A 46,951-nucleotide genomic window follows, 5' to 3' on the forward strand; every position below is an offset into this window, starting at 1 on the left:
CAATATTTTCATTTCTTATAAATTTTAGTGTATGATTCCAAACGAACTAACAGGCGATTTAAAAAAACGCCTTTCCACTGTTAGAGGTCAAATAGAAGGTATTTTAAATATGTTAGATAATGATACCGACTTTGACAAAATATTGGTGCAATTTAAAGCCGCTGATCAGGGATTACAAAAAGCACATTACTTATTACTTGATGAGGTATTTAGAAAAAGCCTTGCGTTAAAACTTGTGCAGGTAATGAATTCCTGCCCTGGGAACTGCCAGGATGCTGAAAAAATAGAATTTATCAAAGAACAGTTTCCTATACTTGAACTTGATGAAATCACCTCTAAAATAAAAGAAATTAGCGCTATCAATAAACGATTGGAAGAACACAATAAAAACATTTTTAAAAAAGATTAGGAGGACACCCCCCTGCGATCTGAACTTTGTTCTATAATCAAAATTTTAAAGTTATGAAAACTCAAACAAAAAGAAAAATTGAATTATTTACTGCCGGTTGCACTGTTTGTGACCCCGTAGTAGAAATGGTAAAGGCTATGGCTTGCAGTTCTTGTGAAGTAATTATTTATAACATAGCTGAATCTTGCGATACAAAAGAATGCTCTGAAAAAGTAAAGTCTTATGGCATTAATACAGTACCGGCAATTGCTGTAAATGGTAAGCTATTGTCCTGCTGCCTTCATAATGGAATTTCTGTGGAAGAATTGAAAAGCGCAGGCATAGGGAAGTTAGCATAATTTAGCTACGCTTAATTAATTTATTTTACTCCTTAATTTACTTGTATGGCTACTGAAAGTGTTCAAATGAAAGTTTCCGGTTTGATGTGTTCTTTCTGCACTATGAGTGTTGAAAAAGCGTTAAAGCGCAATCCGGCTGTGAGAAGCGTGATGGTGAATCTTGTTCATGGTATTGTATTAGTAGAAGCGGATACATCTAAAATGAGCCGTGAACAACTGGCAGAAGCTGTGGAAAACCTGGGCTATAGTGTTTCATCTACCGAAGTGCAACAATATAAAACGGATGAAGATATTTTTAATTTAATAAAACAGCGTGGTACTATTGGGATGGTAGCTTCTGTAATTGATTTATTAGTTGATCCTTTAAATCTCTTTGGTTTACTCCAACTATATCGTGCATGGTTTAGTTTAGTTGTTGCTGCTTTTATTTTATTTTGGGTTGGATACCCGATTTTACGGAAAACCATCATGGCTATAGGGCAAAGGGTAATTAATGCCAATGTATTATTATCTGTTGGCGCCTGGGGTTCTTTTGCAGTAGGAGTTGCCTCTCTTTTCAATCAGGCACTACCCAATTTTTTGCCGGTAGCGGGCTGGTTAATGTCACTCCATTTGTTCTTTGCATATTTCAAGTTAGATACCCGTAAAAAAGCTTCTGATGCTGTTCGAAAATTAATTGATCTACAGCCGGCTAAAGCAAGGGTGTTGAGAGGTGAACAATTTGTAGATGTATTGACAAAAGATGTATTGGTTGGTGAAATTGTAGAAGTAAGACCAGGTGAAAGAATACCATTAGATGGTGTAGTATTGAATGGGGGTGCAAGTGTTGATGAAGCAAGTTTTACCGGTGAAAGTACACCCTCAAATAAAGAAATTGGTTCTACTGTAATAGGTGGCACACTAAATCTTGATGGAGCCTTACAAATTAAAGTTTCCAAGATTGGTCAGGATAGTTTTCTAAGCCAAATTGTTAGTTTAATGAGCCGCATCGCTGAAAAGAAACCGCCTGTTGAATTGTTGGCAGATAAACTCATGAACTATTTCGGACCGGTTGTATTTATTACTGCTACTATTGCCTTTTTTATATGGGGTTTAGTAACCGGTAATTACATTCAGGCAACGCTAGTATTACTTACTACCATCATTATGGGTTATCCATGTGCCTTAGGCATCACTACGCCGATGCTTGCTGCAATAGCTGGCGGTAAAGGAATTTCAATTGGGCTGCTTGTAAAAGCCAGTGAGGTATTTTACGGGTTATCAAAAGTTGATACCATTGTTTTTGATAAAACAGGCACACTTACTTATGGTAAACCTACCGTAACAGATGTACATGCTTTGAATGGTGATAAGATAGAACTTTTATCTGTTGCAGAGGCATTGGAAACTAAATCTGAACATCCTATAGGGCAAGCCATTGCTTTCTTTGCACAAAAGGAGGCTGCGCCTAAATTATCTGTAAATAATTTTAAAGCTATACCTGGCAAAGGTGTTGCAGGAAGTATAAATGACGAAACAATACTGGCAGGAAAACCTTCGTTTATAGAACAAAGTGGTATTAATATTTCAAAAGAAATAAGAATTTTAATAACAGCTTTAGGCAGTGAAGGGAAAACTACTGTGCTTGTTTGCAAAGGGAATCAGGTAATGGGGGTTATAGCTTTGCAAGACACACCACGACCCACGGGTGCTCAGGTAATAGCAAAGATAAAGCATAGAGGCATAAGAACAGTAATGCTTACAGGTGATACTAAACAATCGGCAGTTCCAATTGCAGAAAAATTAGGTATTGATGAAGTACAGGCCGAATTATTACCCGGTGAAAAAGCGAGCGCCATTGAAGCATTACAAAAGAAAGGCTTTAGAGTTGCAATGGTGGGTGATGGAATAAATGATGCCCCTGCTTTGGCTCAATCTGACGTAGGAATTGCAATCGGTGCAGGTACTGATGTAGCTATTGAAGCTGCGGGGGTTATTTTAATTGGCGACAAATTGATAGATGTATTGAATGCAGTTATACTAGGAAAAGAAAGTTATAAAACAATGACAAGTAATGTGATTATTGCCGTGCTATTTAATATTGCGGGAATGCTGTTGGCAGCATTTGGTTTTATAACTCCAATACTTGCTATTGTAATAATGATAATAAGTATTTTTTTTATATTAATTAATACGCTTCGCATAAGGTCTTTAAGGCTCGAAATCATTAAAGAAGAAGTAACTGCAGGGTTAACGGAAGCAAGATTTAAAGTTTCTAATATGATATGTGAAGGTTGTGCAGAAAAGATAACTACTTCCCTCGTTGCTTTACCAGGTGTAAAAGTTGTAAAGCCTAAAATTGTTCAGAAGCAAGTACAGATTAATTATTATCCTGAAATAACAAAGCATGAGGAATTGAAAAGTGTTTTGGAACAGCAAGGGTTCACAGCAGTTGAATTATAAATTTTTTAATATAAAAAGTTATATATAAAAATTATTTATGTTAAAGATAAAATTATTGCATATCAAGGAACTAATACCTTGCATAGTGATTATTGCCCTGTCAGTTTCTTCCTGTGTTCAACAACAAAAACAAGATGGAACTGTGAAGGTTAAAGAACAAAGAAAAACTGTGGTAATGCAAAAAGTAAAAATGCCGGTTGACGGTATGACTTGTAGTGCTTGTCAATCTAATGTAAAGCATGCAATTAAGTCAATTGATGGGGTTTCAGATGTAGAGGTAAACCTCGAAAAGAGATATGCTTACTTCACTTATGACCCGCAAAAAGTAAAAGTTGATCAGATACAAAAAGCGGTAAACGACAAAGGATATAAAGCTGGAAATCCTCAAGAAGTAAAACAATGAGTTTAGAACATTTTTTACAGCAGTTTAACCATGCACTTGCTAATGGATCTGTTTATAGTCTGATAATTGCTATGGGTGCAGGAATTATTACAACAGGTGTATGCCCATGTACTTTACCTGTGGGTCTTGGTATAGCAGGCCTTACAAGCAGCAATTCAGAAAAGAAATCTAATAAAGGTGTGATGATTGCCTTTGCATTCTTTTTTGGCATAGTCGTTTGTCTTTCTGTATTAGGAAGTGTAGCAGCGAAATTAGGTATATTTTTTACTGAAGAATTTGGTCAGTATTGGGCTTTATCTATGGCATTAATATCTGTAATTGCTGCTGTTGTTGCCTTTTATGGGCCTCAGCTCACCATATCTAAATTAACCTCTTTCCGTCGCCCTGGTATAAGTGGCTCTTTTGTTTATGGATTGATATTTAGTTTAGGAACCTCTGCTGCTCCTCTATTATTGCTTCTTTCAGTGGCCACTGCAACCGCAAATCCTCTTTATGGTGTTGTACTTGCTCTGGCCTTTGGTATTGGAAGAGGATTGCCATTCTTAATTGTTAGCATCTTTGCAGGTGCTGTTACAAAGTTTGCACAACTTACTTGGTTGAGAAGAAGCATACAAATAGTTAGTGGGTTTGCTTTACTTTTTGTTTGTTACTACTATATTAAAGTATTTATCGGTTTACAATAAAATTTTAATTAAAAATTATTAAGTTCACTCACAAAAAGCTGATTCAACAATTTAATTCCTAATGATTTCTAAATAAATTATATTAAATAAATAATGTATTTATGTTAATAGGATAAAAATTTTAGTATATAAATAATTAATTATATAATATTGAGCAAATGAATAAAATTAACAGTAATTGCTTTTGGTAAAGATACACACCTATATTGAGTTGCTGAGCCAGTTAGGCATGATGAAAAATAGAACGAAGCAGAAGTTTTAAGATAATGTATTAAAAGCAAAACGAAGGCATAGAAATTTCTGCATAAACGAAAATTTTCTCCATACCAATACCGAATAAAAAAAGGCGGTATAGTACTTTAAAGTCTCTCCCGATTCGATATTCCAAGATTCATTCAACTATCCAACTTTCGCCATTGAAACAATTCAACAGTTCATAATCTTCATCCATTACAATAAAACAGGCCTTGTATTTTTCTTTCAGTAAGCCTAAACCGTTATGTAATCCAAGCATTTTGGCCGGGTATAGGCTACACATATTCATAGCAGTTTCAGGACTTAGTTTTACTTCGTTTATTAAATTTTTCAGGGCCTTGTGCATGGATAAGGCAGAACCGCTTAAAATACCATTGCTTTCATATTTATCGCCATTTAAATAATGCTGATAAGGCCCGGAGTGGGTAGTGGTAACAGCATCTGTTATGGCAAACAATCGATCTTGCATCAGTTTTTGTGCTATTTGTACGGCCTCAAAACGCACATGGTGGCCATCAGGAATAATAGACGACATTACCGTAGAGTGCAATAAGGAAGCACCTACCAAACCTGGCTCGCGGTGTGCCAACGGACTCATGGCATTGTATAAATGCGTTACCGTTGTAATGCCGTTATTAAAAGCAGCTGTTGCCTGCTGATAGGAGGCATTGCTGTGACCGGCTGATACAATAATACCGGCTTGAAGTAATTGCTGTATGATACTGCTGTCACAAACTTCTGGCGCTAATGTTATCATTTTAATAATGTCTTTTCCATAAGCCAATAATTCATCTACTTCTTCGAAAGTGGGTGAATGAATGAGTGCTTCAATATGCGCCCCTTTTTTTGCAGGATGAATCCATGGGCCTTCCAAATGCAATCCCAAACAACCTTTGCCGCCTTCTTTCCAATAGGCTCTTACCGCATCAATACAGGCATACATCACTTCTTTGGTATTGGTGGCTACGGTGGGTAAAAAGTGCAATGCACCCCCTTTGCTGCAATAATCGTACAATGCCCATAAACTTTCAGAAAAAGGATATACCGATAATAACTGTTCATGTGCTCCGTAAATCTGTGCATCTATGAAAGCAGGTGCAATGATGGGGTAGATGGTAGCATTTTCAGCCACATCAAAAGCTTCAATTTTGGTAATCATACCATCTGTAATGTGTATACAATGATGTTGTAACCACTGGCTTCCAGTAAAAATTTTTTTTGCGTAAATAACTTGCTGGTTACGCATGGTGAATGGTAAATGTGTCGGCATCAGCTAAAAATGGAAATTTTGCACGTACCTCCTGTAAAAAAATTGCATCTAAAACAATATTACCAATAGCCTCATGGCCGCTTTCGTGCCATATTATTTCACCCATCGGGTTTATGGCCATGCTATCGCCACTATGTGCAATGCCATTACCGTCAGCCCCTACCCTGTTCACGCCAATAACATAGCATTGGTTTTCAATAGCCCTTGCCACTAATAAGCTTTTCCATGCGTGTATTCTTTTTTCGGGCCAATTAGCTACATACAACATTACATCATATTCTGGTGGGTGGGTAGATTGTTGATGGGCCCAAACCGGGAAGCGTAAATCGTAACAAATTTGAAGATTGATTTTCCATCCATTTACAGAGGCAATCAATCTGCTGTTTCCCGGAGTATAATGTTCATTTTCGCCGGCATAGGCAAAACAATGGCGTTTGTCATATTTCCCCATTTGTCCGTTTGGCAACATCCATATTAACCGGTTATAAAAATGATTGTTTTCTGTAATAATCATACTGCCTGTTACAATGGTTTTTTTTGTTGCTGCCATACGTTTCATCCATTTAATCGTAGTGCCTTGCATGGTTTCTGCAAGCCGTTCAGGTTGCATACTAAAGCCTGTGCTAAACATTTCGGGAAGTACCACCAAATGGGTACCGTTGGGAACACGGTTTATTTTTTCTTCCAATTGTTTTAAGTTTTCGGAAATATTTTCCCAAACTAAATCGGTTTGAATAAGACTGATATGTAAGGCTGTCATAATCATGTTTTAACGAAAACGATACGCTAATTGTAAAGATGCATAGCGTTGCGGCAAATACTGGGTAATACACTCTTTGGTTTGGTATACAATTTCTACTTTACTCATCCAACGGGCTTTGGCAAAAACCATTCCCCAACTTTGCTGGTACATCCATTGTTCAGGTGTGCCTGCAATGGTAGTAGTTGTGTTGCTGCTACTGCCCTGTATGGTAGCATTGTATCCCTGCAGTGTTACCTGAGGATAAAAATACACAAACCATTCAAATGAATGAGTATTGTTGTTGGGCAATTGGCTAATATCTGCATCCCAAAGTGCACTATTTTCGTTGTGGTGGTAAATACCCCAAACCAACATCATTCCTAATTTGGCATTGGTGTATACATTGCCTGCATTGAGTTCAATTACAGGAACAATTTTGGCAGATTTCTTCTCAGCTAATGCCGGAATAAATGGGGTGTAACGTATTCCTGCATTCAATGTAAAGGGTACCTGCACCTGTTTATACCAATCATTCACCGGATATAATCCCAGCGTATGATGCAAGCCATTTTGAAAATTTTGGCCTAATGAGTTATTTCCGATAGTGCCCACTGCCACATTCCACTGTAAACCATATTTTTTTTGTAAACGGGTATGTTTGTATTGCACAAATAAATAACCACAATAAGGCCTGTCTACACTATCGGGATAATAAGTTAGTAACCTTGGGGTATACAAAGCCTGCCCCGCTTCAAAGCCATGTATAATAGTGGCTGTTTGGTTTTTGCCAGCCCTATTGTACTGAAAATACAATCCATTGGTATAATATTTATCATTGCTTTGCAACAGGTAAGCATCATTATCCGTAGTAAAAGAGAATGACTGATGAAAGCTGTTTGTTGATGCCTCCTGCGAATAGGCGGCAGTTATCCAGCAACAGCAAATACCTATCCACCAAAAATATTTCATGCAGTTTTTGTTTGTTCTTTTAACAATTGTATTTGCTGTGCAATGAGTGCAGGCTCATATCCTTTTTGTTGTAAATAGACCCGTGTTTTGGCCATTTTGGCAAAGTAATGATCACCCTGAAGGCTTTGCCATTTTTTTGAAACCAACTCCTGCAGTGTTTGCCGGTATTGGGTTTCATCAATGGAAGCAAGTGCTTTTTTAATATTATAGGCACTTACTTTTTTTTGTTTTAGTTCAAATTCAATTTTTTTACGCCCCCATTTTTTTTGTCTGAAATGGCCGCCTGCAAATAAAATAGCAAAACGACTTTCGTTTAAATAGTTTTCTTCAATTAAACCGGTCATTATTTTTTCTATATCGGTTGTATACAGTCCAAGGCCATACAATTTTTGTTTTACCTCATCATGGCTGCGTTCGCGATAGGCACAATAATGCTTTACTTTTTGAAGGGCCTGTTCCGGTGTAAGTTTTTGCTGCATGCTGTTCATTTCTGCTTTGCTGTTCAAAACTAAATCATTCAAATTGGAATAGCCGCAATTATGTTAATAACCGGAAATAATTTCTGTATGAAATATTAACAAATTACAGTAGGTTTGTTGCCATTACAAAATTGAGAAAAATATGAAGTTTATTGTATCCTCATCCTCCCTTTTAAAGCAATTGCAACATATAAGCGGGGTAATTAGCGCCAATACCGTATTGCCCATTCTGGAAGATTTTTTGTTTGAAATAGAAGGGAAAAAACTGCATGTAGTAGCCACTGATTTGGAAACTTTAATGCGGGTGCAATTAGAAGTAGAAAGTAAAACCAACGGAAAAGTCTGCATTCCTGCTAAAATTTTAATGGATACATTAAAAAATATTGCTGACCAGCCACTCACTTTTGATATTGATAAAAATTATGCAGTTGAAATTACCAGCGATAATGGCAAGTATAAAGTAATGGGCGAAAATCCGGATAATTTTCCCAAAGAGCCGGTGGCAGATGATGCTACTGCCTTTACAATGACCAGTAGCGCCTTAGTTACTGCCATTAATAAAACCCTGTTTGCAGTTAGTAATGATGATTTAAGGCCGGCTATGACGGGTGTTTTTTTTGAATTAGGTTCAGAATCAGTTCAGTTAGTAGCTACAGATGCTCACCGATTGGTAAAATATAAACGTACCGACGCCAAAGCATCTGCCGATGATTCCTTTATTGTTCCCAAAAAACCATTGAACTTATTGAAAAATGCGTTGCCGGATAATGAAGATGAAATTAGCCTGAGTTATAACAGCAGCCATTTATTTGTAAGTCATGGACAAATACAAATGACCTGCCGCTTAATTGATGCACGTTTCCCCGATTATAAAGTGGTGATTCCTGTTGATAATCCATATAAACTGATTGTTAACAAGGCCGATTTTCAGAATGCGTTGCGCAGGGTGAGTGTATTCTCCAACAAAAGTACCAATCAGGTAGCCCTCACCATTAGCAGTAATGAGTTGCATTTAATTGCCCAGGATGTTGATTTTAGTTTTGAAGGCAATGAAAGAATGGCTTGCCAGTTTGATGGAGGCGATTTACAAATTGCTTTTAATGCACGGTTTATGATTGAGATGCTGAATGCTGCCGATACTACCGAAGTGGTCATAGAATTATCTACCCCCACCAAAGCAGGTATTATTAAACCATCTGAACAGGCCGAAAATGAAGAATTGGTGATGTTGGTAATGCCATTGATGCTGAATAATTAAACCTTCTTACATTTTTTCTAATATACAGCCCCGCCAACTGCGGGGTTTGTTTTTTATACAATTGCAATTTTTTGTAAATTGGGTACAATTGTTTGCCATTATGATAGAAAACCTCATTGAACATTTTCAAACACTTGACCGGCATCCGGTAGAGCGGATGGTGATTTTAGTGGCCGGTTTATTGTTTTTCTGGATTTGGGAAGGTGCTATACCCTTGGTGCCCCTTCACTACAAAAAAAATAAAGTACACCATGCCGGCGTAAATTTTGCATTTACAGTTATTCATTTAATCATTCATACCTTCTTAGCTGTTTTTATTATTGAACTAAGCGATTGGTGCGCAGCCAGAGGTTTTGGTTTGGTATATTGGGTACATGCAGGAATTTGGGGAACCATTTTAATTTCATTTTTGGTATTGGATTTTTTTGGCGGATGGCTGGTGCATATTACACAACATAAAGTTGCGTTTCTCTGGCGTTTTCATGTGGTGCATCATGCCGATAATAATGTAGATGTTACCACCGGCTTACGCCACCATCCTGTTGAAAGTGTATTGCGTGGCTTGTTTTTCTTTTTGGGAATTGCAGCCAGTGGCGCACCCATGTATGCGGTGATGATTTTTCAAACCATATTGGTAGCCGATACCGCATTTACACATGCAAATTTACGGTTGCCCGGATGGTTAGATAAGGGTATGAGTTATGTACTCGTTTCGCCCAATATGCACAAAGTACACCACCATTGGCAGCAGCCGTATACCGATAGTAATTATGGTGCCATAATTTCTATTTGGGATCGGTTATTGGGCACATTTAAAAATTTGGCCCCAAATAAAATTAAATATGGGTTAGATAAATATTATCCCAATCAAAAAGATGAAGATTTTATGCAGCTCCTAAAACAACCTTTTCAAAAAATTAAAGAGTAGTTTTCTAAATCTGCCATCTTTGTAAAAAAAATTGCATGAAGATTGTTGCACTAATCCCTGCCCGTTATGCTGCTACCCGTTATCCTGCCAAATTAATGCAGTTGCTGGGCAATAAAAGCGTCATTCGCCATACTTACGACAATACTGTTGAAACCCAGTTGTTTGATGAAGTTTGGGTAGTAACAGACAGTTCTGCTATTCATAATGAAATTGTAGCGCACGGAGGAAATGCCATGATGAGCAAAAAAAATCATGAAAGTGGCAGTGATCGGATAGCCGAAGCTGCAGAACAATTGGATGCAGATATTATTGTAAATGTGCAGGGCGATGAACCCTTTGTTCAAAAAGAACCCTTGCAAAAATTATTGAATGTTTTTACTGATCCACAAGTGCAGGTTGCCTCTTTAATGCAGGTTTTGCAAGATGAAAAACTGATTGCTGACCCCAATTATGTAAAAGTGGTTGTTGATAAAAACAATAATGCTTTATTTTTTAGTCGTAGTGTTATTCCTTATAGAAGAGATACTGCCACAACGCCGGTTTATTATGAGCATATTGGTGTTTATGCATTTAAAAAGCAATTGTTACTCAATTTTACAAACTGGCCCATTACTCCGCTGGAAGCTGCCGAAAAAATTGAATGTCTGCGTTACTTAGAAAATGGCGTGCCCATTAAAATGGTGGTTACGGAATATATGGGTGTTGAAATTGATACACCGGATGATTTGGAAAAAGCAGGTAAATTATTACAAGAGAAAAAAGATAATTAATCAGCACGCTCCACTATTTTTTTTACAACTATTACATAAGTGGTTTTGATTGTTTATTTTAACCGGTAAAATATTAATCCAAAAGATTATAACACTTAAAACAACAACTTATGAACGACTTTTCTTTTGCTTTATTTGACACCATTGCATTTGCTTATTTGGCCATTATTTTATTAGTGCTGATAGCACAATGGAAGATTTTTGAAAAGGCCGGACAACCTGGATGGGCTTGCATTATTCCCATTTACAATTTTATTGTTTTAATGCGGGTAATTGGTAAACCCTGGTGGTGGTTGCTGCTAATGCTGATTCCTGTTGTAAACATTGTATTTGCCATTTGGTCGGTAAACCTGCTTTCTAAAAGTTTTGGAAAAGAAGAAGGCTTTACAATTGGCTTATTGATATTGCCATTCATCTTTTATCCTATTCTGGCATTTGGTGATGCTACTTATAAAGGCCCTGCGGGGAATAATTATGTAGCCCTGACGTAAGCATTTCATAACCAATCAAACCTTTACCTGACATGCCTGCGCTGTAAATGATACAGGGCAGGCTTTTTTATATCGCTTCTAATTAATTTAACCTAAGCTTACATACCTTTACGCAGTATTTATACATTAATTTTGTTTGAACTTTTCGTTAAAGCTATTGTTAATACAATTCCTGTGAATGTGCCTTCAAAATAAGCAAGAATTTTGCTATGCATCTCATGTTTAAAACTGTGTTCATGAAAAAAAATTTACTATTCTATGCAATGGTATGCATCATTAATAGTTCGGTATTTGGGCAGTTGAAATTGTATGGCGAAAATTTTCGTCCTCAGTTTCATTTTACGCCTGAACATAATTGGATGAATGATCCTAACGGATTGGTATTTTACAAAGGGCAATACCATTTATTTTATCAATATAATCCCTTTGCCAATGTGTGGGGGCACATGTCATGGGGCCATGCCGTGAGTAAAGATTTAATTCATTGGAAGCAATTGCCTGTTGCATTAGAGGAAGAAAACGGCATCATGATATTTTCCGGTTCTGCAGTAGCTGATGTTGAGAATACCAGTGGTTTTGGCTCAAAAGCCAACCCACCTTTGGTGGCTATTTATACCGGAAGTACCGATATGTTGCAAACACAAAATTTGGCTTATAGCATCGATAATGGATTACAATGGAAGAAATACAATGCCAATCCGGTGCTGAATGAAAACAAAAAAGATTTTAGAGATCCCAATGTATTTTGGTATGCACCGGAAAAACAATGGGTAATGAGTTTGTCTTATCCAGTTACACATCAAATTGCATTTTATGGCTCAGCCAATTTAAGAGACTGGAAGCAACTGGGAGTTTTTGGTCCGGCAGGCGATACTTCCGGGGTTTGGGAATGCCCCGATTTAATGAAAGTGCCCGTAATGGGGCAACCGGGAATGTATAAATGGGTGCTTTTCACTTCGCAAAATGCAGGCATGCAATATTTTGTAGGCAATTTTAATGGTAAAAATTTTGTAAGCGAAAATCCGAAATCAAAAATTTTAAAACCCGATTTTGGTACCGATTATTATGCGGCCATAGTCTATCATTCCAATCCCTTGGGAAAGCCCGTCAGCATAGGTTGGGTGAACAACTGGAATTATGCCAACGAAATTCCAACCTATCCCTGGAAAGGTACCGCAGCATTACCCAGAACTTTACAACTTAAAAAAATAAACGATGGTTGGCAGTTAATTCAAACCCCGGTGCCTGCTTTGCAATTATTACGAAAACAATCGGTGGTTTATTCCGTTAAAAACCTCACTAAAAAATCAGATACCCTCTCTTTTAAAGGAAATGTTTGGGAGGGTGAATTTATAATGCAACCGGCAGCAACCGGCGAAACCGGCATTCAATTGGCAGTTGGTAACGGACTGGGGATGACGATTGGTTATAATTCAGTTACAAAACAGGTATTTATTAACAGAAGTAATACACCCGATTATTTTAGTGCAGCATTTGCAGCAAGACCGGTTTCTGCAGCCCCTGTTCGTTTAGTGAATAATGAATTGAAATGGCAGGTGTTTTTTGATAAAAGTATTGTTGAAGTATTTGTAAATAATGGCGAACAGGTTTTTACAGTTCAGGTATTTCCAGGAGAAGAAAACAATGCCTTAACCATTTATAGTACCGGCGAAGGTGCTGTTTTTAAACGCATTACTATTTGGCCCATGAAATCAATTTGGTAATATTTTTCAAGCGCAGATGATATCTTTGTACAGCTTTCGGGTTGCAAATGATGGCACCGGCTTAACCCCGTAAAGCATTATAAGTATGCAATTCAGAAATTTTAAAATGATTGGCTATGTGGTATATGGCCGTGGTAGTTTTAATCAGTTAGATGAAATTTTAGCACCGCAACGTAAAGGTGATGCCCCAATGGTATTTTTAGTGGATCATTTTTTTAAAGATAAACCCTTGGTGAACCGAATACCGGTAAGAGGAAAAGATAGAGTGATATTTGTAGATGTTACCCATGAGCCAAAAACAACGCAGGTAGATGCGCTGGCTCAACAATTAAAAAATGAATTTGGTACCATTAGCGGGGTAATAGGAATAGGTGGTGGCAGTACCATGGACTTAGCAAAGGCGGTATCGTTAATGATGACCAATCCCGGATCGTCAGCAGATTATCAAGGATGGGATTTGGTAAAATTCCCCGGCGTTTATAAAGCAGGTATTCCTACACTTAGCGGTACTGGTGCCGAAGTTTCCAGAACAACAGTATTAACCGGCCCCACCCGTAAATTGGGAATGAATTCTGATTTTACTCCGTTTGATCAAATAGTACTTGATCCGGAACTAATAAAAGACACTCCGGTTAATCAACGCTTTTATACAGGAATGGATTGTTACATACATTGTATAGAAAGTTTACAGGGTACTTATTTGAATGATTTTAGTAAAAGTTACGGCGAAAAAGCCTTGCAACTTTGCCAAAAAGTTTTTTTAGAAAAAGAGGTGTGGGATGATGAAAGCGATAACCAGTTAATGATGGCCTCTTATGCCGGTGGCATGAGTATTGCTTATTCGCAAGTGGGTGTAGCACATGCCGTAAGTTATGGTTTAAGTTATTTGTTAGGAACAAAACATGGTATTGGTAATTGTATTGTAATGAACCATTTGGAAGAATATTATCCGGAAGGAGTTGCTGAGTTTAAGCAGATGGTTGAAAAAAACAAAGTTGAAATTCCAACCGGTATTTGCAAAGGCCTTACCGATGCACAGTTGGAAACCATGATGGACGTATCAATGGGAATGAAACCTCTGTGGGAAAACGCACTGGGTAAAGACTGGGAAAAAATTATGACCAGAGATAAGCTAAGGAAACTCTACGAAAAATTATAAATTCAACCAACAAAAAGGCAATACCGTTACGTGTATTGTCTTTTCAATTTTATTTTATTGTTTATTAATTTGTTACTTTTATTCAAGTACTGTAACTACATCTTCTTTTTTATCTGTGATTGTTCCAATTACTTCGGCATATAAATGATGAGATTGCAATAATTGTTGCACATCAGACAGGCCTTCTGCTGCAACAGCAATTAACAAACCGCCATTGGTTTGTGGGTCCGGTAGAATAATGGCAGCTTCATCCTGATTAATTTGATTAGAAAAATGAATTTTATGTCCATAACTATCCCAGTTTCTTTTAGTGCCGCCGGGTATGGTTTTCATGGCTATATATTCTTTTGCTTTACTTAACACCGGAACCTTACTGTAATACAATTCTGCAGAAAGATTACTTCCTTCACACATTTCTACCAAATGCCCCAGCAGGCCAAAGCCGGTTACATCGGTCATCGCATGAACTGCGGTAAATGCACCTAAATCTTCTCCTGCTTTATTCAATTGTGTAAGCTGCCGTATCATTAACTGTAAATCCGGTTCCGTTAAAAGATTTCTTTTTTGAGCTGTAGAGAGTAAACCAATACCCAAAGGTTTGGTTAATAATAAAACATCACCTTTTTGTGCAGTGCTGTTTTTTTTCAAATGCTCAATAGCTATCAATCCATTTACGGCCAAACCAAAAATTGGTTCGGGGTTGTCTATGCTGTGTCCACCGGCCAATGGAATACCGGCTTCTTTACAAATGGCTCTGGCACCTTCTATTACCTGTTGTGCAACACTGGCAGGTATTTTATCAACCGGCCATCCTAAAATAGCAATAGCCAAAACAGGTTTTCCGCCCATGGCATATACATCGCTAATGGCATTGGCGCCTGCAATTTTTCCAAATGCAAAAGCATCATCAACGATGGGCATAAAAAAATCGGTGGTACTAATCAATGCGGTACCGTTACCCAGGTCATATGCCGCTGCATCATCTTTTTGATGATTGCCTACCAGTAATTTTTGATTGTCTGGTGCCGTTACGTTCAATTGCAGAATTTGATCCAACACCTGCGGTGCTATTTTGCAGCCACAGCCTGCACCATGCGAATATGCGGTTAATTTAACGAAAATACTATCAGCCATCCTGTTTTGTTTTTAGTAGTGTAGTTAGTAAATAAGTATTGTTGCTTGCATTGGTAGATGGGGCATCTAACTTTGTAACCATCTGCTCAACATGCGCTCTGTTATACAATCCTTTGGTATAGGCTTTATCATAATACTGCAATAAAATAGCAAAACAATCTTTTATATTGTCTTCCAGTAAAAAATTGATAGCGTTTTTGGTAGCCAAACCGCCTAACCTTTTTTTAATACGTAGAATGGCATTTACAATTTTTTCTTTTGGGGCTGAGCCATAGGTTAACATTATTTCATCCAGTCTTGCTTCAAAAGGAATATTGAAAAAATAAACAGGCGCATGGCGCATTTGTTCAAAAAAAGACAGGGGTATGTTTATATTTCCAATGCGTTGACTTTCATCTTCCAGCCAAATGGTAGCATTGTGTTTTACTGCCTTTGTTTGTAATTGATACAATTGCGTTGCTAAATTATTTTCAAACATTTCCTGTGTGGGTTGTGCAGGGGTATCGAGCCCGCCAAATGCAGAGCCTTTGTGCCGGGCCAGTCCCTCCAAGTCAATAACCGGATATTGTTGTTTGGCTAATTGCTGTAATATTTTTGTTTTGCCACTGCCTGTATAACCACCAATAACGCGTAATACATATTTTTTTTCAAACTGATGCAACACCCATTGCCGGTAGGCCTTGTATCCACCCTGCAATGTATATACCTGAAAGCCATATAAATTCAACAGCCATGCTACACCTGCACTGCGCATGCCGCCACGCCAGCAATGCACTAAAACAGTTGATTGAATGTTATTATTTGTTTTCAAGATGTTTTCAACCGTTTCAATCATGGGCACCATTTTTTGTGCAAAAAATGGTAGTGCCGTTTTAATAGCCTGCTGTTTGTTAATTTGTTTATAGTGGGTACCTACAATAGTCCTTTCTTCGTTAGTAAAAAGCGGCAACGAAAATGCTTGTGGAATATGCGCATGTTCAAACTCTGCCGGACTTCTCACATCAAACACCGGATATTGTTGCGCTAATGATAAAAATGCATCGATATGTATTGTTTCAATAGCCATTGCCTGCAAATGTACAAGCATTGAGCATCATTGCTTAGCCGGGATGAATTAAAATTGAATATACTTGCATGAGCGGTGGGCAGGTGGTTGTAAGGTGCAGGGAACTGTATACATCTCCTTTTTGCAGTCAAATTAAAATTAGAGATTAGGTGCCTGTTTTACTATAAAAGCAAATGGTGTTTTCACAAATACATTTCCGCAGCCTATAACTTTTCCTGAATAACCCTTAAATTGATATATGGAAAACATAAATTCGTATTTTGTGAAAGATAATTTTAAGCTGAGTTCAACAAAACAGTGCAATTCCTGTCTATCGAAATTTAAAGAATGTTGAAATTAAAAAAAGTGATCACCAATGAAAACTTTTTGCCTCCTGCAAAACGCAATAAAAAATTAAATCAATAATGACGTTAATCCTATACATATTCCTTCCCGTTCTTGCGATACTAATCATCGTAAACATCGTGCTCACCCTCAGGGCAGGTAAGCAAACTGCAGGTAATGAATTACACGAAATCAAAATTTTTATTGGAAATATGATTTCCAATTTGAAAGACACCGAGAAAAACCTGAAAGATGAATTTGTTACCAATCGAAGAGAAAGTGCAGAAACAGCGAGAGATTTAAGAGGCGAAATTGGCGAGCAACTCAACAAATTCACGCAAACCTTTTCAGAGCAATTCGGCAACCTGACCAAATCCAACGAAGAAAAGTTAGAAGTTATCCGCAAAACTTTTGAAGAAAAATTAGTTGCCTTTCAAAAAAGCATAGACAGTAACAGCAAGGAAAGCAGAACGGAACTAAAAGAAAATCTGGATGTGTTTAAGCGGGAATTAAACGATGCTTTAAAAGATTACAAAGAACGATTAAAAGAACAGTTTACAGCATTTGAAAGAAGTCAGCAAACACAAAACGCCGCTAACAGCGAAAAAATTTCTGAACTCAAATCTTCTTTAGAAACATCGGTAAAAACCATGCAGGAAGGCAATGAGAAAAAATTGGAAGAAATGCGCAAAACCGTTGATGAGAAACTCAATGAAACTTTGGAAAAACGACTTGGTGAATCCTTCAAACAGGTGAGCGACAGATTAGAAGCCGTTCACAAAGGTTTGGGCGAAATGCAAACCCTGGCTGTAAGTGTGGGCGATTTGAAAAAAGTGATGAGTAATGTAAAATCGCGAGGTGTTTTGGGAGAATACCAATTACAGAACATCATTGAAGATTTATTAACGAATGAGCAGTATGAGAAGAATGTAAAAACAAAATCAGGAAGCGGTGCTGTAGTAGAATTTGCTATTAAGATGCCCCACGGCAACAATTTAGAGAAAACACTTTGGTTGCCAATAGATTCAAAATTTCCGAAAGAAGATTATGAAGCATTGGTGGATGCTTATGAAAAAGGGGATGCTGAAAAAATTGATGAATACCGAAAGGCTTTTATCAATGGAATTAAAAAGAACGCAAAAGACATCAAAGAAAAATACATTGACCCACCGAATACAACCGAATATGGCATTATGTTTTTACCTTATGAAAGCTTATTTGGTGAAGTTTTAAGGGTTCCCGGACTTTTTGAGCAGTTGCAAAAAGATTATAAAATTACCATAACAGGCCCAACAACTTTAAGTGCTTTACTCAATAGCTTGCAAATGGGCTTTAGAACTTTGGCCATTGAAAAACGCAGCAGCGAAGTTTGGGACTTGCTGGGTGCAGTGAAAACCGAGTTTGGGCAGTTTGGTGATGTATTAGCCAAAACCAAAAAGAAACTCATTGAAGCTACGAATGTGATTGATACATCTGAAGTACGCACCAGAGCCATTGAGCGTAGGCTAAGAAATGTACAGGAATTGCCTGCCGGTGAATCGAAAATTATTTTAGATACCAATGAGGATGCAATAGATGATGTTGCATCTTAAATGCTATTGAAGCATATGTTAGTATGCCTTTAGGGTATGATGTAAATTGCCAGCACAAAATAACACTTATTAAATTATTAAAAAACCCCAGCTAATTACCAGATGCGGGTTTTTTGAAAATATTTACGTGTTTTATCGGTTCATACTGGCTAAAAACTCTTCATTGTTTTTGGTGCCGCGCATTCTTTTTAATAATTCCGTCATGGCTTCTTCGGTATTCATATCATTCAGGAACAGACGAAGAATGTTCATCCGTTGCAAGGTTTCTTTATCCAACAGCAAATCATCGCGGCGAGTGGAAGAACCCACCAAATCAATAGCCGGGTAAATACGGCGGTTAGCTAATTTGCGATCTAATACCAATTCCATATTACCGGTTCCTTTAAATTCTTCAAAAATTACTTCATCCATTTTGCTGCCGGTATCAATTAAAGCGGTTGCCAGAATGGTGAGTGAACCACCATGTTCAATTTTACGGGCTGCACCAAAAAATTGTTTGGGTTTTTGCATGGCATTGGCTTCCACACCACCACTCAATACTTTACCGCTGGAAGGTGCAACGGTATTGTGTGCCCTTGCCAAACGGGTAATACTATCCAACAAAATCACTACATCATGGCCACATTCTACCAATCGTTTTGCTTTTTGAAGGGCAATGGTAGAAACTTTTACATGTTTTTCTGCAGGCTCATCAAATGTTGAGGCAATTACTTCTGCCCGCACACTGCGTTCCATATCGGTAACCTCTTCAGGCCTTTCATCAATTAAAACCACCATTAAATAACATTCCGGATGGTTGGCGGCTATGGCATTGGCCACGGCCTTTAACAACATGGTTTTACCCACTTTAGGTTGTGCCACAATTAAACCACGCTGGCCTTTACCAATGGGCGTAAATAAATCCATGATGCGGGTGCTGTAATCGTTGGCAGAAGTAAATAAGTTTAATTTTTCGAAAGGGAATAAAGGGGTAAGATAATCAAAAGGCACACGGTCTCTTACTTCGTCAGGACGCTTGCCGTTAATGGCATCTACTTTCAATAGTGCAAAATACTTCTCTCCTTCTTTAGGCGGACGAACGGAACCGGAAACCGTATCGCCGGTTTTTAAACCAAATAATTTTATTTGAGAAGGGGAAACATACACATCATCGGGTGAGCTTAGATAATTATAATCGCTGCTCCTTAAAAAGCCATAGCCATCGGGCATCATTTCTAATACACCTTCTCCACCAATTACACCATCAAACTCAATATTAAAGACCTGCTGACGCTGATGTGGCCGCTGATGTGGTACCGAAGGTTCGGTTTGCGGATTTTGATTTTCTTCCGAATTTTCTTTTGCTTCTTCACTGCTTTCTGTTCTGGCAGTATTGTCGTTGGTATTTTTTGGAGCCGGGTGATGGTGTTCCCTTGCTGCTTTTTTCTCTCTTGCTGCTTTTTCTTCAGTAGCCTGCAACATTTGTTGTGCCAATAAAGCCGTTTTCTCATCTAAGCTGCCGGGTTCCTGTACTTTTTCAACAAGTGCTTCTTCCGTTTTTTTGGATTTGCGATGACGCATAATGGGCCTGTTACTGCCTGCATTGCCTGTTTCTTCAGTTTCGGGTTCGTCCTGCATTACAATAGCTTCTTCAGTAGTATTGCCGGTGGTGGCTTTTACCGTTGCAGCTTTTTTGGGTTTGCCGGTTGATTTTTTTGCAACCTTTTTATCTTGTTTTTCACTCGCTTCCACAGCCTGACTGTCCAGAATCTTATAAATCAAATCCTGTTTATCTAATTTTTTGGCGTTGGTAATTTTTAAATTTTCGGCAATGTCCAGTAGTTCTGGAACCAGCATGTCGTTCAGTTGTAAGATGTCGTACATAGAATGTGTTAAATAGAAAAATTTTCTTTAGCGTTCTCGATGTGTTTTTTAATAATGCAATTGAGACTTGAAAATGATTGGTATTTGCGGAAAAGAGGTAAACTGATATGTCTGCGGGATTGGCGTTCGTGTCAAACCAGTTTGTTTCCGCTGCAATGTTACTGTAAAATGTTCAAAATAAAGAAATATTTCTTTGAAACAGGTATAAAAATAGTGAATTATCATAAAAAGCAGGCCGGATTTTGTTTGAAATTGCAGGTGTAAAGCCATTTTCATTGCCATGAATGGCTGTATCTTTGCAGCCCTGTATTTTTCCGTATACGAATCATTTAAAAGCAGCCAAATGTTGAATCAACGCATTAAAATTAAGGCCTTATTGCAACAAGTGCCAATTGGTACCGAAGTAACTGTAATGGGTTGGGTACGTACTTTTAGAAATAACCAGTTTATTGCCTTAAATGATGGCAGTACCAATAATAATCTTCAGGTTGTTGTAAATCTTGGCATGTTGCCCGAACAAACTTTAAAACGCATTACTACCGGGGCATCTTTAAAAGTACAGGGTACTATTGCAGCCAGTGTTGGTAAAGGCCAGTCTATCGAACTTCCGGCTTCCTCAATTGAGATATTGGGTGATAGCGATCCGGAAAAATACCCGCTTCAACCCAAAAAACATAGTCTGGAGTTTTTGAGAGAAATTGCACACCTGCGTTTTAGAACCAATACTTTTGGTGCTGTTTTCAGAATCAGACATTCACTTGCTTTTGCCGTACACCAGTTTTTTAATGAAAGAGGATTTCTTTATTTACATACTCCCATTATTACCGCCAGCGATGCAGAAGGCGCCGGTGAAATGTTTCGCGTAACCACACTGTCCTTTGACGGCACACCCAGAAATGAAGATGGATCTGTTAACTTTAAAGAAGACTTTTTTGGAAAATCTACCAATTTAACAGTAAGTGGGCAATTAGAAGGCGAGCTGGGTGCCATGGCGTTTAGTGAAATATATACATTCGGTCCCACCTTCAGAGCCGAAAACTCAAATACCACCCGCCATTTGGCTGAGTTTTGGATGATTGAGCCGGAAATGGCTTTTTATGATTTAGAAGACAATATGAACCTAGCCGAATCATTTATTCAATACCTGATTCGTTACGTAATGGGGCACAATAGTGATGATTTGCAGTTTTTAGACCAGCGCCTGGCAGAAGAAGAAAAACAAAAACCTGCCAATGAAAGAAGTGAACTGGGGTTATTGGACAAATTGAATTTTGTTGTGAATAACCAGTTTGAAAGAATTACCTATACAGAAGCCATTCAAATATTATTAGACAGCCCCGCCTATAAGAAAAAGAAATTTAAATATGAAGTAAGCTGGGGGATAGATATGCAAAGCGAACATGAACGGTATTTGGTAGAAAAACATTTTAAGAAACCGGTGATTGTTACTGGGTACCCCGCCGCCATTAAAGCTTTTTATATGCGGATGAATGATGGATGCGAACCGGGTAAGGAAACCGTTGCCGCCATGGATATTTTAGCACCTGGTATTGGTGAAATTGTTGGCGGTTCACAAAGAGAGGAGCGTTTGGAAGTTTTGCAAAAAAGAATGGAATCGATGCATATACCTGTTGAAGAAATGAGCTGGTATTTAGATACTCGCCGCTTTGGAACGGTGCCACATGCCGGCTTTGGTTTGGGTTTTGAAAGAATGGTACAATTTGTAACAGGAATGACGAATATTCGTGATGTAATTCCTTTTGCACGTACCCCAAAAAATTGCTCTTTTTAAATAAATATGTTGCTTGCAGGTAGAATGTTTTGCTGCAAAAATAAAATTTAGAATAATTTTTAGGGAATCTTGTAATAAAATAATTGTACTTCCCTATATTTGCTGCCCCGTAAGGGCAAGGATGGTGCGGTAGCTCAGTCGGTAGAGCAAAGGACTGAAAATCCTTGTGTCGGCGGTTCGATCCCGCCCCACACCACCAAAAAAGCTTCGAACGAATACTTCGAAGCTTTTTTTATGTGTATTCAGATATCTTCATCGTGCAAATTTTCATAATGAAAATGCAAGAGGGATTTTTACATACAAAGTATTTTCATCGTAGCAATAGCCTGTATCTCTTTTTGCGCTGTAAGCAATGCGGTTTTAAAATTTGTATCCGTGATAAGGCCGGTATTTGTCAAATTAAAATAATAATCAATACCTTCATGCAAATTGTTGATATAGCTTGTAAAATATTTGGTTCTGTTTGTACTGTTTAACTGCCCATCTTCTTCCAATTGTTCCTTTAAATAAGCAATGTATAAATGTAATTCTGCAATAAAAACATGCGGCCTGTTGTTATTGGCTAATATATTGGTTCTGCCATAAATGTGGTCTACCATATTTTGCAGTGATACTATTTTTGAAAAATGAGCAATATTTGGTCCCGGGCAAATATTAATTGCTTCATAATTTTTAACAAAACTAATATTGTACACAGCGGCTGCTGCATTACTTAATCCCACACATAAACATTCTTTGTCTAACACCTCTTTTAACCGATGCTCATATTCATGATAAGGTAATTTCAGCGATTGTAATTGTGCAATTTTTAATTGCTGATATTTAATAGAAGCAGTACAAACAGGTTCTTCCGTAAACTCTGTATTAAATGCCAAATGTTTTTCAGTACAAGGGCTGCCGGGTTTTCCACGGCTGATTCTGTCATTTTTTTCTTTATCGGCAGTGGTACCCCGTAAATAGTGAAACCGAACACCTAAGGGAGAATTTTTGCTTAATACCACATCCTCTTTTCCTGCAGCACACAATAAATGCAGAGTGTCTTCATCAACCGTTGTAGCTTCGGGAACCAATAAAAATGGTGTTCCCCATCCAATACTGTCTACCTGAAAGAACTGTTGTAAAAAATTTGCTTCTTCAGCAGTGCCAATGCCACCCTGAATAGTAATTTTAATAGGTGGAGGATGGTTGGCAATATGCCTTTTTTTTGCAAGATTGCTTTGATAATATAATTCAAAAAGCGTATGGGTTAATTCCTCTTTTTTTGTTTTGAAGGTTTCTAAAATGGGGCCCATTAAATATCCATCTGTGGCAAAAGCATGGCCGCCGCAGTTTAGGCCGGATTCTATTCTAAACTCGCTCACCCAAATTCCTTTTTTGGCTAAATATTTTCCCTGAATCAATGCAGAACGATAATCGCTTACTTTAATCGCTATTTTCTTTTTGAAATTTCCTTCCTCATCTGCTGCAAATTGTGGGCATTTTTCTAAATAGTTATACACTCGTGGATTCATTCCTGCAGAAAAAATAATGGTTGAATTGCTCAGGTCGCTATTGGCATAACCCCTCAATGCGGCTACCGCATCTGAGCCATCTTCTAATAATGTACCATTTTTATCATAATTGTTTTTATCGGCCTTGGTCATTATGTTTACATCAATACTGCCGGCTGTAATTTGTTGACGCAGTAGTAGTGCTGAGTTTATTTTTTCATCCGTATCATCCGTCTGCATCAATAATTTGTACACTTGTTTCCATTTATTGTTATCGGGCAACAATTCAAAGTATTTTACAATATCTGATCCGGTTTCAAATGCTGCCTCTTTTACTTTTTCAATTTGCTGTTGTACAATTTTATTGACCAGATTTAAATAATCTGTAATTCTTTTGGCCCGATAATCTTGTTCTGTTGCAGGTATTGGGAAAAATTTTTCCTGAACGGAATGATAATAATACCGCCGCATCATTTCAATTAAATTATCTTCTACAATAGAAATAGCAGAAGCAATACCAAATCTGGCTACTTTAATGGGCGAATCAATTGTATAAGCCAGGCCCATTACCGGAATATGAAAGGAGTGGGGAGCAGTATGTTGCATCATGATTAATGAGTTAAAAGAGTTTAAGTATAGCGGTTTATTTTATTGTGTGGGGGAGTTGGCCATATAATGCTTTCTCTTTTCTGCTGCATGATAAGCTTCTTTTTCTTTTTTTGTTTGAATCAACAATTTGTTTACCGACGTTTTTTTGCAATATGATCTAATGCTACAAAACAAAAATATGCTTCGCTAATTAAATAGGGCTGGCCTTCTAAAACTGAACAGGCATAGGCTTTTACAAATACTTCCATTGATGTGTTGAATGTTCGTGTAATGGTTGCATGAATGCTAATGATATTACCAACTTGCACAGTGTTTTTAAAATCGGCTTTATAAACAGCAGCAGTAACACAAATGGTACCAGTATGTGTTTGCGCACAAATTGCACCCACAATATCCATCCATTTTAATAAGCGGCTGCCTTGCAATATTCCCATCGGATTGGTATCATTGGGACAAACAATTTCAGTTTTTGTTGTTGCAGATATTTTAGGACTTTTTGCTTTCACGGCTCAAAAAGAAAGTATTTCTTTTTGAAATAAAATGATTACTGTCATGTTTTAAACAAAAGCATCAAAATAGTTTTGTTGCCCTGCTTTAATAAGCAATATTGAAAGCATCAATTAACAAAACGGAAGTAATGATACAGGTAACCAAGATTTTTAAATTTGAAATGGCACATGCCATTTATGGATATGATGGCCCTTGTAAAAATATACATGGACATTCTTATGTACTTCATGTTTCTGTTACGCTTAAAAATGCTACAGATGAATATTTACTTGCTCCAGGATTTGTGATTGATTTTAAAATGTTAAAAAAAATTGTAAATGAAGCCATTGTTCAGCAATTAGATCATAGCGTGGTAGTGTCTAAGGCATTTATACAGGCGCATCCACAGTTAGCAGATTTAAGTAATGTTCGTATTTGGGAAATGGAACCCTCGGCTGAAAATATAATATCGTATATTCAGAAACAATTACAATTATTATTGCCCGATGCCATTCAACTTCAAAAGCTGCAATTATTTGAAACGGCCGATTCCTATGCGGAATGGATCAATACTAAAAGCCGGTTTCATGAATGATGAAGCCGGCTTTCAACATAGTAATATTATTCAATTTTTTAATTTTTAGAACAGTACTGTTTTTTAATTCAACAAGTTATCTAAAAAATCTTTAGCCCAAAAATCAATATCATAATAGGCAACCTGTTCATATAAACGTTGTAAGCGCATTTGTGCATCACCCTCGCTCATCAACAATGCCTGCACTAACCCTTCTTTTAATGAGCGGGCATCATATGGGTTGGTTAATACGGCATAAGGCAACTCAACTGCGGCGCCTGCAAATTCAGATAATATAAGCACCCCTTTAGCATTGGGTAATTGTCCTTGCACAGCCACATATTCTTTGGCAACCAAATTCAAACCATCGCGTAAAGGGGTAATCCAAGCAATATCGGCAGCTGCATAATAAGATATGATTTCTTCGAAAGGAAAAGAACGAAAGAACAAGCGAATGGGTACCCATTGCATGTTGGCATACTTACCATTAATTCTGCCAACAGCATGCTCCAGATCATGTTGTGTTTTTTCATAAATTTTCATGCCCTGTGCCGGTGGTGTACAAATATTTACCAATTCAACTTTGCCATGAAATTCAGGATAATCATGTAAAAACTGTTCAAAAGCCATTACTTTTTCAAGCGGGCCTTTTACATAATCGAGCCTCTCTACACTAATAATCATTTTTTTATTGGTAAATAGGTTTTTAATTTCTTTAATTTTTTTAAGGGTTGATGCCTGTTGCATTAATGATTGAATGTATTGCACATTTATACCTACCGGATTAGCACCTAATTTTACTTTGCGCTGTGCAGTATCAATCATTGTAGTCATTTGTTGTACACCCAGCGCAGTGCTATAAGTTAAATAGCGTGGTGCACAATTCGTTTTTTCAACCTCAGTTACCGGAAAAAGGCTTTTGGCAACGTCAACAAAATTTTCAACATAACGTGGAATATGAAAGCCAATGTAATCGCATTGCAATAAACTGCCAATTATTTCGCCGCGCCAGGGAAGAATATTAAAAGTATCGGCTGAGGGAAATGCAGTGTGATGAAAGAATGCGATGGTAACATCGGGCCTTAGTTCGCGTAAGAAGCCCGGCACCAACCACAAATTATAATCATGAATCCAAACAATGGCATTATGGTCGGCTTGTTCTGCGGCTTTTTCGGCAAATAGTTTATTGATGTTTACGTAATGATCCCAATGGTGGTGATTAAATTTTGCTTTATCAATAAATGAAAATATAGTAGGCCAAAATGCCTCTTTCGAAAACGATTTATAAAATATTTCTATTTCTTTTTTGGTGATGCCAATTCTAGACGCCATTAAGTTGGGGTACTTCTCTTTGTCAATATACAAATTGCGGAGTGGTTCACTTTTTTTTGATACTTCTTCCCATGCTATCCAAACTCCGGAGCGACCGTTGGCAAAAAATCCCTGAAGTGTTGGTAGAATGCCATTGGGGCTTTTGGGTGCAACCTGTTGCTTTTGACCGTTTACTTCAATAGTTTCGTAGGGGAAACGGTGATACAACATCAATATTTGCGGAATATCGCTGCTTTCTTTATGAATGATGATTTCATCTAATTCGGTAATGTGTTCAGACAAGTTTTCAAATTGTTCAATGGCTTCTAAAATGCCACCGGCGCCTGCAGCCTTTGCCTGATATACTTTTTGCAATGGTTGTGTTGCTTTTATCAGAGCTTCTTCAGCATTTCCTACTACTACGCCTTTAAATCCGCATTGGTACATAGCCAAATCGTTTAACGTGTCGCCAGCCACTAAAACCTTATCTGTATTTTCATTTAAGTATTGAATTAATTTGGTAAGTGTAGAGCCTTTATTCACTCCTTTTGGTAAAATATCTAAGTATTTTCCTGCAGAGTGAATAACGTCACAGCCCAATCCACTTGCTTTATCCGCAAACACAGCTATTTCCGATTCGTTATTGAGGAAGAACGAGCAACGCCTTTGCTGTGGCACTTCCTGGTATTGTAGTGTAGCAATATCTTTCAGCTGTTCTAAAATTTTTAATTCGCCTGGCCAGTTTTGTTCAATTTCGTTTTGAATAGATTCAACAGATTCTAACGTATAGCCATTTACGATGGTGGCACCTACGTCGCAAATAATAAAATCGGGGTTTGGAATAATAGGGTCATTTAATAAAGGTATTACTGTTTCTAAGCCACGGCCTGTAACAAAAACGAGTTTGAAGTTTGCGTTTTTTCTGATAAGCCGGTATAACTTTTGTTTGTCAATACTTTTACCCCCTAAAAAAGTTCCATCAAGATCAGTTGCTAATAACATAATTAATTCGTTTTAACTTTATTGAAGTTGCTGTGCTAATAATTTTATTTCGTGGTAGGGATTGGCGTGTAAATGCAAAATGCGATAAACACTGTTAATAACCGGTACATGCAAGCCCAAGGGCTGAATGAATGGATGCAATTCTTTTGAAGCATAATAACCTTCTGCTACCATTTCCATAATCTGCAAGGCTTTTCTAACCTGAATGCCCCGACCTACCAATTTGCCGAGTGTTCTGTTTCTGCTAAAATCAGAATAGGCTGTCGTTAATAAATCCCCAAAATAAACAGAATCAAAATAGCCTCTTTCTTTAGGAGCGATGGTATTAACAATGTGTTGTACTTCACGCATGGCATTACTGGTTAATACTGCTCTGAAGTTATCGCCATATTGCAGGCTGTCTGCTATGCCATTGGCAATTGCAATAATGTTTTTTAAGATGGCTACATATTCTACTCCTTTTGGATCAGTGTTTGCAATAGTTTTAATATAAGGTAACTGTAAACAGTTTCGTAGTTTGCTAACTTTTATTTCGTCATCACCTGCAATAGTAATGTAGGTGTATTTGTGTAATGCAATTTCTTCTGCATGGCAGGGGCCACTTAATACCATGCAATTATTTTTTAATTGCAGGTTTTCATGAATATACATGCTCGGTATTTGCCCCGAGCCGGGTACAAATCCCTTAATAGAAACAACCACCTGAGCGGTTTGTAACCATTCGGGCTTTAATGATTGAACTGTAGTTTGAACATAAGCAGCGGGAACAGCAAAAATTACCCAGTCAGCACCACTCATGGCATCTTTAGCCTGAGTAGTAGGATGAATAAAATGAAGGTCTAAATCAGCCTGACTGAGGTAACGCGGGTTTCTTCCATTTGCAAGAATATAATCTGCCTGTTTTTTTGTACGAACAAGCCATGAAACAGAATTGCCACTCTCAGCAAAAATTTTTACCAGTGCTGTTGCCCAACTGCCGCTTCCAATAACGGCAATTTTTTCCGGCATCACTCAATAAATTAATAAAATAATGTATAAGATATTTGTAAAGTTAGCTTTTTTGAGTTAAAATGTATATTAGAATTACATTAGAGAACCGTAATACTGACAGACTGCAAACCTATATTAGCTGGTTGTGCAGAAGGAGCAGATGTAATAACTTAAACAAATACATTCAATAATAATACACCCGCTAATCCCAAAACAGATACAATACTTTCCATTAAAGACCATGATCTAAAAGTATCTTTCATGCTAACGTTAAAGTATTCTTTAAACATCCAGAAACCGGGATCATTTACATGCGAAAAGAAGAGGCTGCCTGAACCAATTGATAAAACCATTAAATTGGTATTTACACCCTGCGCAGTAAGATAGGGTAAAAGTATTCCGGCAGTTGTTAAACCCGCTACTGTAGAAGAGCCTACGCATACCCGAATTAGCGCAGCAATCAACCATCCCAATACCAATGGAGGAATGGCAGTACCTTCTAAAATATGAGCAATTTGGTTACTGACACCACTTTGTGTTAATATTTCTTTCAATGAACCGGCCCCGCCAATAATTAACAAAATCATCACCACATCTTTCACAGCTTCGCCATAACGGTTCATGGTAACTGAAATAGTTTCCTGTTCAGGCCCTTTTAAAAAAAAAGTGGCTGCTGCTAATGCAATGAGCAATGCTATGGATGGATTGCCCATAAAGCCTGATACTTGATATAGAAAACTTTCGGTATTACCCAATGATTGAATGCCGGTAGCCAAACCAATGAATAGCACAGGAATTAATGGCACAAAAAAACTAATGAATACACCCGGCAGTTTTCCCGTTTCAATTAATTGAATTTGAAAAGCCGATAAGGGTGTCGAGGCAATATTTTTTAACGAGGATGAAAACACAGGTCCTGCAATAATAACAGTAGGAATAGCAATGATGAGGCCATACAACAATGTAATACCCATGTTGGCATGAAATAATGCAACCAACGCAGAAGGGGATGGATGTGGTGGTAAAAAGCCGTGTGTTACCGATAGTGCTGCCAATAAAGGCAAGCCGGTTGCCACTGCCGGCAATTGATAACGATAGGTTACTGAAAAAATTAAGGGTACCATCAACACAAAGCCTACACCGTAAAACAGTGGAATGCCCACTACAAAACCCGTAAGGGTTAAAGCCCATGCAATATATTTTTTACCAAAAGCATGCACCAATGATTGTGCTATTTGCTGTGCAGCACCACTGGCTGCTACCTGTTTACCCAACATGGCACCTAATGCAATGATAATAACGAGTGAACCCAGCATATCGCCCATGCCCTTTTCTATCGATGTCATAATTGAAGCGGGTGGCAGGTGTAAAGCCAGCCCTGCAAATATGCAAACCACAATAAAAGCCAAAAAGGCATTTACTTTAGCCCATGTAATCAGTAATATGAGCAATACAATGGCAATGAATACAATGACAAGCAACATATTGATGAATTAGCAATGAATAATTAATTCCATGGTAAAAATTTTTCTTTTTGAATGGTTAATAACTGTGGAGGTTGGCTGTTTAATTTTTCACCATTCATTACTCTTGCATATTTTTCTAAGTAGGCTTCCGTCATTTTTTCTGCATTAAACATATCTTTGGCATATTCATGACAACGGATACGGCTATAACTTTCACTGGTTTCAATAGCTTTGGATAATTCCACTGCACTACTACTTAAAAAACCTACATCCGGTTGGATAATTTCCGGTAAAGAACCATACGGTGTACCAAATACAGGGCAGCCAAAGTACAAGCTTTCTGTTAATGCAATGCCAAACGGCTCGTGCCAGCGAACGGGAAATACCAAACCTTTGGATTGGTTTAATAAACGATTTTTTTCCTCGCCACCTACCATTCCGTAAAAATGAATACGCGGACTGGTGGTGAAACGAAAACCCATTCTAAAATTTAATCGGTTGCCACCCAAAACCATTAATTCTTCTTTTTTGGTTAACAAAATGGAATGAATGGCCCCTTTTACATTCTTTACCCGCCATGCAGCATCGCCTAAAAAATGAAACTGTTTTCTTTGATTATTTAAATCAGGCTTTCCATAATCATCCCAATCCATACCATTGTAAACAAAAGACTTGGAACCAAAACGTGCCGCATGATTTTTTGAAACAAATACGGTATTGATATCCAGCAATGTTGCATCATTTACATTGCCTTGCATATTAAATATGTATGGTTTTGTTATTTCTTCTCTTGGCATTAGATTAAAGTGTACAACATCAGCACTCTCAGGAATTTGTTTATTAATGGGCTTTTCAGGATTTAAAACAATAATATCTGCAAAAGATGAGGTAGAACCGGCCGGCACCAGAAAGGTTACTTTGTTACCCTTGGCCGCTAAAGTTTTGCCGAGATACCAAATTGCTCTTTCTGTTCCGCCATATTTTAGAACAGGAATTTTAGTGTTGTGTACAATTACAATATGCATATTGAGAAAGTTGAAAGATTTAAAAGTAATGATAAAAATATTGCCAGGTAAAAAAGGTGCTCAGAAAATAAAATAGATTTTGGCATCAAACAAAAAGTTCATTGTTTAAATGCATAAATACTATATGCCGGTTGTTGGAGAAAATTGAAACAAAAATTTATTGAATCAGCTTATATAATGTAAAGATGCCGGTTAATAAAATTAAAATAAGCACAATTTTTTTAAATTGTTTTTCTGAAACATGGTTTAAAATTTTCTTGCCAATATACGTGCCAATAATGCTAACTACTAACAGAATTGGAATTAAATACAAATCATGATTATGAACAAAACCATTGTGCCAGTATACCAAACTTCTGGAAACATCAATGCCCAAATCAATAATGGCAGAAGTAGCAATAAACACATCTGTTTGTAAATTAAAAGCACTAAGTACCAATGCCCTGATGGCTCCGCCGGTACCTACCAATCCGGCAACAAATCCTGAAACAGTACCGCCTGCAATAACATTGAGCAGCGAGGGATATGTTTGTATGTTTTTAAAAAACAGAAACAACAAACTAATTACAATTAAAAAAACGGATAATGCAATTTCTAAAAATTGAGTGGCAATAAATTGTGTGAGCCAGGCACCTACAATAACAAAGAGTACAGCCGGTATGCCCAAATAAATTATTAGCATTGTATCAATTCCTTTTCTGAAAAAAGCAATTTTAGAAATATTACTGGATACATGAAACAAAGCTGTAATGCCTAATACGGATTGAAAATCTAAAAAATAAGCAGCAATTGGAACAAAAAATAAAGAAGAGCCAAAACCACCCACTGTACCGGCTATTTCAGCCAGGAATGCTAAAAAAATAAATAGATATAAATGCTCCAAAGCGAATGTTATTGATGACTGCTATTTTGTATAGTTTACTGTAAAGCTGATACATTAACTGAATATTCAACCGCATTATTTTGCTACTTTTAAAATTTCTGCAAATCCGGGTTCACTAATCATAATGTCGGCATGGTGGTTTACCAATTCATCTTTTGAGCAAAAGGCAATACCCATTCCCGCCTCTTTAATCATACACATATCATTTAAGCTATTGCCAACAGCAATGGTGTTTTCTCTTTTAATTTTATGCTTGTCTAATATGGCCAACATTGCGTTTGTTTTACAAACCGCATGCCTGCAAAGGCTGTTTTTTCTGCTATACCAGAAAGAAGGTATTTTTACTTCGCCGGTGCAAAGGCTTTTCGAAAATTCTAATTCATTACCTAATGAAAAATGCATGCCTAATTTATTTTTAAAATGATTGGTAATGCAATCATAGCTGTATGAAACAAACCCAATCAAATAGCCTCTGCGTTTAAGTTCGTCGATAACTGCTGCTGCATCTTCTACAATCGGAATATCATCAGCTATTTGAATAAGTTCTCCGAATGATTTTCCCTTCAATAAAGTAGTTATTCTTTTTGTAATTGCAACAGGATCTGTTTCGGTTGACCGAATATCCATTATTTCTTTTTTTAAAGCATATTTTTCCGAAAAAGCATCAATAAATCTGCCTTTTAACAGAATATTATCCATGTCGAACAGAATCAGTTTTTTTGTTTCGGGCAAGCATTCTGTTAATGCAAATTCCATCTGAGAGCGAATTTCATTCATTACAGACAGCTCTTCTAAATTATAATGAGCATTTTTTGAACGGGCAGCTTTTAAAATAATGGTTTGTGCTACTTCTTTACTCATTTTGCCCAATGCATGCCATGGTTTAATTTTATTTTCTATATAACCAATTTCAACTTCTTTCATGCGTACATGCATAAGGTGCATATCTATCAAAATGCCAATATCTACGCCATAATCATCTCTAAAATCAATTTGTTCAAATAATGCTTTTTTGCCTGCAATCATACCGCTTAGAGGCTGACTGAAGCGCATCAGTTCAGGAAAAAATATACTCAATAATGGTTTGGCTACCAGTTCTGTTACTCTTCCTGCATTTCTATTAAAAGATGATTTCACAAAATCAACCTCATAATCAACAATGGGTTGTACCAGCAGTGGTATGGTAAAATGTGGATAAGGATCAATATCGCCGTCTAAAAACAGCACAATGTTATTTTGTGCACATAAAACGCCATCTTTCATTGAGGCACCTTTACCCAATTTTGTGCTGGTAATCACTTTTGCACCGGCGTTTTTGGCTAAAGAAACGGTATTGTCTGTTGATTTATCATCTACAACAATTACTTCACTAACCAGGGTATCAGCTTGGGCAAAACGTATAACAGAAACAATGTTTTCTGCTTCATTTAAAGTGGGTATAATTACAGTAACCATAAGTTAATTTTAAGGGTGGTATAGGCGTGCCGGATGTTGGATTTAGGGTGTAGAAGTTTGGAAAGTTAATTATTAAAAATTAATTAATCGTGTTAAATAGATATTAAATATAGCAAATAGACATAAAAAACCTTCGGAGTTGCTACCGAAGGTTTTTTTAAAGATAGTAAGGTTGTTATAAATATTTATCGCCTTTGTTGCGTTTTATTTCGGCAACATATTCTTTAATGGCTTGTTCTTTGTCTTTTTTGCAAATGAGTAACACATCGGGTGTATCTACAATTATACAATCATCAATGCCCTGCACCACTACTAATTTATCCTGTTCGGCACTAATCATACATTTGGTTGCATCAATCACAATTACGTTTTCGCTTACCACGGCATTGCCCAAATAATCTTTATCTAAATTTTCGTAGGCACTGTTCCAGGTGCCTAAATCGCTCCAGCCAAATGCTGCGGGTAATACATAAACATTATCGGCCTTTTCCATAATGGCAAAATCGATAGATATATTGGTGCAAAGCGGATAAATGCGATGAATGGCATTTCTTTCTTCCGGTGTGTTTAAATGGTTTTTTTCACTATCAAATAATTCAAACATTTCCGGCTGGTATTTTTCAAATGTTTGTAAAACGGTAGATACCTTCCAAACAAAAATGCCTGCATTCCATAAAAAATCGCCACTACTTAAAAATGTTTTCGCCAATTCTAAATTGGGTTTTTCGGTAAATGTTTTTACTTTAAAAATGCCCGATTTTATTTCGTGTGCATCGTGTTGAATGTAGCCATAACCGGTATTAGGGTATGTTGGCTTAATGCCCAGTGTGAGTAATGCGGGTTGTTCAGAAACAAATTTTAGGGCTTTCAAGGCAATTTTCTGAAATGTATCGCTATCTAAAATCATATGGTCGCTGGGTGCTACAATTAAGGCTGCATCAGGATTTTCTTGCTGCAGTTTAAAAGCTATGTAGGCAATACAGGGTGCGGTATTTTTTCTGCTGGGCTCGGCAATAATATTGTCAACATTAATTTGTGGCAGTTGCGTACTTACAATGTGGGTGTACTCTTGCGAGGTAACAATAAAAATATTTTCAGCAGGAATAAATGAAGCAAAGCGTTCATACGTCCATTGAATGAGTGTTTTACCTGTATTTAAAATATCTAAAAACTGTTTAGGATAAGCAGTTCTGCTTTTGGGCCAGAAACGGCTGCCAATTCCGCCGGCCATAATGGCTACATAATAATTTTTATTCACGTTAAATCATTTGCTTTTTTAAATAATGCCTTCTCTCACTAAATCGTGCAGATGAATAATGCCTAAATAGGTATTGTTTTCTGCAACAATGAGTTGGCTAATATCGTATTTTTTTAATACTTCCAATGCTTCTACTGCCAGCGTATCTGCAGCAATGGTTTTGGGTTGTGGGGTTAAAATATCTGCAGCATTAATGTTTTCGAGCGTACTGCTTTTATTCAACATTCTGCGTAAATCGCCATCCGTTATAATTCCAATAATGGTATTGTTTTTTTGTACTACGGCAGTAGCACCCAGCCTTTTTTGTGTAATTTCTACAATTACTTCTTTTAAGCTTGCGTTGGGCAGTACTTTGGGCTGCGGGTTATGTACATACACATCTGCCACTTTCAGGTACAATCGTTTACCCAAATTGCCGCCGGGATGGTATTTGGCAAAATCTTTCCCGTCAAAACCATTTAAAGTCATTAGTGCAACGGCCAAAGCATCGCCCATTACCATTTGAGCAGTGGTACTGCTGGTGGGTGCCAGATTATTGGGACAAGCTTCTTTTTCAACACTGCATGGAACAATGAATTGCGCCTCTTTTGCCAAAAAACTATCTGTTGCACCTACTAATGCAATAACCGGGTTGCCGAAATTTTTTATGAAAGGTACCAGTACTTTAATTTCAGGGCTTTCACCACTCTTGCTTACAATCATTACCATATCATCTCGCTGTACCATGCCCAAATCGCCATGTATGGCATCGGCGGCATGCATAAAAAGAGCGGGTGTGCCGGTTGAGTTTAAAGTGGCCACAATTTTTTGGGCTACAATTGCGCTTTTGCCAATGCCAGTAACCACAATCCGGCCTTTTGATTGGTAAATGGCCTGCACTGTGGCTTCAAACTGTTCATCTACAAAACCTGACAGCCGCTGAATAGCAGCGGCTTCAATTGCAATGGTTTCTTTGGCTTTTTGAATAATATGCTGGTTCATGCCCCGCAAAGGTAAACTTTAACAACAAACTCTTGCGTTTACAGTGTTGCTTTGTTAACTTCGCCCACCTTTTTAAAAACAGGCGCTTTTTTCTCACTGCAAAAAAATAAAATCTGCTTGATACAGAAAAAAGTTGTACTTTAAGAATGCACTTTGCACAAAAAATTAAAAGGATAAATCTTTTCCATACATGGCAACGACAAAGAAAAAAAATGAGGCTACTGCTACTGCCAAAAAACCAGCAAAATCCAAATCTTCATCATCTGTTAAAAGTAAAACGGATAAAAAATCTGTGCTTCTTACCGATTTGCAAGCGGCGCTTCAAAATCATTTTGGATTTTCGGAATTTAAAGGGAAGCAATTAGATGCCATACAAAGTATTTTAAGTGGGCAGGATACATTTGTAATTATGCCTACCGGTGGCGGAAAAAGTTTATGTTACCAATTACCCGCACTAATGCAGGAAGGATGTGCCATTGTGGTATCGCCTTTAATTGCTTTGATGAAAAATCAGGTAGATCTGGTGCGCGGTTACAGCGAAAAAGATGATGTGGCGCATTTCTTAAATTCATCGCTCAATAAAGGACAAATAAAAGCAGTAAAAGAAGATTTGCTGGCCGGCAAAACCAAATTATTGTATGTAGCGCCTGAAACATTAACCAAACAGGAAAATCTCGATTTTTTTTCCGATTTAAAAATCTCATTTTTTGCAGTAGATGAAGCTCACTGTATTTCAGAATGGGGGCACGATTTCAGGCCGGAATACAGGCGGTTAAGAGAAATGATGGATATAATTAATCCTGATATTCCTGTTATTGCACTCACTGCAACTGCAACGCCTAAAGTACAAAGTGATATTGTAAAAAATTTATCATTACATGAACCCAACATATTCATATCTTCTTTTAATAGGGCCAATTTGTATTATGAAGTAGTGCCCAAACTCAGCAAAGAACAAACCATTAAAAGCATTGTAAAATTTATTAGCGGCCACAAGGGTAAAAGCGGCATTATTTACACCCTTAACCGCAAAACAACAGAAGAACTGGCCGATCTGCTGGTGGCCAATAATATAAAAGCAGTGGCGTATCATGCCGGGTTAGACCAAAAATTAAGGGCCGAGCGGCAGGATAAATTTTTAAATGAAGATGTGCAGGTAATTGTTGCTACCATTGCATTTGGAATGGGTATTGATAAACCCGATATCCGGTTTGTAATACATTATAATATTCCCAAATCAATTGAAAATTATTATCAGGAAACCGGACGTGCAGGACGCGATGGGATGGAAGGGTTATGCCTGCTTTATTATTCGCATAAAGATGTGTCTAAATTAGAACATTTAATGCGCGATAAACCCCTGAGCGAAAGAGAAGTGGGCGCACAGCTTATTAATGAAACCGTTGCTTATGTAGAAAGCAGTGTGTGTAGAAGAAAAATTTTATTGCATTATTTTGGTGAAGACTGGCCCGATGAAAATTGCCAGAATTGCGATAACTGCAAACATCCAAAAGAAAAAATAGAAGCCAAAGAAAATGTTGTAAAGTTATTAAAAGTCGTGAAGGCTTTAGATGAGCGTTTTGTTACCGACTATGTTGTGAATGTGGTAATGGGTAAATTAACGCCGCAAATTGCCATGTTCCGCCACGAAAACCTAACAGAATTTGGTATTGGTAAAGAGCAGGATAGTCATTACTGGAATAGCCTTATTCGGCAAGCCTTGTTAGAAAATTTAATTAGAAAAGATATTGAAGAATATGGTTTGTTGAAACTGACCGAAAAGGGTTTGCAATTCTTAAAAAAACCGGTATCCTTCAAAATTGTGCTGAATCATTTATTTGAAGAAGGTACAGATGATGATGATGACAATGAAAATGCTTCACAAACAGGTGCTGCTGCCGATGATGTGTTGTTTGAAATATTGAAAGACCTGCGTCAGAAAGAGGCCAAAAAGAAAGGATTGCCTCCCTTTGTTATATTCCTCGAAAACTCTTTGCAGGATATGGCCACATTGTATCCTACTACACTGGAGGAATTGGAGAAATGCCAGGGTGTTAGCAAAGGAAAAGCGTTGAAATACGGCAAACCCTTTGTTGAGCTGATTGCAAAATATGTAGAAGAAAACGATATTGTTAAGCCCGATGATTTTGTGATGAAGAGTGTGGCCAATAAAAACAATAATAAAATTTACATTATACAAAATGTTGATAAAAAAATTTCATTAGAAACCATTGCAAAAAATAAAAATCTGCAATTGCATGAGTTGTTAGAAGAAATGGAAACCATTGCAGCCAGTGGCACCAAATTAAATTTAGACTATGCTATTGATGAATGGTTAGATGAATATGAGCAGGAAGAAATTTTGGATTATTTTAAGGGCTGTGAAACAGCTTCATTGCAAGTAGCACAGCAGGAGTTGAGTGAAAATGGTTTTAGCTGGGAGCAACTCAAAATTATGCGCATTAAATTTTTGAATGTTTACGGCATGTAATTTTAAAAACATACAAATATGGTTAATGTAGCTGCTTTTTTTTCACTTTACATTCTTCCATTCAAATAACACAGATAACAGAGCTTCTGATCTGCTGCTTGTTTTCGGCTTTGTTTTGAGTATTGTTACGCCTCATAACTTTATAGGCATCATCAATTTTAGTGTGGTATAAAAAATCATTCTTTTGGGTGAAAGCCTACGTGTAATCTTATTGAAGGCCTAATTTTTTTGTATTCCATTAAACTTAACATTCTTTTTTCCATCTATCAGGCAACAAATTTTTTAAAAGGGTTGTCTAATAGTTTGCAAGCACTGCATCAACAAAAATTATTTATACTTTTTTTCAATTGGGGGTATGTATCAATAAGATGGCCTTGTTTTTTAACAGGGCCTTATTTTTGTTCTGATAGAAATGCAGCTTTTCGCAACGCAACATTTTCCCGAACATTTACATAAAAGAAATTAAAATCGGCAATATGGTAGTTTTTAGTGTGTAACAAAAAGCTGCCAAAAAAACGGGGTTGCTGCATCCATAAAATATTTTTTTCTACAATGGCATTTACCACATGTGGTATTACCTTATTGAAGTTTTTTAGAACAGCCCCTTCATTGACAAAACGATTGGTATCAGGTTCGTCAGCCTTCCAGGTAAGCGGATTGGTAACAATGGCTTTAAACGGTTCTCTGGTTACATAAACAGGTGTATAGCCTTCTTTAAAGCTACGCCAACTGCAAATACAACCTGTTTGTTGCGGAGTTGCACAGGCATTCAGTGCTTTAAATTGATGTTGGGCAACCAACCGGCATTCCCACCACATAAGCTACTACCAATTGTTGTTGCAGGAATTTACCATCAAAAAATTCTTTTAATAACCGAATGGCATGAGTAGAACCCTGACTATGCGATGCAATAATAATAGGCCTTCCATGGTTCCAGTGTTGTAAATAATATTCAAAAGCAGCTTTTACATCGCTATATGCTTCCTGAAAAGCTGCCATGGCGTGCAAGCTGTCTGCGCTGTTTTTGGGAAAGTATGCACTTAAATGAGCCTGCCTGTAACGGGGTGCAAAAATTCTACCCGCAGCGTTAAAAATGCTGGCCTGGTAAAGTATGGTGCTGTAATCTGTTTTGGCATTCAGTTTGGTATGGTTAATGGGGGCATTCCATCCAAAGCTTCTCTCTTTTTCTGTATAAGTGGTAGGATGAATAAAAAACACATCAGCGGTTGAGTCGGGCTGAAAACCATTACTTAGCGGCCGTGGTACACTATCGGCCGGATCTTTTTTGTAAGGATGGGCAGCCCAATCGTTTAAATTGGCATAATCAGGAATAGCATTTGTACTGTATGGTGGTACATGCGGGTAATTTTTTGCCATTTTGTAATAAGGCCGGTTACATGCAAACAACAATGTAAGGAAACCGATTATCAGATAACGCATGTTTTATTTTTGAAATAAAATTAAGCAATTCATTTGTTAAACATGCTTTTGAAATTTTTGTAATTGGTGGGATATCATGCCTTGCATATATCTATCCAATTTTGTATAGGAAAGGGAGGTATATTACCTGTTCTGATAATCTGATAAAGAGTGCATAAATTTGCTTAATTTAAGCCCTCAATTAACACCCCTAATACAACACATGTTTTTATTACGACACCTGTCTTTTTTAAGAACAGTATTTTTTTATAGTATTACTGCATTTGGTGGTCCGCAGGGGCATTATGCCATGATGCTGAAAACCTTTGTTCAAAAAAGGAAAGATGTTACCGAACATGAATTATTAGATTTATTGAGTTTCTGTAACATGTTGCCGGGTGCTTCTTCTACACAAACCATTACTTTAATTGGGTACAAACGCGGTGGTATTCCATTGGCTATAATTACTTTGCTGGTTTGGATTGCGCCCGCCAGTTTTTTAATGGGCGCCTTATCATTTCTGCTCAATTATCTGGATGGGATGGGTATTAATATTGCCTTGTTTAAATTTATACGCCCAATGGCAATTGGTTTTGTGGCTTTTTCTGCGGTTAGAATGTACCATGTTGCCATTCACAATACCATTACCCGGGTAATTATGGTAGTTGCTGCCATTGCAACATTTGTAGCATTTAAAACACCCTGGATTTTTCCTTCGTTAATTGTATTGGGTGGCATTGTAACCAATTTCAGTGATAGAAGAATTCCACAGAAAGGTGAGCCTCCCAAACAAACCAAATGGGGTAATTTGTTGATATTTTTATTAATTTTTGCAATTGCCGGTTATTTGTCAGAAACGGCTACACGGCAAAACTGGCAATACAGAAAAGCCTTTAACCTGTTTGAAAATACTTACAGAAATGGCAGTCTGGTTTTTGGCGGAGGCGATGTGTTGATACCCATGATGTATGAGCAATATGTTACCCGCCCCGAATCGAAACAAGTATTGGAAAAAAGAAGAGATGTTTTAAAAATGAACCGGGATGAATTTTTAACCGGTTCTGGTATTGTACGTGCCATTCCCGGCCCGGTATTTTCTATTGGTGCATTTGTGGGAGGTATGGTTTTAAAAAGTGAACACGATCCTGCTCTTCAGGTGGTAGGTTGTGCTTTGGGTGCAATTGGCCTTTTTGTGCCCAGTGCATTGCTGGTACTTTTTTTCTTTCCGGTATGGCATAACCTGAAAAAATATGCGGTTATTTATCGTTCGTTAGAGGGTATTAACGCCTCGGTAGTAGGTATTATAGCAGGTGCTACTTTTTACTTAATTAAAGATATTTTGTTTGTGGAATTATGGAACCTGCAAATGAATGGATTTTTAGATATTGGTGTAGTTATTGCAACATTTTTTATTTTATATTACACCAAAATTCCGCCGCCTGTTATTGTGGTGATTTGTTTGTTATTGGGCTGGATGCTCTGAAAGCATAAAAATTCAACATTGATTTTTATCAAATAATCTCCTTTCTACCAGTCATTTTCATGCATGAAATTGCAGACATCTTTTTATTTTGATAAATTGTGCAATACTTTGCAGGTACGCATTATAAAACAATATTCATTTTAATTATTCCCATCAAAACTTGCCTTCATGAAAAAAATGCTTGTTTCCATTACATTATGGTGTTTTGCATCAATTGCCATTGCCCAACATCATGAAAGTACAAAAGGAATCAATATTATTCCCATTCCTGTTTCAGTGCAGGAAGGTATGGGCAGCTTTACTTTATTGCCCACTGCTACCATTGGTTACACCCCCACTGCTGCCGTTAAAGAAATTGCCCAACAAATGCAACAAAAAATTGCCCGTGCTACCGGATTTTCTTTGGCAAAAAGCAAAGGCCTTTCAAATGCAACCATTCAATTACAAATATTGACTAAACGCGATACTGTTTTGGGTAATGAAGGGTATCGTTTACAGGTTACCCCTACCGCAGTAATCATCAAAGCAAACGAACCCGCCGGTTTATTTTATGGGGTACAATCTTTATGGCAGTTGTTGCCTGCTGCTATTGAAAGTAAAACAGTTGTGAACAAAATGAACTGGAAAATTCCGGAGGTAGCAATTCTTGATTATCCGCGTTTTGTATGGCGTGGTTTAATGTTTGATGTAGCCCGGCATTTTTTTACCAAACAACAGGTAGAAAATTATATTGATGAAATGGCAAAATACAAATTTAATATTTTGCACTTACACCTAACTGATGATGAGGGCTGGCGCATAGAAATAAAAGGATTGCCTCGTTTAACCGAAGTAGGCGCATGGAATGTAAAAAAGGTAGGTTATTTTGGCACATTTACTCCTCCCAAACCTGATGATCCCAGAAATTACGGCGGTTTTTATACCCAGGATGATATTAAAGAGATGGTAGCTTATGCGCAGAAAAAATTTGTAAATATTTTGCCTGAAATAGATGTACCCGGGCATAGCTTGTCGGCCATTGTTTCTTATCCCGATTTATCTTGCACGCCAGGTGCCGATACGTACCATGTTCGCTCAGGCGAGGAAATTATGGATTGGTCGCATGGAGCCCCTCCTATTGCACTGATTGATAATACACTTTGCCCTGCCAATCCTAAAGTATATACTTTTTTAGATACGGTTTTTACACAAGTGGCCAAACTTTTCCCTTTTCCTTATATACATGTTGGGGGCGATGAGTGCCCTAAAAACTTTTGGGAAATAAGCCCTGCCATTCATCAACTGATGCAGAAAGAAGGGTTAAAAACCATGGAAGAAGTGCAAAGCTATTTTGAAAAAAGAATTGAAAAAATTGTTGAATCGAAAGGGAAGAAATTTATGGGTTGGGATGAAATTTTGGAAGGTGGATTGGCACCCAACGCTGTAGTAATGAGCTGGCGTGGCATGAAGGGTGGCATTGAAGCCGCTAAAATGAAACATCAGGTAGTTATGAGCCCAACCACTTTTGCCTATTTGGATTATATGCAGGGCGATTCAATTATTGAGCCAAGAGTGTATGCTACTTTGCGTTTAAATAAAGCGTATTCATTTGAGCCTGTTCCCGATAGTGTAGACAGTAAATATATTTTAGGTGGTCAGGCCAATTTATGGACAGAGCAGGTGTACAACACCCGGCATTTGCAATACATGACCTGGCCCAGAGCTTTTGCAGTATCTGAAACAGTATGGTCGCCAAAAGCCAATAAAAACTGGCTCGATTTTGTAAACAGGGTAGAACACCAGTTTAAAAGATTGGATATTGAACAGGTAAAATATGCACCCAGTATGTATGATCCCATCTTCACTGCCACTAAAAATGCAGAAGGTGGTTTGCAAATTGAATTGGCAACCGAAGTGCCCAACCTGCAAATACATTATAGTTTTGATAATTCATTCCCAGATCAGTTTTATCCTGTTTATTCCACCCCATTAACGCCACCTGAAGATGCGGTGATGTTAAAAATAATTACTTACCGTGGTAATAAAGTAATGGGAAGAATAATAACCATGCCCATCAAAGAGTTAAAAAAACGGGCGGGTATTCAATAAAATTTCTGCAACACCAAACATTTCGTAAACAAAAAGCGCCGTTTAACTTTTAAAAGAAAACGGCGCTTTTTTATAAATACAGGGATAATAAGGAGAAAGGATTAATAAAAGTTGCTGATAAGGGGGCAGAAGAAATGGGCTTGAGTGAGGACGAAATGGCTTTTTACAATGCGTTAGAAGTAAATGATACAGCCGTTCAGGTTTTAGGTAATGACCAACTCAGAATAATTGTCAGAGAGATTGCAGAGAAAGTAAAAGCCAATGTAACTATTGATTGGACAACAAGGGAAAGTGTAAAGGCAAAGCTGAAAGTAGTGGTGAGGAGAACTTTAAAGAAATGCGGCTATCCTTCGGATAAAGAGCAAAAAGCCATTGATATGGTAATACAACAGGCAGAGGTATTGGCCAATACTTACACCTCCTCCCTGTAACCTTTCTTCCCTTCATACGTTCCACTGATAACATTTGTTGTAAGCAATGTTTGTTTTATGTATTAACTTGTACAAAAATAATATGATATGAAGCGAATATGGATTGTATTGGGATTATTGGTGGTGGGCATATATGCCAAGGCGCAAACCAAAAATTTTATTGACCAGCCTTATGTGGAAGTAAACGGCACGGCCGATAGCTTAGTAACACCCAATGAAATTTTTATCCGGTTTACCATTAATGAAAAAGATACCAAAAACAAAGTATCGTTGGAAGATCAGGAAAAAGCCCTGTTCCAGGCTTTACAACAGTTGGGCATTGACGCAGCCAAAAATTTAACGGTGAATGATATGGCCAGCAATTTTCAATACTATTTTCTCCGCGGAAAAGACGTTGTAAAATCAAGGAATTATTTGTTGAAGGTAACCACTGCCATGGAAGCAGGTAATGTATTTGTAACATTGGAACAATTAGGTATTGCCAATGCAGGTATTGACCATGTGGATCATTCCGGATTGGAATCCATTCGCAATGGCATGCGCACCAAAGCGGTACAAAATGCGCACCAAAGGGCTATTGCATTAACGGCACCATTGCACCAAAGCCCTGGCCCCGCCATTTATATTGGTGATGAAGAACGCTATGTGCAACCCTATGACAATCGGGCTCCCCGCATGATGCTGGCCAATGTAATGGAAAAAACTACCGATTCACAGCCCGAAATAAGCTTTGAAAAAATAAAAGTTTCGGCCAATATCATGGTTCGTTTTGTGCTAAACAAATAAAGGAGTATTTCGGTTACTGATTTTTATAAAAAGGTATTAGCTATTATACATATTACATAAATATTTATTGTTTATATTTGGGGATATAAAGAAGGCAGGAACCACCAAGCCCATACCATAGGATTGGTTTGTATCGAGCTTCACTGACTGGCTACCAGTTTAAATACAGTATCTATGCAATTGCTGCAATTGGCCGGGCCTAGTGCTTCAGGTTGGTTATTCAGTGCAGTTAATCTTGGTTTACCCTCTTATGCCGGTACAGGTTTTGTCAAACTATTTATTTGGTATTGTACAGCCGGTTTTTCAGGAACCAGAATAAACCTGCGGTGAACCCATGATGTAGCTTTAAATGATATTTTACCAAATTTTTTGTTAAAGCACTCCTAGTTTACATTGAATGAACAGGGTAAAGTACTTTTCTTCAAATTCTCATCAGATTGTCAAAATAGTTTTACACTTCAACAAAATAAAACAGTATGAAAATGTATTTATTCTCAACAGCACTACTAGGGTTAACCGTAATCAGTTGTTCGGCACAGGATTTAAAAAAATCTGAAGTGCCTCAGCAGGTACAAAATGCTTGTGCCCAAAAGTTTCCTGAATCAAGTCATGCAAAAATTGCATGGGAAAAAGAAAAAGGCAATTATGAAGCTAATTGGGGTGGTCGCTCCGGCGAAGACAACTCGGCGCTGTTTTCTCCGGCCGGTATGTTTATTGAAATTGTAAAAGCCATACCGGTAAGTCAGTTGCCCGCTGGCGTTGCTCAGTATGTACAGGCACATGAACATGGTGCAAAGATTAAAGAAGCAGGTTTGGTTACCGATGCTAAGGGTATGGTAACTTATGAAGCAGAGATAAAGGGTAAGGATTTAATTTTTGATAAAGCAGGAAAATTTATTAAAGTTGATTAAAGGTTTGTATGCATATCTGAATGATGTTAAGCCGCCTGTATTTAATATAAACAGGCGGTTTTATTTGGTAGAAAAGGTTAAATTCGATACTACTAAAATACATATTTTTTATATTTAATAATTAGTGATCATGCATAAAAAATTAATCAGTTCCGGCTCGCGATATGAAGCACAAATGAGCTATTCCAGAGCCGTAGTAGCGCCGCCGTTTATATTTGTATCAGGCACTACCGGTTTTAATTATCGTACCATGGACATTGCCGATGATATTGTTGCACAAACTGAACAAACATTTTTGAATATTGAACAGGCACTGCAACAGGCCGGCGCTACATTACAAAATGTAGTTCAGGTAAGGTATATTTTACCCAATGCCCAATTGTTTACATTGTGCCAACCAGTGTTACAAAAATATTTTGGTAAGGTAAAACCGGCGGCTACTATGTTGCAAGCCGGATTATTAGATGAACGGATGCTTATAGAAATTGAAGTAGTGGCGGCCATTCCTGTATAATGTGAAGCAATGACAGAAATAACCGTTTCAGCTTAATTTAAATAAAACCCTTTTAGAATTGTAGTAACTTACCCGCTTATTTAAAACGATTGTATGAAATTTGTTCAACTTTTTTTTGTTGCAATTGCCTTGTTATTAACGAGTGTTTTTATTGCGTGGATACCACATAACAGTGGATGGCATGTTTTATTTAATGGTAAAAATTTGGATGGATGGGATACTTATATTGCCCCGCCGATTAATTGGGATGGTAAACCTTTAAGCAGTGTGCCCGTTGGCCTGAACCATGACCCGCAACAGGTATTTTCAGTAGTGCCAATGGATGGCGAAAAGGTAATTCGTATATCAGGTCAACAATGGGGTGCTGTTATTACCCAAAAAGAATACAGCAATTTTCATTTGCAATTGAAATTTAAATGGGGGCATTTATTATGGGGCCAGAAACGTGGAAAGAAAATGGATAGTGGTATTTTGTATTTTTCAGTAGGTGCAAATGGTGTGGATGCGGGTGCCTGGATGCGCTCTCAGGAGTTTCAGGTAGAACAGGGTAATTGTGGCGATTACTGGGGTGTGGCCGGCGCTACTGAAAGTATTCCTGCTACTAAAATGAATGACAGTGTGTATGTGTATAATCCGAAAGGGAAAATACTGACATTTAGTGCCAACAGTAAAAATGGCCGGCATTGTGTAAAGCGAAGTGATGCGGAAAATAAAACAGGCGAATGGAATACTCTCGATTTATATTGCCATGGCGATACAAGTGTGCATGTGGTGAACGGAAAGGTAATGATGGTATTATACCATTCTGCACAAGACAACAATGGACAAATGCTACCCCTTTCAAAAGGCAAAATTCAAATACAATCTGAAGGCGCTGAAATATATTATAAAGATATTCGGATTGAACCGATTGCATCATTACCAGAACGACTGTTACAATAATCCTTTTTTCGGCATTTAAATTCTATGGTTTTGGTGTTTACAATACATAATTTTTTTACACCTTTTGTTATGGAAAAGTAATGTGTTGTATCCTGCTGCAGGAACTCCCTTTGTGATAAAAATGGCATTTCTATGTAATGTATTTAACAGTTTATTTCTGCCCGAATCTCCTTATTATAATAAGATAATTCAAGTTTCCTATTTTAAACGATTGCTTTTACTTGAAAAGCTAAAACGAATAGTAATATTTTAAGTAAGAATC

41 protein-coding genes and 1 tRNA gene are annotated in these 46,951 nt (G+C 37.5%); 23 read left to right on the plus strand and 19 right to left on the minus strand.

All coding sequences use genetic code 11. The features are described from left to right. The first annotated feature begins 31 nt into the window (after positions 1–31). From JK139_RS09115 to JK139_RS09135, 5 genes are read left to right on the plus strand one after another with little or no spacing between them, the layout of a single operon-like run. Positions 32–409 carry a metal-sensing transcriptional repressor gene (locus JK139_RS09115; protein ID WP_074418483.1) on the plus strand — a complete coding sequence of 126 codons (378 nt, stop codon included), beginning with the start codon at positions 32–34 and terminating at the stop codon, positions 407–409. 53 nt (positions 410–462) lie between these two features. Next, positions 463–747, plus strand: a complete 285-nt coding sequence (locus JK139_RS09120) for a thioredoxin domain-containing protein (RefSeq protein WP_074419874.1) — start codon at positions 463–465, stop codon at positions 745–747. A gap of 45 nt (positions 748–792) precedes the next feature. Next, positions 793–3,189: a heavy metal translocating P-type ATPase gene (locus tag JK139_RS09125; protein WP_218331138.1), complete on the plus strand. Its 2,397-nt coding sequence runs from the start codon at positions 793–795 to the stop codon at positions 3,187–3,189. Between the two features lie 37 nt (positions 3,190–3,226). After that, the gene (locus JK139_RS09130; protein WP_081300511.1) at positions 3,227–3,592 is read left to right on the plus strand and encodes a heavy-metal-associated domain-containing protein; all 366 of its coding nucleotides are present in this window, start codon (positions 3,227–3,229) and stop codon (positions 3,590–3,592) included. Beyond that, positions 3,589–4,275 (plus strand): cytochrome c biogenesis CcdA family protein, encoded by a 687-nt coding sequence (locus tag JK139_RS09135; RefSeq protein ID WP_074418481.1) that lies wholly within the window; start codon positions 3,589–3,591, stop codon positions 4,273–4,275. The genes JK139_RS09130 and JK139_RS09135 overlap by 4 nt, the downstream gene beginning before the upstream one ends. 391 nt (positions 4,276–4,666) lie before the next feature. Here the strand turns inward: JK139_RS09135 and nagA are convergent, their stop codons facing one another. From nagA to JK139_RS09155, 4 genes are read right to left on the minus strand one after another with little or no spacing between them, the layout of a single operon-like run. Beyond that, the gene (gene nagA / locus JK139_RS09140; RefSeq protein ID WP_228733184.1) at positions 4,667–5,800 is read right to left on the minus strand and encodes an N-acetylglucosamine-6-phosphate deacetylase; all 1,134 of its coding nucleotides are present in this window, start codon (positions 5,798–5,800) and stop codon (positions 4,667–4,669) included. Next, complete coding sequence (locus tag JK139_RS09145) at positions 5,769–6,560, minus strand: amidohydrolase (protein WP_074419876.1); 792 nt, start codon at positions 6,558–6,560, stop codon at positions 5,769–5,771. The genes nagA and JK139_RS09145 overlap by 32 nt, the downstream gene beginning before the upstream one ends. Positions 6,561–6,569: 9 nt before the next feature. Further along, positions 6,570–7,511: a lipid A-modifier LpxR family protein gene (locus JK139_RS09150; protein WP_074419877.1), complete on the minus strand. Its 942-nt coding sequence runs from the start codon at positions 7,509–7,511 to the stop codon at positions 6,570–6,572. After that, positions 7,508–7,990: a regulatory protein RecX gene (locus JK139_RS09155; protein WP_228733185.1), complete on the minus strand. Its 483-nt coding sequence runs from the start codon at positions 7,988–7,990 to the stop codon at positions 7,508–7,510. Before JK139_RS09155 ends, JK139_RS09150 begins: the two co-directional genes overlap by 4 nt. 142 nt (positions 7,991–8,132) lie before the next feature. Here JK139_RS09155 and dnaN point away from each other — a divergent pair, with 142 nt between their 5' ends. From dnaN to JK139_RS09185, 6 genes are all read left to right on the plus strand, one after another. Then, positions 8,133–9,248, plus strand: coding sequence for a DNA polymerase III subunit beta (dnaN, locus tag JK139_RS09160; protein ID WP_074419878.1), 1,116 nt, complete (start codon positions 8,133–8,135; stop codon positions 9,246–9,248). Positions 9,249–9,348: 100 nt separating this feature from the next. After that, positions 9,349–10,176 (plus strand): sterol desaturase family protein, encoded by an 828-nt coding sequence (locus JK139_RS09165; RefSeq protein WP_081301272.1) that lies wholly within the window; start codon positions 9,349–9,351, stop codon positions 10,174–10,176. 35 nt (positions 10,177–10,211) lie between these two features. Beyond that, positions 10,212–10,946: a 3-deoxy-manno-octulosonate cytidylyltransferase gene (gene kdsB / locus JK139_RS09170; protein WP_074419879.1), complete on the plus strand. Its 735-nt coding sequence runs from the start codon at positions 10,212–10,214 to the stop codon at positions 10,944–10,946. 110 nt (positions 10,947–11,056) lie between these two features. Continuing rightward, complete coding sequence (locus tag JK139_RS09175) at positions 11,057–11,437, plus strand: DUF5684 domain-containing protein (RefSeq protein ID WP_074419880.1); 381 nt, start codon at positions 11,057–11,059, stop codon at positions 11,435–11,437. A 236-nt stretch (positions 11,438–11,673) separates the two neighbouring features. Next, on the plus strand, positions 11,674–13,161 hold the full coding sequence (locus JK139_RS09180; RefSeq protein ID WP_074419881.1) for a glycoside hydrolase family 32 protein: 1,488 nt from the start codon (positions 11,674–11,676) through the stop codon (positions 13,159–13,161). Between the two features lie 85 nt (positions 13,162–13,246). Beyond that, positions 13,247–14,320, plus strand: a complete 1,074-nt coding sequence (locus JK139_RS09185; protein WP_074419882.1) for an iron-containing alcohol dehydrogenase family protein — start codon at positions 13,247–13,249, stop codon at positions 14,318–14,320. A gap of 78 nt (positions 14,321–14,398) precedes the next feature. Here JK139_RS09185 and selD read toward each other — a convergent pair whose 3' ends face one another. Together selD and mnmH are read right to left on the minus strand one after the other, a co-directional pair. Further along, complete coding sequence (gene selD / locus JK139_RS09190; protein WP_074419883.1) at positions 14,399–15,454, minus strand: selenide, water dikinase SelD; 1,056 nt, start codon at positions 15,452–15,454, stop codon at positions 14,399–14,401. Further along, positions 15,447–16,541 carry a tRNA 2-selenouridine(34) synthase MnmH gene (mnmH, locus tag JK139_RS09195; RefSeq protein ID WP_074419884.1) on the minus strand — a complete coding sequence of 365 codons (1,095 nt, stop codon included), beginning with the start codon at positions 16,539–16,541 and terminating at the stop codon, positions 15,447–15,449. Before mnmH ends, selD begins: the two co-directional genes overlap by 8 nt. 383 nt (positions 16,542–16,924) lie before the next feature. Between mnmH and rmuC the strand changes: the two genes are divergently transcribed. Further along, complete coding sequence (gene rmuC, locus JK139_RS09200; protein WP_074419885.1) at positions 16,925–18,436, plus strand: DNA recombination protein RmuC; 1,512 nt, start codon at positions 16,925–16,927, stop codon at positions 18,434–18,436. A gap of 132 nt (positions 18,437–18,568) precedes the next feature. Here rmuC and rho read toward each other — a convergent pair whose 3' ends face one another. Continuing rightward, positions 18,569–20,299 (minus strand): transcription termination factor Rho, encoded by a 1,731-nt coding sequence (rho, locus tag JK139_RS09205; RefSeq protein ID WP_074419886.1) that lies wholly within the window; start codon positions 20,297–20,299, stop codon positions 18,569–18,571. 343 nt (positions 20,300–20,642) lie between these two features. Between rho and asnS the strand changes: the two genes are divergently transcribed. Both asnS and JK139_RS09215 read left to right on the plus strand, forming a co-directional pair. Next, positions 20,643–22,091, plus strand: a complete 1,449-nt coding sequence (gene asnS, locus JK139_RS09210) for an asparagine--tRNA ligase (protein WP_074419903.1) — start codon at positions 20,643–20,645, stop codon at positions 22,089–22,091. Between the two features lie 123 nt (positions 22,092–22,214). Beyond that, positions 22,215–22,290, plus strand: a tRNA-Phe gene (locus tag JK139_RS09215). A gap of 94 nt (positions 22,291–22,384) precedes the next feature. On the opposite strand, the gene JK139_RS09220 is transcribed toward JK139_RS09215, so the two are convergent. Together JK139_RS09220 and JK139_RS09225 are read right to left on the minus strand one after the other, a co-directional pair. Continuing rightward, a complete protein-coding gene (locus JK139_RS09220) occupies positions 22,385–24,190 on the minus strand; it encodes a hypothetical protein (protein WP_218331139.1) in 1,806 nt (601 codons plus the stop codon). Between the two features lie 131 nt (positions 24,191–24,321). Then, positions 24,322–24,696, minus strand: a complete 375-nt coding sequence (locus JK139_RS09225; protein WP_218331140.1) for an acyl-CoA thioesterase — start codon at positions 24,694–24,696, stop codon at positions 24,322–24,324. A 101-nt stretch (positions 24,697–24,797) separates the two neighbouring features. Here JK139_RS09225 and JK139_RS09230 point away from each other — a divergent pair, with 101 nt between their 5' ends. Beyond that, positions 24,798–25,274 (plus strand): 6-pyruvoyl trahydropterin synthase family protein, encoded by a 477-nt coding sequence (locus JK139_RS09230; protein ID WP_081301269.1) that lies wholly within the window; start codon positions 24,798–24,800, stop codon positions 25,272–25,274. Positions 25,275–25,337: 63 nt separating this feature from the next. Here JK139_RS09230 and ggpS read toward each other — a convergent pair whose 3' ends face one another. The 8 genes from ggpS to JK139_RS09270 all read right to left on the minus strand — a co-directional run bounded on the left by ggpS (position 25,338) and on the right by JK139_RS09270 (position 35,624). Next, the gene (gene ggpS / locus JK139_RS09235; protein ID WP_074419889.1) at positions 25,338–27,566 is read right to left on the minus strand and encodes a glucosylglycerol-phosphate synthase; all 2,229 of its coding nucleotides are present in this window, start codon (positions 27,564–27,566) and stop codon (positions 25,338–25,340) included. Between the two features lie 18 nt (positions 27,567–27,584). Beyond that, positions 27,585–28,574 (minus strand): NAD(P)H-dependent glycerol-3-phosphate dehydrogenase, encoded by a 990-nt coding sequence (locus tag JK139_RS09240; protein ID WP_075051658.1) that lies wholly within the window; start codon positions 28,572–28,574, stop codon positions 27,585–27,587. A gap of 152 nt (positions 28,575–28,726) precedes the next feature. Then, positions 28,727–30,040, minus strand: a complete 1,314-nt coding sequence (locus JK139_RS09245; protein ID WP_074419891.1) for a gluconate:H+ symporter — start codon at positions 30,038–30,040, stop codon at positions 28,727–28,729. 23 nt (positions 30,041–30,063) lie between these two features. Continuing rightward, positions 30,064–31,047 carry a glycosyltransferase gene (locus JK139_RS09250; RefSeq protein ID WP_075051657.1) on the minus strand — a complete coding sequence of 328 codons (984 nt, stop codon included), beginning with the start codon at positions 31,045–31,047 and terminating at the stop codon, positions 30,064–30,066. A 157-nt stretch (positions 31,048–31,204) separates the two neighbouring features. After that, complete coding sequence (locus tag JK139_RS09255; RefSeq protein ID WP_074419893.1) at positions 31,205–31,930, minus strand: sulfite exporter TauE/SafE family protein; 726 nt, start codon at positions 31,928–31,930, stop codon at positions 31,205–31,207. A 75-nt stretch (positions 31,931–32,005) separates the two neighbouring features. Further along, a complete protein-coding gene (locus JK139_RS09260) occupies positions 32,006–33,385 on the minus strand; it encodes an HAD-IB family phosphatase (RefSeq protein ID WP_074419894.1) in 1,380 nt (459 codons plus the stop codon). Between the two features lie 175 nt (positions 33,386–33,560). Then, positions 33,561–34,643: a mannose-1-phosphate guanylyltransferase gene (locus tag JK139_RS09265; RefSeq protein WP_074419895.1), complete on the minus strand. Its 1,083-nt coding sequence runs from the start codon at positions 34,641–34,643 to the stop codon at positions 33,561–33,563. 18 nt (positions 34,644–34,661) lie between these two features. Further along, the gene (locus tag JK139_RS09270; RefSeq protein WP_074419896.1) at positions 34,662–35,624 is read right to left on the minus strand and encodes a KpsF/GutQ family sugar-phosphate isomerase; all 963 of its coding nucleotides are present in this window, start codon (positions 35,622–35,624) and stop codon (positions 34,662–34,664) included. Positions 35,625–35,814: 190 nt separating this feature from the next. Between JK139_RS09270 and recQ the strand changes: the two genes are divergently transcribed. Then, positions 35,815–38,115, plus strand: a complete 2,301-nt coding sequence (gene recQ, locus JK139_RS09275; RefSeq protein ID WP_081301270.1) for a DNA helicase RecQ — start codon at positions 35,815–35,817, stop codon at positions 38,113–38,115. Between the two features lie 392 nt (positions 38,116–38,507). Here recQ and JK139_RS15640 read toward each other — a convergent pair whose 3' ends face one another. Beyond that, positions 38,508–38,933 carry a DUF3089 domain-containing protein gene (locus JK139_RS15640; RefSeq protein WP_074421211.1) on the minus strand — a complete coding sequence of 142 codons (426 nt, stop codon included), beginning with the start codon at positions 38,931–38,933 and terminating at the stop codon, positions 38,508–38,510. Next, positions 38,893–39,492, minus strand: a complete 600-nt coding sequence (locus JK139_RS15645; RefSeq protein ID WP_074419898.1) for a DUF3089 domain-containing protein — start codon at positions 39,490–39,492, stop codon at positions 38,893–38,895. The genes JK139_RS15640 and JK139_RS15645 overlap by 41 nt, the downstream gene beginning before the upstream one ends. A gap of 265 nt (positions 39,493–39,757) precedes the next feature. Here JK139_RS15645 and JK139_RS09290 point away from each other — a divergent pair, with 265 nt between their 5' ends. The 7 genes from JK139_RS09290 to JK139_RS09320 all read left to right on the plus strand — a co-directional run bounded on the left by JK139_RS09290 (position 39,758) and on the right by JK139_RS09320 (position 46,689). Next, entirely contained in the window at positions 39,758–41,017 is a 1,260-nt protein-coding gene (locus JK139_RS09290) for a chromate transporter (protein WP_074419899.1), read from the plus strand. A 168-nt stretch (positions 41,018–41,185) separates the two neighbouring features. Then, on the plus strand, positions 41,186–43,105 hold the full coding sequence (locus JK139_RS09295) for a beta-N-acetylhexosaminidase (RefSeq protein ID WP_218331141.1): 1,920 nt from the start codon (positions 41,186–41,188) through the stop codon (positions 43,103–43,105). Between the two features lie 104 nt (positions 43,106–43,209). Next, positions 43,210–43,536, plus strand: coding sequence for a type I restriction enzyme endonuclease domain-containing protein (locus JK139_RS09300; RefSeq protein WP_287101022.1), 327 nt, complete (start codon positions 43,210–43,212; stop codon positions 43,534–43,536). A gap of 87 nt (positions 43,537–43,623) precedes the next feature. Then, positions 43,624–44,322 carry an SIMPL domain-containing protein gene (locus JK139_RS09305; RefSeq protein WP_218331143.1) on the plus strand — a complete coding sequence of 233 codons (699 nt, stop codon included), beginning with the start codon at positions 43,624–43,626 and terminating at the stop codon, positions 44,320–44,322. A gap of 476 nt (positions 44,323–44,798) precedes the next feature. Continuing rightward, complete coding sequence (locus JK139_RS09310) at positions 44,799–45,233, plus strand: PepSY-like domain-containing protein (RefSeq protein WP_081301338.1); 435 nt, start codon at positions 44,799–44,801, stop codon at positions 45,231–45,233. 130 nt (positions 45,234–45,363) lie between these two features. Further along, the gene (locus tag JK139_RS09315; protein ID WP_074420533.1) at positions 45,364–45,747 is read left to right on the plus strand and encodes a RidA family protein; all 384 of its coding nucleotides are present in this window, start codon (positions 45,364–45,366) and stop codon (positions 45,745–45,747) included. 93 nt (positions 45,748–45,840) lie between these two features. Continuing rightward, positions 45,841–46,689, plus strand: coding sequence for a 3-keto-disaccharide hydrolase (locus JK139_RS09320; protein WP_218331144.1), 849 nt, complete (start codon positions 45,841–45,843; stop codon positions 46,687–46,689). The last annotated feature ends 262 nt before the right edge of the window (positions 46,690–46,951 follow it).

Origin of the sequence: Hydrotalea lipotrueae (assembly GCF_019249625.1) — a bacterium.
Lineage (GTDB): Bacteria > Bacteroidota > Bacteroidia > Chitinophagales > Chitinophagaceae > Hydrotalea > Hydrotalea flava.

Excerpts from the sequence above, each read along its gene's own strand:
- JK139_RS09115 (WP_074418483.1), top strand. The coding sequence starts at position 32 with ATGATTCCAAACGAACTAACAGGCGATTTAAAAAAACGCCTTTCCACT.
- JK139_RS09120 (WP_074419874.1), top strand. The coding sequence starts at position 463 with ATGAAAACTCAAACAAAAAGAAAAATTGAATTATTTACTGCCGGTTGC.
- JK139_RS09125 (WP_218331138.1), top strand. The coding sequence starts at position 793 with ATGGCTACTGAAAGTGTTCAAATGAAAGTTTCCGGTTTGATGTGTTCT.
- JK139_RS09130 (WP_081300511.1), top strand. The coding sequence starts at position 3,227 with ATGTTAAAGATAAAATTATTGCATATCAAGGAACTAATACCTTGCATA.
- JK139_RS09135 (WP_074418481.1), top strand. The coding sequence starts at position 3,589 with ATGAGTTTAGAACATTTTTTACAGCAGTTTAACCATGCACTTGCTAAT.
- nagA (WP_228733184.1), bottom strand. The coding sequence starts at position 5,800 with ATGCCGACACATTTACCATTCACCATGCGTAACCAGCAAGTTATTTAC.
- JK139_RS09145 (WP_074419876.1), bottom strand. The coding sequence starts at position 6,560 with ATGACAGCCTTACATATCAGTCTTATTCAAACCGATTTAGTTTGGGAA.
- JK139_RS09150 (WP_074419877.1), bottom strand. The coding sequence starts at position 7,511 with ATGAAATATTTTTGGTGGATAGGTATTTGCTGTTGCTGGATAACTGCC.
- JK139_RS09155 (WP_228733185.1), bottom strand. The coding sequence starts at position 7,990 with ATGCAGCAAAAACTTACACCGGAACAGGCCCTTCAAAAAGTAAAGCAT.
- dnaN (WP_074419878.1), top strand. The coding sequence starts at position 8,133 with ATGAAGTTTATTGTATCCTCATCCTCCCTTTTAAAGCAATTGCAACAT.
- JK139_RS09165 (WP_081301272.1), top strand. The coding sequence starts at position 9,349 with ATGATAGAAAACCTCATTGAACATTTTCAAACACTTGACCGGCATCCG.
- kdsB (WP_074419879.1), top strand. The coding sequence starts at position 10,212 with ATGAAGATTGTTGCACTAATCCCTGCCCGTTATGCTGCTACCCGTTAT.
- JK139_RS09175 (WP_074419880.1), top strand. The coding sequence starts at position 11,057 with ATGAACGACTTTTCTTTTGCTTTATTTGACACCATTGCATTTGCTTAT.
- JK139_RS09180 (WP_074419881.1), top strand. The coding sequence starts at position 11,674 with ATGAAAAAAAATTTACTATTCTATGCAATGGTATGCATCATTAATAGT.
- JK139_RS09185 (WP_074419882.1), top strand. The coding sequence starts at position 13,247 with ATGCAATTCAGAAATTTTAAAATGATTGGCTATGTGGTATATGGCCGT.
- selD (WP_074419883.1), bottom strand. The coding sequence starts at position 15,454 with ATGGCTGATAGTATTTTCGTTAAATTAACCGCATATTCGCATGGTGCA.
- mnmH (WP_074419884.1), bottom strand. The coding sequence starts at position 16,541 with ATGCTTGTACATTTGCAGGCAATGGCTATTGAAACAATACATATCGAT.
- rmuC (WP_074419885.1), top strand. The coding sequence starts at position 16,925 with ATGACGTTAATCCTATACATATTCCTTCCCGTTCTTGCGATACTAATC.
- rho (WP_074419886.1), bottom strand. The coding sequence starts at position 20,299 with ATGTACGACATCTTACAACTGAACGACATGCTGGTTCCAGAACTACTG.
- asnS (WP_074419903.1), top strand. The coding sequence starts at position 20,643 with ATGTTGAATCAACGCATTAAAATTAAGGCCTTATTGCAACAAGTGCCA.
- JK139_RS09220 (WP_218331139.1), bottom strand. The coding sequence starts at position 24,190 with ATGATGCAACATACTGCTCCCCACTCCTTTCATATTCCGGTAATGGGC.
- ggpS (WP_074419889.1), bottom strand. The coding sequence starts at position 27,566 with ATGTTATTAGCAACTGATCTTGATGGAACTTTTTTAGGGGGTAAAAGT.
- JK139_RS09240 (WP_075051658.1), bottom strand. The coding sequence starts at position 28,574 with ATGCCGGAAAAAATTGCCGTTATTGGAAGCGGCAGTTGGGCAACAGCA.
- JK139_RS09245 (WP_074419891.1), bottom strand. The coding sequence starts at position 30,040 with ATGTTGCTTGTCATTGTATTCATTGCCATTGTATTGCTCATATTACTG.
- JK139_RS09250 (WP_075051657.1), bottom strand. The coding sequence starts at position 31,047 with ATGCATATTGTAATTGTACACAACACTAAAATTCCTGTTCTAAAATAT.
- JK139_RS09260 (WP_074419894.1), bottom strand. The coding sequence starts at position 33,385 with ATGGTTACTGTAATTATACCCACTTTAAATGAAGCAGAAAACATTGTT.
- JK139_RS09270 (WP_074419896.1), bottom strand. The coding sequence starts at position 35,624 with ATGAACCAGCATATTATTCAAAAAGCCAAAGAAACCATTGCAATTGAA.
- recQ (WP_081301270.1), top strand. The coding sequence starts at position 35,815 with ATGGCAACGACAAAGAAAAAAAATGAGGCTACTGCTACTGCCAAAAAA.
- JK139_RS15640 (WP_074421211.1), bottom strand. The coding sequence starts at position 38,933 with ATGTGGTGGGAATGCCGGTTGGTTGCCCAACATCAATTTAAAGCACTG.
- JK139_RS15645 (WP_074419898.1), bottom strand. The coding sequence starts at position 39,492 with ATGGCAAAAAATTACCCGCATGTACCACCATACAGTACAAATGCTATT.
- JK139_RS09290 (WP_074419899.1), top strand. The coding sequence starts at position 39,758 with ATGTTTTTATTACGACACCTGTCTTTTTTAAGAACAGTATTTTTTTAT.
- JK139_RS09295 (WP_218331141.1), top strand. The coding sequence starts at position 41,186 with ATGAAAAAAATGCTTGTTTCCATTACATTATGGTGTTTTGCATCAATT.
- JK139_RS09305 (WP_218331143.1), top strand. The coding sequence starts at position 43,624 with ATGAAGCGAATATGGATTGTATTGGGATTATTGGTGGTGGGCATATAT.
- JK139_RS09310 (WP_081301338.1), top strand. The coding sequence starts at position 44,799 with ATGAAAATGTATTTATTCTCAACAGCACTACTAGGGTTAACCGTAATC.
- JK139_RS09315 (WP_074420533.1), top strand. The coding sequence starts at position 45,364 with ATGCATAAAAAATTAATCAGTTCCGGCTCGCGATATGAAGCACAAATG.
- JK139_RS09320 (WP_218331144.1), top strand. The coding sequence starts at position 45,841 with ATGAAATTTGTTCAACTTTTTTTTGTTGCAATTGCCTTGTTATTAACG.